The 56,368-nt window shown below is 63.8% G+C and carries 55 protein-coding genes and 1 tRNA gene (2 of these 56 only partly in view); 34 read left to right on the plus strand and 22 right to left on the minus strand.

The window, feature by feature from the left end:
- Positions 1-674, plus strand: partial view of a 16S rRNA (cytidine(1402)-2'-O)-methyltransferase gene (rsmI, locus tag NKJ90_RS11570; RefSeq protein WP_031261250.1) — the 3' portion only. It extends 256 nt beyond the left edge of the window; the window shows 674 of its 930 coding nt (coding positions 257-930); its start codon lies off the left edge, out of view; its stop codon occupies positions 672-674.
- Positions 646-1,044 carry a YraN family protein gene (locus NKJ90_RS11575; RefSeq protein WP_084025735.1) on the plus strand — a complete coding sequence of 133 codons (399 nt, stop codon included), beginning with the start codon at positions 646-648 and terminating at the stop codon, positions 1,042-1,044. The genes rsmI and NKJ90_RS11575 overlap by 29 nt, the downstream gene beginning before the upstream one ends.
- 35 nt (positions 1,045-1,079) lie before the next feature.
- On the opposite strand, the gene NKJ90_RS11580 is transcribed toward NKJ90_RS11575, so the two are convergent.
- Complete coding sequence (locus tag NKJ90_RS11580) at positions 1,080-1,886, minus strand: undecaprenyl-diphosphate phosphatase (protein ID WP_023762610.1); 807 nt, start codon at positions 1,884-1,886, stop codon at positions 1,080-1,082.
- A 161-nt stretch (positions 1,887-2,047) separates the two neighbouring features.
- On the opposite strand from NKJ90_RS11580, the gene NKJ90_RS11585 reads away from it, so the two are divergent.
- The 11 genes from NKJ90_RS11585 to NKJ90_RS11635 all read left to right on the plus strand — a co-directional run bounded on the left by NKJ90_RS11585 (position 2,048) and on the right by NKJ90_RS11635 (position 13,233).
- Positions 2,048-2,740: a glutathione S-transferase family protein gene (locus tag NKJ90_RS11585; RefSeq protein WP_023762611.1), complete on the plus strand. Its 693-nt coding sequence runs from the start codon at positions 2,048-2,050 to the stop codon at positions 2,738-2,740.
- Entirely contained in the window at positions 2,721-3,875 is a 1,155-nt protein-coding gene (gene queG / locus NKJ90_RS11590) for a tRNA epoxyqueuosine(34) reductase QueG (RefSeq protein WP_023762612.1), read from the plus strand. The genes NKJ90_RS11585 and queG overlap by 20 nt, the downstream gene beginning before the upstream one ends.
- On the plus strand, positions 3,872-4,771 hold the full coding sequence (locus NKJ90_RS11595) for an SDR family NAD(P)-dependent oxidoreductase (RefSeq protein ID WP_023762613.1): 900 nt from the start codon (positions 3,872-3,874) through the stop codon (positions 4,769-4,771). Before queG ends, NKJ90_RS11595 begins: the two co-directional genes overlap by 4 nt.
- A gap of 63 nt (positions 4,772-4,834) precedes the next feature.
- Positions 4,835-5,929, plus strand: coding sequence for a penicillin-insensitive murein endopeptidase (gene mepA, locus NKJ90_RS11600; RefSeq protein ID WP_352486110.1), 1,095 nt, complete (start codon positions 4,835-4,837; stop codon positions 5,927-5,929).
- 421 nt (positions 5,930-6,350) lie between these two features.
- The gene (locus NKJ90_RS11605) at positions 6,351-7,397 is read left to right on the plus strand and encodes a glucokinase (protein ID WP_023762616.1); all 1,047 of its coding nucleotides are present in this window, start codon (positions 6,351-6,353) and stop codon (positions 7,395-7,397) included.
- A gap of 78 nt (positions 7,398-7,475) precedes the next feature.
- Positions 7,476-9,350 (plus strand): ABC transporter ATP-binding protein, encoded by a 1,875-nt coding sequence (locus NKJ90_RS11610; protein WP_023762617.1) that lies wholly within the window; start codon positions 7,476-7,478, stop codon positions 9,348-9,350.
- On the plus strand, positions 9,347-10,183 hold the full coding sequence (dapB, locus tag NKJ90_RS11615) for a 4-hydroxy-tetrahydrodipicolinate reductase (RefSeq protein WP_023762618.1): 837 nt from the start codon (positions 9,347-9,349) through the stop codon (positions 10,181-10,183). Before NKJ90_RS11610 ends, dapB begins: the two co-directional genes overlap by 4 nt.
- Before the next feature lie 48 nt (positions 10,184-10,231).
- Positions 10,232-10,852 (plus strand): 2,3-bisphosphoglycerate-dependent phosphoglycerate mutase, encoded by a 621-nt coding sequence (locus NKJ90_RS11620; protein WP_023762619.1) that lies wholly within the window; start codon positions 10,232-10,234, stop codon positions 10,850-10,852.
- A 162-nt stretch (positions 10,853-11,014) separates the two neighbouring features.
- Positions 11,015-11,099 (plus strand) — tRNA-Leu (locus tag NKJ90_RS11625).
- A 149-nt stretch (positions 11,100-11,248) separates the two neighbouring features.
- Positions 11,249-12,928 (plus strand): FAD-dependent oxidoreductase, encoded by a 1,680-nt coding sequence (locus NKJ90_RS11630; protein ID WP_023762621.1) that lies wholly within the window; start codon positions 11,249-11,251, stop codon positions 12,926-12,928.
- Positions 12,925-13,233 carry a UBP-type zinc finger domain-containing protein gene (locus tag NKJ90_RS11635; protein ID WP_023762622.1) on the plus strand — a complete coding sequence of 103 codons (309 nt, stop codon included), beginning with the start codon at positions 12,925-12,927 and terminating at the stop codon, positions 13,231-13,233. The genes NKJ90_RS11630 and NKJ90_RS11635 overlap by 4 nt, the downstream gene beginning before the upstream one ends.
- A gap of 47 nt (positions 13,234-13,280) precedes the next feature.
- On the opposite strand, the gene NKJ90_RS11640 is transcribed toward NKJ90_RS11635, so the two are convergent.
- Positions 13,281-13,763: a DUF2127 domain-containing protein gene (locus NKJ90_RS11640; protein WP_031261255.1), complete on the minus strand. Its 483-nt coding sequence runs from the start codon at positions 13,761-13,763 to the stop codon at positions 13,281-13,283.
- A 38-nt stretch (positions 13,764-13,801) separates the two neighbouring features.
- Between NKJ90_RS11640 and NKJ90_RS11645 the strand changes: the two genes are divergently transcribed.
- On the plus strand, positions 13,802-14,344 hold the full coding sequence (locus tag NKJ90_RS11645; RefSeq protein WP_023762624.1) for a phosphatase PAP2 family protein: 543 nt from the start codon (positions 13,802-13,804) through the stop codon (positions 14,342-14,344).
- Between the two features lie 32 nt (positions 14,345-14,376).
- On the opposite strand, the gene NKJ90_RS11650 is transcribed toward NKJ90_RS11645, so the two are convergent.
- Both NKJ90_RS11650 and NKJ90_RS11655 read right to left on the minus strand, forming a co-directional pair.
- Positions 14,377-14,757 carry a YkvA family protein gene (locus NKJ90_RS11650; protein ID WP_023762625.1) on the minus strand — a complete coding sequence of 127 codons (381 nt, stop codon included), beginning with the start codon at positions 14,755-14,757 and terminating at the stop codon, positions 14,377-14,379.
- A 67-nt stretch (positions 14,758-14,824) separates the two neighbouring features.
- Positions 14,825-15,001, minus strand: coding sequence for a hypothetical protein (locus tag NKJ90_RS11655; RefSeq protein WP_023762626.1), 177 nt, complete (start codon positions 14,999-15,001; stop codon positions 14,825-14,827).
- A 202-nt stretch (positions 15,002-15,203) separates the two neighbouring features.
- Between NKJ90_RS11655 and NKJ90_RS11660 the strand changes: the two genes are divergently transcribed.
- From NKJ90_RS11660 to NKJ90_RS11680, 5 genes are all read left to right on the plus strand, one after another.
- Positions 15,204-15,560, plus strand: a complete 357-nt coding sequence (locus tag NKJ90_RS11660; protein ID WP_023762627.1) for a hypothetical protein — start codon at positions 15,204-15,206, stop codon at positions 15,558-15,560.
- A gap of 124 nt (positions 15,561-15,684) precedes the next feature.
- A complete protein-coding gene (locus NKJ90_RS11665; protein ID WP_352486111.1) occupies positions 15,685-16,056 on the plus strand; it encodes a hypothetical protein in 372 nt (123 codons plus the stop codon).
- A gap of 106 nt (positions 16,057-16,162) precedes the next feature.
- Positions 16,163-16,789, plus strand: coding sequence for a CDGSH iron-sulfur domain-containing protein (locus NKJ90_RS11670; RefSeq protein ID WP_023762629.1), 627 nt, complete (start codon positions 16,163-16,165; stop codon positions 16,787-16,789).
- A 57-nt stretch (positions 16,790-16,846) separates the two neighbouring features.
- On the plus strand, positions 16,847-17,149 hold the full coding sequence (locus NKJ90_RS11675; protein ID WP_023762630.1) for a cupredoxin domain-containing protein: 303 nt from the start codon (positions 16,847-16,849) through the stop codon (positions 17,147-17,149).
- Positions 17,150-17,374: 225 nt separating this feature from the next.
- A complete protein-coding gene (locus NKJ90_RS11680) occupies positions 17,375-19,417 on the plus strand; it encodes a hydantoinase/oxoprolinase N-terminal domain-containing protein (RefSeq protein WP_352486112.1) in 2,043 nt (680 codons plus the stop codon).
- Between the two features lie 37 nt (positions 19,418-19,454).
- Here NKJ90_RS11680 and NKJ90_RS11685 read toward each other — a convergent pair whose 3' ends face one another.
- Positions 19,455-19,874, minus strand: coding sequence for a hypothetical protein (locus NKJ90_RS11685; RefSeq protein WP_156938641.1), 420 nt, complete (start codon positions 19,872-19,874; stop codon positions 19,455-19,457).
- A 230-nt stretch (positions 19,875-20,104) separates the two neighbouring features.
- Here NKJ90_RS11685 and NKJ90_RS11690 point away from each other — a divergent pair, with 230 nt between their 5' ends.
- Positions 20,105-22,273 carry a malate synthase G gene (locus tag NKJ90_RS11690; RefSeq protein ID WP_023762634.1) on the plus strand — a complete coding sequence of 723 codons (2,169 nt, stop codon included), beginning with the start codon at positions 20,105-20,107 and terminating at the stop codon, positions 22,271-22,273.
- Positions 22,274-22,350: 77 nt separating this feature from the next.
- Here the strand turns inward: NKJ90_RS11690 and NKJ90_RS11695 are convergent, their stop codons facing one another.
- Positions 22,351-22,890 carry a J domain-containing protein gene (locus tag NKJ90_RS11695; protein ID WP_023762635.1) on the minus strand — a complete coding sequence of 180 codons (540 nt, stop codon included), beginning with the start codon at positions 22,888-22,890 and terminating at the stop codon, positions 22,351-22,353.
- Between the two features lie 359 nt (positions 22,891-23,249).
- Between NKJ90_RS11695 and NKJ90_RS11700 the strand changes: the two genes are divergently transcribed.
- Entirely contained in the window at positions 23,250-23,492 is a 243-nt protein-coding gene (locus NKJ90_RS11700) for an exopolysaccharide production repressor protein (RefSeq protein ID WP_023762636.1), read from the plus strand.
- A gap of 4 nt (positions 23,493-23,496) precedes the next feature.
- Here the strand turns inward: NKJ90_RS11700 and NKJ90_RS11705 are convergent, their stop codons facing one another.
- From NKJ90_RS11705 to gshB, 3 genes are all read right to left on the minus strand, one after another.
- Positions 23,497-23,781: a TfoX/Sxy family DNA transformation protein gene (locus tag NKJ90_RS11705; protein ID WP_084025739.1), complete on the minus strand. Its 285-nt coding sequence runs from the start codon at positions 23,779-23,781 to the stop codon at positions 23,497-23,499.
- Between the two features lie 87 nt (positions 23,782-23,868).
- Complete coding sequence (locus tag NKJ90_RS11710) at positions 23,869-25,401, minus strand: YifB family Mg chelatase-like AAA ATPase (RefSeq protein WP_023762638.1); 1,533 nt, start codon at positions 25,399-25,401, stop codon at positions 23,869-23,871.
- Positions 25,402-25,577: 176 nt separating this feature from the next.
- Positions 25,578-26,519 carry a glutathione synthase gene (gshB, locus tag NKJ90_RS11715; RefSeq protein WP_023762639.1) on the minus strand — a complete coding sequence of 314 codons (942 nt, stop codon included), beginning with the start codon at positions 26,517-26,519 and terminating at the stop codon, positions 25,578-25,580.
- Positions 26,520-26,854: 335 nt separating this feature from the next.
- On the opposite strand from gshB, the gene NKJ90_RS11720 reads away from it, so the two are divergent.
- The 6 genes from NKJ90_RS11720 (at position 26,855) to NKJ90_RS11745 (ending at position 32,783) form a co-directional block, all read left to right on the plus strand.
- A complete protein-coding gene (locus NKJ90_RS11720) occupies positions 26,855-28,204 on the plus strand; it encodes a putative bifunctional diguanylate cyclase/phosphodiesterase (protein WP_023762641.1) in 1,350 nt (449 codons plus the stop codon).
- A gap of 166 nt (positions 28,205-28,370) precedes the next feature.
- Positions 28,371-29,138, plus strand: coding sequence for an SDR family NAD(P)-dependent oxidoreductase (locus NKJ90_RS11725; protein WP_023762643.1), 768 nt, complete (start codon positions 28,371-28,373; stop codon positions 29,136-29,138).
- Entirely contained in the window at positions 29,135-30,088 is a 954-nt protein-coding gene (locus NKJ90_RS11730) for a 2-dehydro-3-deoxygalactonokinase (protein ID WP_023762644.1), read from the plus strand. The genes NKJ90_RS11725 and NKJ90_RS11730 overlap by 4 nt, the downstream gene beginning before the upstream one ends.
- Positions 30,085-30,726 (plus strand): 2-dehydro-3-deoxy-6-phosphogalactonate aldolase, encoded by a 642-nt coding sequence (locus NKJ90_RS11735; RefSeq protein ID WP_023762645.1) that lies wholly within the window; start codon positions 30,085-30,087, stop codon positions 30,724-30,726. Before NKJ90_RS11730 ends, NKJ90_RS11735 begins: the two co-directional genes overlap by 4 nt.
- Positions 30,726-31,601, plus strand: a complete 876-nt coding sequence (locus tag NKJ90_RS11740; RefSeq protein ID WP_023762646.1) for an SMP-30/gluconolactonase/LRE family protein — start codon at positions 30,726-30,728, stop codon at positions 31,599-31,601. The genes NKJ90_RS11735 and NKJ90_RS11740 overlap by 1 nt, the downstream gene beginning before the upstream one ends.
- Positions 31,602-31,724: 123 nt before the next feature.
- The gene (locus NKJ90_RS11745; RefSeq protein ID WP_023762647.1) at positions 31,725-32,783 is read left to right on the plus strand and encodes a D-alanine--D-alanine ligase family protein; all 1,059 of its coding nucleotides are present in this window, start codon (positions 31,725-31,727) and stop codon (positions 32,781-32,783) included.
- A 50-nt stretch (positions 32,784-32,833) separates the two neighbouring features.
- Here the strand turns inward: NKJ90_RS11745 and NKJ90_RS11750 are convergent, their stop codons facing one another.
- The 9 genes from NKJ90_RS11750 to dnaK all read right to left on the minus strand — a co-directional run bounded on the left by NKJ90_RS11750 (position 32,834) and on the right by dnaK (position 40,630).
- Entirely contained in the window at positions 32,834-33,244 is a 411-nt protein-coding gene (locus tag NKJ90_RS11750) for a GFA family protein (protein ID WP_023762648.1), read from the minus strand.
- Between the two features lie 44 nt (positions 33,245-33,288).
- A complete protein-coding gene (locus NKJ90_RS11755; protein WP_023762649.1) occupies positions 33,289-33,753 on the minus strand; it encodes an SRPBCC family protein in 465 nt (154 codons plus the stop codon).
- Entirely contained in the window at positions 33,750-34,070 is a 321-nt protein-coding gene (locus NKJ90_RS11760; RefSeq protein WP_023762650.1) for an ArsR/SmtB family transcription factor, read from the minus strand. The genes NKJ90_RS11755 and NKJ90_RS11760 overlap by 4 nt, the downstream gene beginning before the upstream one ends.
- Positions 34,071-34,757: 687 nt before the next feature.
- A complete protein-coding gene (locus NKJ90_RS11765) occupies positions 34,758-35,045 on the minus strand; it encodes a DUF1330 domain-containing protein (RefSeq protein ID WP_023762651.1) in 288 nt (95 codons plus the stop codon).
- 28 nt (positions 35,046-35,073) lie between these two features.
- Complete coding sequence (gene pyrF / locus NKJ90_RS11770) at positions 35,074-35,772, minus strand: orotidine-5'-phosphate decarboxylase (protein WP_352486113.1); 699 nt, start codon at positions 35,770-35,772, stop codon at positions 35,074-35,076.
- Positions 35,769-36,365, minus strand: coding sequence for an NADPH-dependent FMN reductase (locus NKJ90_RS11775; RefSeq protein WP_023762475.1), 597 nt, complete (start codon positions 36,363-36,365; stop codon positions 35,769-35,771). The genes pyrF and NKJ90_RS11775 overlap by 4 nt, the downstream gene beginning before the upstream one ends.
- 231 nt (positions 36,366-36,596) lie before the next feature.
- Positions 36,597-37,199 (minus strand): phospholipid N-methyltransferase PmtA, encoded by a 603-nt coding sequence (gene pmtA, locus NKJ90_RS11780; protein WP_023762474.1) that lies wholly within the window; start codon positions 37,197-37,199, stop codon positions 36,597-36,599.
- 170 nt (positions 37,200-37,369) lie between these two features.
- A complete protein-coding gene (gene dnaJ / locus NKJ90_RS11785; RefSeq protein ID WP_352486114.1) occupies positions 37,370-38,500 on the minus strand; it encodes a molecular chaperone DnaJ in 1,131 nt (376 codons plus the stop codon).
- A 213-nt stretch (positions 38,501-38,713) separates the two neighbouring features.
- On the minus strand, positions 38,714-40,630 hold the full coding sequence (gene dnaK, locus NKJ90_RS11790) for a molecular chaperone DnaK (protein WP_023762470.1): 1,917 nt from the start codon (positions 40,628-40,630) through the stop codon (positions 38,714-38,716).
- A gap of 487 nt (positions 40,631-41,117) precedes the next feature.
- Between dnaK and NKJ90_RS11795 the strand changes: the two genes are divergently transcribed.
- The 5 genes from NKJ90_RS11795 (at position 41,118) to NKJ90_RS11815 (ending at position 50,586) form a co-directional block, all read left to right on the plus strand.
- Complete coding sequence (locus NKJ90_RS11795) at positions 41,118-43,076, plus strand: NHL repeat-containing protein (protein ID WP_023762469.1); 1,959 nt, start codon at positions 41,118-41,120, stop codon at positions 43,074-43,076.
- A gap of 10 nt (positions 43,077-43,086) precedes the next feature.
- Positions 43,087-46,839 (plus strand): DUF7929 domain-containing protein, encoded by a 3,753-nt coding sequence (locus NKJ90_RS11800; RefSeq protein WP_352486115.1) that lies wholly within the window; start codon positions 43,087-43,089, stop codon positions 46,837-46,839.
- Positions 46,840-47,059: 220 nt separating this feature from the next.
- Positions 47,060-47,737 carry a ribulose-phosphate 3-epimerase gene (rpe, locus tag NKJ90_RS11805; RefSeq protein WP_023762467.1) on the plus strand — a complete coding sequence of 226 codons (678 nt, stop codon included), beginning with the start codon at positions 47,060-47,062 and terminating at the stop codon, positions 47,735-47,737.
- 403 nt (positions 47,738-48,140) lie between these two features.
- Positions 48,141-48,887, plus strand: a complete 747-nt coding sequence (locus NKJ90_RS11810) for a GntR family transcriptional regulator (protein ID WP_352486116.1) — start codon at positions 48,141-48,143, stop codon at positions 48,885-48,887.
- A 184-nt stretch (positions 48,888-49,071) separates the two neighbouring features.
- Positions 49,072-50,586 carry a malonate--CoA ligase gene (locus tag NKJ90_RS11815; protein ID WP_031261207.1) on the plus strand — a complete coding sequence of 505 codons (1,515 nt, stop codon included), beginning with the start codon at positions 49,072-49,074 and terminating at the stop codon, positions 50,584-50,586.
- 24 nt (positions 50,587-50,610) lie between these two features.
- On the opposite strand, the gene nagA is transcribed toward NKJ90_RS11815, so the two are convergent.
- From nagA to NKJ90_RS11835, 4 genes are read right to left on the minus strand one after another with little or no spacing between them, the layout of a single operon-like run.
- Positions 50,611-51,783 carry an N-acetylglucosamine-6-phosphate deacetylase gene (nagA, locus tag NKJ90_RS11820; RefSeq protein WP_023762464.1) on the minus strand — a complete coding sequence of 391 codons (1,173 nt, stop codon included), beginning with the start codon at positions 51,781-51,783 and terminating at the stop codon, positions 50,611-50,613.
- Positions 51,780-52,832 carry an SIS domain-containing protein gene (locus NKJ90_RS11825; protein WP_023762463.1) on the minus strand — a complete coding sequence of 351 codons (1,053 nt, stop codon included), beginning with the start codon at positions 52,830-52,832 and terminating at the stop codon, positions 51,780-51,782. The genes nagA and NKJ90_RS11825 overlap by 4 nt, the downstream gene beginning before the upstream one ends.
- Positions 52,829-53,611: a GntR family transcriptional regulator gene (locus NKJ90_RS11830; protein WP_023762462.1), complete on the minus strand. Its 783-nt coding sequence runs from the start codon at positions 53,609-53,611 to the stop codon at positions 52,829-52,831. Before NKJ90_RS11830 ends, NKJ90_RS11825 begins: the two co-directional genes overlap by 4 nt.
- On the minus strand, positions 53,608-54,489 hold the full coding sequence (locus NKJ90_RS11835; protein WP_023762461.1) for a glucosamine kinase nucleotide-binding domain-containing protein: 882 nt from the start codon (positions 54,487-54,489) through the stop codon (positions 53,608-53,610). Before NKJ90_RS11835 ends, NKJ90_RS11830 begins: the two co-directional genes overlap by 4 nt.
- A 198-nt stretch (positions 54,490-54,687) precedes the next feature.
- Here NKJ90_RS11835 and NKJ90_RS11840 point away from each other — a divergent pair, with 198 nt between their 5' ends.
- Positions 54,688-55,647, plus strand: a complete 960-nt coding sequence (locus tag NKJ90_RS11840; RefSeq protein ID WP_023762460.1) for an N-acetylmuramic acid 6-phosphate etherase — start codon at positions 54,688-54,690, stop codon at positions 55,645-55,647.
- A 2-nt stretch (positions 55,648-55,649) separates the two neighbouring features.
- A protein-coding gene (locus NKJ90_RS11845) for an ABC transporter substrate-binding protein (protein WP_023762459.1) crosses the window boundary here: on the plus strand, positions 55,650-56,368 show its 5' portion. It continues 541 nt past the right edge of the window; only the first 719 of its 1,260 coding nucleotides appear in the window; the start codon lies at positions 55,650-55,652; its stop codon lies off the right edge, out of view.

The raw sequence follows: 56,368 nt of genomic DNA on the forward strand, positions 1-56,368 counted from the left end.
ATGCGGGCGAGGCCGGGCCGAAGCTGATCGCGGCGCTCCAGGCCGGACAGAGCGTGGCGCTGATCTCCGACGCCGGCACGCCGCTGGTGTCCGATCCCGGCTACCGGCTGGTCGGCGAGGCGCGCGACCACGGCATTCGCGTCGTGCCGATTCCCGGCCCGTCGGCGCCGCTCGCGGCGTTGACCGCATCCGGCCTGCCGTCGGACGCCTTCCTGTTCGCCGGTTTTTTGCCGGTCAAATCAGGGCAGCGGCTGACGCGGCTTGGGGCACTGAAGGCTGTGCCGGCGACGCTGATCTTCTTCGAATCACCGCGCCGGCTGGCCGAATCCCTTGCCGCCATGGTCGAGGCGCTTGGCGGCGAGCGCAAGGCCGCGATCGGTCGCGAATTGACCAAGACCTTTGAAGAGATGCGCACCGGCACGCTGCAGGCGCTGGCCGATCATTATGCGGCGGCCGATACGCCGAAGGGCGAGATCGTCGTCTGCGTCGGTCCGGCCGAGGCCAAGGCCGACGAACCGGCCGACATCGACCGCCTGTTGCTGTCGCTCGCCGGCGAAATGCCGGCTTCCAAGGCAGCGGCGGAAGCCGCAAAAATGATCGGCGGCCAGAAACAGGCGTTGTATCGGCGGCTTCTCGAACTCAAGCATGCTTCTGGAGAAAGCGACGGTGGTTGAGCGCCCGAGTGCCAGCCGCCAAAAAGCCTATCGGCGCGGCCACCGCGGCGAATGGCTGGCGGCGGCAGCATTGGTGTTGAAGGGCTACCGGATTCTGGCGCGCCGCCACCGCACCCGCTTCGGCGAGATCGACCTGATCGCGCGCCGCGGCGACCTCGTGCTGTTCGTCGAGGTCAAGGCGCGGCGCACGCTGATGGAAGCCATGGAGGCGATCGGCCACGAATCGGAGCGCCGCATCGAGGGGGCGGCCGACATCTGGCTGTCGCGCCAGTCCGATTACGGCAAACTGTCGATGCGCTTCGACATGGTCGCGGTGCTGCCCTGGCGCTGGCCGGTGCATGTCGAGAATGCGTTCTATGGAAGGAATTGAGGTTGCTCACCATCCCCACAAGGGGGAGGGTAAGCTCACCCCCAGATCATCAACGCCGCCAACCCCACACCACCCACCACCAGCCGCCACCAGCCGAACAGCGAGTAGCCGTTGCGCGAGACGTAATCGAGCAGGAAGCGCACGACGATGAGCGCCGTGACGAAGGCGGCGACGAAGCCGACGGCGATGATCGGCAGGTCGGCGCTGCTCAGGACGTTGCGGTTCTTGAACAGGTCGAAGGCGAAGGCGCCGACCATGGTCGGGATGGCGAGGAAGAAGGAGAATTCGGCCGCCGCCCGTTTGTCGACGCCCAGCAGCAGCGCGCCGACGATCGTCGAACCGGAGCGTGACGTGCCGGGAACGAGCGACAGGCACTGGAAAAGGCCGATCTGCAGGTAAAGCCGGGTCGGGAACCGCTCGACGTCGCGGTAGAACGGCTTGAGGTTCATGCGGTCCACCGCCAGCAGCACGAAGCCGCCGATGATCAGCATGATGCAGATCATCCGCGGCGATTCGAACAGCACCGCCTTGATGAAATCATGCGCCAGCGCGCCGATGATCGCCGCCGGCAGGAAAGCGATGAGGACACCGATGGCGAAATGCCTTGTCAGCCGGTCATGCGGCAGGTCGATCAGCATTTGCCACAGCCGGCGGAAATAGACGCTCAGAATCGCCAGGATGGCGCCGAGCTGGATCAGGATCTCGAAGGCCTTGCCGGTCGAATGGAAGCCGAGGAAATGGCCGGCGAGCAGGATATGGCCGGTGGATGAGACGGGGATGAACTCGGTCAGCCCCTCCAGCAGGCCGAGCAGCAGAGCTTCGACGAATGGCTGGCTTTCCATGGCTACCTCGGGATTTGGCGTGACGGCTGACAAAACGGCTTGCTTGTCATGGCGTGCAAGTCCCCCTATAGGTCGCAACACCCTGACGGCCCGCTAACCGGGCGGCCAAGACTTACCGGTGCGCCCTTCGATTCGCCAGTGCGCTTTATCATCGCGGAACCATGCTGACGCTTTTCCACCATCCCATGTTCGCCACTTGTCGCTTCGTCCGCCTCGCTTTCGGCGAGTATGGCGAGGAGTTGGCCCTGATCGAGGAAAAGCCGTGGACCCGACGCAAGGAGTTCCTGGCGCTGAACCCGGCCGGCACACTGCCGATCCTGCTGGCCGAAGGCGACGTGCCGATCGTCGGTGCAACCGTCATATCGGAATATCTCGATGAAACGCGCGGTGTCTTGAAGCGCGACAAGCGGCTGTTTGCCGAAGATCCGATGCAGCGCGCCGAAATCCGCCGGCTGATCGACTGGTATCTCAGCAAGGCCGAAAGCGAAATCACCCGCCATCTGGTGCGCGAACGGGTGCTGAAGCCGGTGATGCCGGAAGTTGCGGGCGGCGGCTCGCCCGATTCAGGCGCGATCCGTGCGGCGCGCGCCAACATCCGCCAGCACATGAAATACACCAACTGGCTGGCCGGCACCCGCCATTGGCTGGCCGGCTCCAGGGTTACCTATGCCGATCTGGCCGCCGCCGCGACGCTGTCGGTGCTCGACTATCTCGGCGAGATTGATTGGCGCGAGCATCCTGCAGCGCGCGAATGGTACACGCGGGTCAAGTCACGGCCCTCCTTCCGGCCGCTTTTGACCGACCGCGTGCGCGGCCTGTCGCCGGTGTCGCATTATGCGGACCTCGACTTCTGACGCCGCAAAACTGCGCACGCTGATCGACGCGGAGGCGCGTCGCGTCGGCTTCGATGCCGTCGCCGTCACCTCTCCCGATGCGATCCCGCTTGCGCCGGCGCGGCTGGCCGAATTTGTCGCCGACGGCTTTCACGGCTCGATGGACTGGATCGCCGAGACGCTGCAACGCCGCGGCGACCCGACGGTGCTATGGCCGCAGGTGCGCTCGATCATCGTGCTGGCGATGAATTACGGTCCCGACCATGATCCGCGCGGCGTGCTGGCCAAGCGCGACCGCGGCGCGATCTCGGTCTATGCGCAGAACCGCGACTATCACGAGGTGATGAAGGGGCGTCTGAAGGAGATCGCTGGCAAGATCGTGGCCCGTGCCGGCGGCGACGTGAAGGTGTTCGTCGACACCGCACCGGTGATGGAAAAACCGCTGGCGGAAGCCGCGGGTCTCGGCTGGCAAGGCAAGCACACCAATCTGGTCAGCCGCGAGCATGGCTCCTGGCTGTTCCTCGGCACGATCTTCACCACCGCCGAACTGGTGCCCGACAAGGCGGAGATCGACCATTGCGGCTCCTGCCGTGCCTGCCTCGACGCCTGTCCGACGGATGCTTTTCCGGCGCCCTACCGGCTCGATGCGCGGCGCTGTATTTCGTACCTCACCATCGAGAACAAGGGGCCGATCCCGCATGAATTCCGTGAAAAGATCGGCAACCGCATCTATGGTTGCGACGATTGTTTGGCCGTTTGCCCGTGGAACAAGTTCGCCCGGGCTGCTTCGGAGGCCAAGCTCGCCGCGCGCGATGAATTGCGCGAGCCGCCGCTTGGCCGGCTGTTGCAACTGGACGAGGCGGCCTTCCGCGCTTTCTTCTCCGGTTCGCCGATAAAACGCATCGGCCGCGATCGTTTTGTCCGCAACACATTGATCGCCGCCGGCAATTCCGGCGACACCGCGCTTGCCGTCAGCGTGCGTGCCTTGCTGGACGATGCCTCGCCGCTGGTGCGGGGCGCGGCAATATGGGCGCTGGCGCGGCTGGTGCCTGATGCCGAATATTCAGAACGGGCAGCTATCGGCCTGAAAACCGAGACCGATACAGCCGTGCGCGACGAATGGCGTCTGGCGCGGCCAACCAGGACGCATGCATGAGCGAGAAACGGGTCTTCATCTTCGGCGCCGGCTATTCCGGCAAGGCCTTTGCCCGTGCCAACAAGGGGCCCGCCAACATATTCGGCACGACCCGCTCCCCGGACAAATTCGAGGCGCAGCGCCAGGCCGGCATCGCACCGCTGCTGTTCGATGGTGCGCTGACTGACGAAATCGGGGATGCGCTGGAAAAAACAACGCATCTGGTAATCTCGATCGCCCCGGAAGAGGCCGGCGATCCCGTCTTGAACGCTGCCCGGGAGGCAATCGCTCAAATGCCGGCGCTCGAATGGATCGGCTATCTCTCGACCGTCGGCGTCTACGGTAATTACGACGGCGCGTGGGTCGATGAAACGGCCGAATGCCGGCCGGTGTCGAAGCGCTCGGTGATGCGGGTGGGGGCCGAGCAGGATTGGCTGCAACTGGGCTCGGACATCGGCCGGCCTGTTGCAATCCTGCGCCTGTCCGGCATTTACGGGCCGGGCCGCAATGCGCTGGTCAATCTGGAAAACGGCACCGCAAGGCGGCTGGTCAAGCCGGACCAGGTGTTCAATCGCATTCATTGCGACGATATTGCCGGTGCGCTTTGGCGGCTCATCGACAGCAATACTGGTGGCATCTTCAATGTCACCGACGATCTGCCGGCACCGCCGCAGGATGTCGTCGCCTATGCCGCTTCGCTGATGGGTGTCACGCCGCCGCCCGAAATTCCCTTCGACGCCGCCCAACTTTCGCCCATGGCGCGGTCCTTCTATGGCGAGAACAAGCGTGTCGCCAACGCAGCGATCAAGGCGGCGGGCTATCGTTTTCGATTTCCGGACTACCGCACCGCCCTCGACCATATGTGGGCGAGCGGCGACTGGCGCGACGGCGAAGCGCGCAGTCCGATGAAGCGCTAACGGTCGAAGCCGTAAGTTGGGCATGCTACGATTCGGCGGTTCAAGCGATGAAGGAGTGGGGTCATGAAGGCATCGGGACCATCGTCGCCGGGCAGAAGGACAATCCTGGCCGCTGCGTTTGGCCTGGCTGCCATCGCAGGGCTTGCCGTACAACCAGCCGCGGCTGAGGAGCGGGCAAAGGACCTATTTGGCGCCAAGAAGCTGCCGGCAGCAGCCGCTGCGCAATCAATTGGCTTCTATTCCAAGGGCTGTTTTGCCGGCGGTGTCGCCATTCCGATGGATGGTCCGACCTGGGAGGTGATGCGGCCTTCGCGCAACCGCCGCTGGGGTCATCCGGCGATGATCGCGGTCATCGAGAAATTGTCGCGCGACGCAGCAGTCGAAGGCTGGCCCGGCTTGCTGATCGGCGACATTTCGCAGCCGCGCGGCGGCCCGATGATGACCGGCCACGCCTCGCACCAGATCGGGCTCGACGCAGACATATGGCTGACGCCGATGCCCAGCCATCCGATGTCGACGGCTCAGCGCGAATCGATGAGCGCCACCTTGATGGTCGACGAGAAGACCCATCTGGTAAAGGACGCGCTGTGGACGCCGGCGCACACAAGGCTCTTGAAGCGGGCGGCGAGCTACGCGCAAGTCGAACGCATCCTGGTCAATCCGGGCATCAAGAAAAAACTCTGCGACACCGTCAAGGGCGATCGTTCATGGCTGCGCAAGATCAGGCCGTTCTGGGGCCACGACTATCACTTCCACATGCGCATCGGCTGCCAGCCGGGCTCGCCCGGCTGCAAGGCGCAGGAAGCAACGCCGGACGATGACGGCTGCGGCAAGCCGCTGGCCTGGTGGTTCACGCAGGAGCCGTGGCGGCCCAACAAGAACCCTGACGCGCCGAAGGCCCGCGATCTGATGACGATGGCGAACCTGCCCCAGGAATGCCGTGCCGTGCTCGACGCGCCTGGGCCGGCTTCAGCCGAGGCCGCGACCTATCATGGCGGCGGCGTGCCCGTCGCGGTGGCCGCGCCCGAACCGGAAGCGCCGTCGCTGCCGGCCACGACGGCCAGCGGCACGGCTGGATTGCCGAGCGCGGTGAGCGCCTTCGCGGCGACACCCGAGATCGGCATCCCGCTGCCGCGGCCACGGCCGCCTGGAAACTGACCGTCGCGGCATCTATCGACGTCAAACCAGATTAAACCTGCGCAGGACCAGCTTTTAGCGCAATCAGAGCAGACAGAATTATGATTGCCGCAAGGATGAGCGCCCACGATACGGTGTTACGCGAAGGCAACCAGCGGCGCCCTCGCGCGGCCCGCTTACGCCACTGGCCAGACCGGTTGTCATAGCGCGATTTTTCCAAGCCTCTCCCCTCACGGGGAGAATGCGATTATCGCCGTTCGGAGTCCAGATGGGGGCCAGTTCAAAACTATGATGGCCCGTTTTGCGAAACAGTGGCCGTTTGGCCGCAGAACCGGCCGCAGCGCGCCCGTGGATTCGAAAACCGTTTCCCTTTTCAAACTCATGCGCTAGTCAACGGGAGAGCGGCTAGATGCCGTCAGGGGCGCCGGAGACGGACGAGAGCATGCCAGGCACAGGCGACGACGATACTTTGTTGCGGTTTCCGATCCTGATCGGCGACATTGGCGGCACCAATGCGCGCTTTTCGATCGTGCTCGATGCCAATTCCGAGGCCGGCGAGCCCGCCATCGTCCAGACCGCCAACTACAACACCATCGACGAAGCAATCCAGGCGGTCGTGATCGATCGCTCATCGGTGCGCCCCAACTCCGCGGTGCTGGCGGTGGCCGGCCCGGTCGACGGCGACGAGATCGAGCTCACCAACTGCCCGTGGATCGTCAAGCCGAGAAAAATGTTCGCCAGCCTCGGGCTGAGCGACATCGTCGTGCTCAACGATTTCGAAGCGCAGGCGCTCGCCGTCGTCGCGCTCGGCGAGGAGCATATGGAAAAGATCGGCGGCGGTACGCCGGAGCCCAATGCCGGTCGCGTCGTGCTGGGTCCGGGAACCGGTCTCGGCGTCGCCGGGCTGGTCCATGCGCTTCACCGTTGGATACCGGTGCCCGGCGAGGGCGGCCATATGGACATCGGCCCGCGCACGCCGCGCGATTTCGAAGTTTTCCCGCATATCGAGAAGCTCGAAGGCCGCATTTCGGGCGAGCAGATCCTGTGCGGACGCGGCCTGGTCAACGTCTACCGTGCGGTGGCCAAGGCGGACGGCAAACCGGCGCCGTTCACCACGCCGGCCGAAGTCACCGCCGCCGCCCTGGCAAAGACCGATCCGGTTGCGGAGGAAGCGCTGGAGACCTTCGTCACCTGCCTCGGGCGCACCGCCGGCGATCTCGCTCTGGTGTTCATGAGCCGTGGCGGCGTGTTCCTCACCGGCGGCATCGCGCAAAAGATCGTGCCGGCACTGAAAGCCGGCAATTTCCGTGCTGCCTTCGAGGACAAGGCGCCGCACAGCGCGCTGATGCGGACCATGCCGGTCTATGTCATCACCCACCCGCTGGCCGCACTCCTGGGCCTTGCCGCCTACGCCCGGAACCCCTCGCTGTTCGGCGTCCAGACGGCAGGCAGGCGCTGGCGCGACGAAGTTAGTCACCCCAAGGCATAGGCAAGCCGGCTGCTTGGCGTTAAGAGGGGTGCCGAATTGCCCGGCCGCGGGAAGCGGAAACCTACGAAGCGCTCCGATTTGACATTTCAGCCTCCCAATTTGTCGAAACCCCGTGCTGGCGAGATCGTGGCGGTCATCCGCCGCATTCTCCAGGAAAACGGCCGCGAATATCGCGGCGCGTATATTTTCACGATCCTTTGCCTGCTGACCGTGTCGGCGACGACGGCGCTTGCCGCCTGGATCATGAGCCCGGTCGTCAACCAGATCTTCTATGAACGGCGCGGCGACCTGATCCCATGGATCTGCGCGGCACTGCTCGGCGCTTTCATCCTGCGCGGCCTTGCCGGCTACGGCCAGGCGGTGACGATGGCCAAGATCGGCAACAATCTGGTGGCGCGCTACCAGCAGCGCATCTTCAACCATCTGATGAAGCTCGGCGTCTCGTTCTTCAACGACACAAGGTCCGGGCGGCTGGCCGCGCAGGTCAACGAAAACGTCAACGGCATTCGCGACCTTTTGTCGATGACGGTGACCTCGACGGCGCGAGACGCCGTCTCGCTGATCGGCCTGGTCGGCGTCATGATCTATCAGGATCCTATACTTTCGCTGAGCTCGCTGCTGATCGGGCCGCCGCTGATCTGGACAGTCACCTACCTGATGCGCCGGGTGCGCCGCATCACGCGCGAATCAGTGCAGATCAACTCGCGACTGATCGGCGCCATGCAGGAGGCCACGCAAGGCATTGCCATCGTCAAGGCCTTCACCATGGAGGACGAGCTGTCGCGCCGCATCAGCAAGCTCGCCGAGGACGCGGAACAGCGCTCGAACAAGATCGCCCGCGTCTCCGAGCGGCTGACGCCGGTTTCCGAACTGCTGGCCGGCATCGCCTTCGCCAGCGTCATCGCCTATTCCGGCTACCGGGCCACCGTTCTCGGCCAGCCGCCGGGTGCGGTGTTTTCCTTCATCACGGCGCTGACGCTCGCCTATGATCCGGCCCGCCGGCTGGCGCGCATGCAGGTCGGCATGGAACGCGCGCTGGTCAATGCGCGCATGATCTATGAGCTTCTCGACATCGAGCCGCAGCAAAGTGACGCGCAAGGTGCCGCCGAGGCGAAATTCACCTCCGGCGAAGTTCGCTTCGACAACGTCTCCTTCCGCTATGTCGAGGAGGCGCCGGTCCTGCACGATTTGAGCTTTGTCGCCGCCGCCGGCAAGGTCACGGCAATCGTCGGCGCTTCAGGCGCCGGCAAAACGACATTGGTGGCGCTGCTGCAGCGCTTCTACGACGTCGATGCGGGCACGATCGAGATCGACGGCCAGGACATCTCCAAGGTCACCAAACAGTCGCTGCGCGGCTCCATCGCCTATGTCTCGCAGCAGCCTTATCTGTTCGAAGGCACCATTCGCGACAACATCCGCTATGGCCGGCTGGGCGCCACCGACGCCGAGATCGAACAGGCCGCAAGGCAGGCCGCGGCCGACGACTTCATCCGCCAGCAGCCGCAGGGCTATGACACGCCGGTTGGAGAGAATGGCGTGACGCTGTCGGGCGGCCAGCGCCAGCGCGTGTCGATTGCGCGGGCCATCGTGCGGCAGGCGCCGATCCTTTTGCTCGACGAGGCGACATCGGCGCTCGACAACGAGGCCGAAGCCCGCGTTCAGCAGGCGCTCACCCAGGTCATGGAAGGGCGCACCACCATCGTCATCGCGCACCGGCTGTCGACGGTGGTCAACGCCGACCACATCATCGTCATGGAACAGGGCCGGCTGGTCGAAGAGGGCACCCATGCCTCGCTGATGGCCGATCCGCACAGCGTCTATGCGCGTTTCCACCGCATCCAGGGCGTCAAGGGCCTGGGGCTTGTCGACGACAGCGCACCGATCCAGACTTCGGCCCAAGGCCCAATTCGCAACATCGAGACGCAGAAGAGCATCGCCGGGAGCACGACATGAGCGAGACGCCCGCAACCGACAGGATCGATATGGGCCTGGTGGTGGTCGGCGCGGCCGGCCGCATGGGCCAGACCCTGATCCGTGCCATCCACACCATCCCCGGCGCGCGGGTCATCGGCGCCATCGAGCGCGCGGGCTCACCCCATCTGGGCAAGGATGCGGGTGAACTCGCCGGCGTCGGCCGCATCGATGTGGCGATCGGTGATGATCCGCTACCCGTCTTCGCCAGGGCCGATGGCGTGCTGGATTTCACCACGCCGGCCTCATCAGTCGAGTTCGCCGGCTACGCGGCGCAGGCGCGCATCGTCCATGTCATCGGCACCACCGGTTGCTCGGCCGACGACAACGCCAGGATCGCCGCGGCGGCGCGTCATGCGACGATCGTCAAGTCGGGCAATATGAGCCTCGGCGTCAATCTTCTGGCGGTGCTGGTCGAACAGGCGGCGCGCGCGCTCGACGCCGACGATTTCGACATCGAGATTCTCGAAATGCACCACAGGCACAAGGTCGATGCACCGTCGGGCACCGCACTGCTGCTCGGCGAAGCCGCTGCCGCCGGGCGTGGCATCGCGTTGGCCGGCAATAATGTGCGCGTCCGCGACGGCCATACCGGCGTGCGCAAGACGGGCTCGATCGGCTTTGCTACGCTGCGCGGCGGCTCGGTGGTCGGCGATCACAGCGTGATGCTGGCCGGCACCGGCGAGCGCATCACCTTGGCACACCATGCCGAGGACCGCGCCATCTTCGCCCGCGGCGCCGTCAAGGCGGCCCTGTGGGCACGCGGCAAGAAGCCGGGATTGTATTCGATGCGGGACGTGCTCGGCCTCGGCTGAGCGGCCAATCCGCCAACTTGCCAATCTGCCAACCCGAAGGGAGCAAACATGTCGAGAACCCTCGTGCTCGTGCGCCACGGCCAGAGCGAATGGAACCTGAAAAACCTGTTCACCGGCTGGCGCGATGTCGATCTGACCGAGCAGGGCCACGCCGAGGCCAAGGCCGCCGGCCAGAAACTCAAGGCGCGCGGGCTGAAATTCGACATCGCTTTCACCTCGGCGCTGATCAGGGCACAGAAGACCTGCCAGCACGTTCTCGACGCGGTCGGCCAGAGCGATCTGAAAACCATCCGCGACCAGGCACTGAACGAGCGCGACTACGGCGATCTCTCCGGCCTCAACAAGGACGACGCCCGCAAGAAATGGGGCGAGGAGCAGGTGCATGTCTGGCGCCGTTCCTATGACGTGGCGCCGCCCGCCGGCGAAAGCCTGAAGGACACCGGCGCCCGGGTCTGGCCCTATTACCTGCACGATCTGCAGCCGCATGTGCTGCGCGGCGGCACGGTGCTGGTCGCCGCGCACGGCAACTCGCTGCGCGCGCTGATCATGGCGCTGGACGGCAAGTCGGGCGAGGAGATCGTCAAGCTGGAGCTTGGCACCGGCGTGCCGGTCATCTACCAGCTCAACGCCGATTCGACCGTGGCTTCGAAGGAAGTGCTGGAGGGCTGACAGTCCTTCAGCCGGCAAGCGGCCGGCCGTTCTTGATCGAGCATGATCTCTGGACAAACGGAAACTGTTTGTCCGAGAAAACCAGTTCCCACTTTTCGGGATCATGCTTTGAAAAAAGCGCGTTGACACACATCGCTCGCCCGCTTACATCAGCCCGCACCAGCCCAGATGGCGGAATTGGTAGACGCGCACGGTTCAGGTCCGTGTTCCGCAAGGAGTGGAGGTTCGAGTCCTCTTCTGGGCACCAAATTCCCGTTTCGAACCATTCGACGGTTCAGAAACTTAGAGAAAAAGCCCGGTTTGTCCGGGCTTTTTCTTTGCCGCCAACCTCCCCTTCCGGCCAGGCGCCGAACAAACCACTTCAAACCGCGCGACCCCTTCGCTACGCTCAAAGCCATGTCTCAATCCACTAACCCGATCTTCGGCGCCCGTCGCGACCAAGCCTTCCCGACGCTGGCCGAGGCGGACATCGATCGCATGCGCCGGTTCGGCGAGGCCAGCTTCTATGCCGCCGGCGAGAACATCATCACCGCAGGCGATGTGGCGCCCGGCTTGATCGTCGTGCTGTCGGGCAAAGTGGACATCATCCAGGGTGGCGGGCTCGGCCGGCGCGAGACGATCGTCACCCATGGACCGGGCAGTTTCGTCGGCGAACTGGCGCAGCTTTCGGCGCGTCCCTCGCTGGTGAATGCGCAGGCCGCCGATCCTGTGGAGGCGTTCGTCATCCCCTCGCAGCGGCTGCGCGACCTGATGGTGCAGGAGGCCAATCTTGGCGAGCGCATCATGCGGGCACTGATCCTGCGCCGCGTCGGGCTTTTGGAAAGTTCCACCAGCGGGCCGATCATCATCGGACCCCAGGACAACAGCGACGTGTTGCGGCTGCAAGGTTTCCTTGCTCGCAGCGGCCAGCCGCACCGCGTGCTTGATTCCGAGAGCGATCCTTGCGCCAAAACACTAGTCGAACGCTTCGATGTCGACCCTCACCATCTGCCGATCGTGCTGTGTCCGAACGGCAGGCTGCTGCTCAATCCCGGTGAGAAGGATCTCGCCCGCTGCATCGGCCTGCTGCGGCCGATCGATGCCGACAAATTATACGACGTCGCCATCGTCGGCGCCGGACCGGCGGGGCTGGCGGCTGCGGTCTATGCGGCTTCAGAAGGGCTATCGACCATCGTGCTCGATTGCCGTGCCTTCGGTGGACAGGCCGGTGCCTCCTCGCGCATCGAGAACTATCTCGGTTTCCCCACGGGCATTTCGGGCATGGCGCTGATGGCGCGCGCCTACAACCAGGCGCAGAAATTCGGCGTCGAAATGGTGATTCCGGACGAGGTGAAGCTATTGAGTGCCGCCACCGGCAATGCCCGCTACACGCTCGATGTCGGCGACGGCGAGACTGTGCGCACCCGCAGCGTGGTGATCGCCAGCGGCGCGCGCTATCGCCGCCTCGATGTCCCGAACCTGGCGCAGTTCGAGGGAACGTGCGTGCATTATTGGGCGTCGCCCATCGAAGGCCGGCTTTGCGCCGGGCAGGAAGTAGCACTTGTCGGCGCCGGCAACTCTGCCGGACAGGCGGCGGTCTACCTGGCCAGCCACGCGCGCAAGGTGGCGTTGCTGGCACGCGGCGGCAGCCTCGAAGCCAGCATGTCGCGCTATCTCGTCGAGCGCATCCGGGCGCAGCCGAACATCGAGGTGCTGACCGGAACCGAGGTCGAAGCCCTGGAAGGCGACGGGGGCAATCTTGCTGCCGTGCGCTGGCGCAATCGCGTAAGCGGCGAGGAAACGACGCGCCCGATCCGCCATCTCTTCCTGTTCATCGGAGCCGACCCGAACACCGACTGGCTGGCGGACTGCGACGTGGCGCTGGACGCCAAGGGTTTCGTGCGCACCGGATCGGACCTGGGATCGGCGCAGATGGAGACGAGCCGCAGCGGCGTATTCGCCATCGGCGACGTCCGCTCAGGCTCGGTCAAACGGGTCGCTGCGGCTGTCGGCGAAGGTGCCCAGGTGGTCGCGGCCTTGCATGCATATCTCGCGCTCGGCAACGCCAACGCACCTCTAACGCCCGGGAGACCATGATGGATGAATGCAGGCATACGCGCGACATCAGGAAGGTGACGCCGAGCGCGCTCGGCTGCGAGGAATGCCTGAAGAGCGGTTCGGAATGGGTGCATCTGCGGCTCTGCCGCACCTGTGGCCATGTCGGCTGCTGCGACGACTCACCCAACCGCCACGCCACCAAGCATTTTCACGCCACCAGGCATCCGATCATCGAGGGCTACGATCCGCCGGAAGGCTGGGCATGGTGCTATGTCGACGAGGTGTTTATCGACCTCGGCGAGGACGTGACCCCGCAGAACGGCCCGATCCCGCGCTTTTATTGAGGCCGTGCGGCGTTCAGGGAACAGGGACGAGGCCGGTAGTTCAACTGTCATGCTGGCCTGTGCTGTCGCACGATCTTCCACTCGTGCCATATCAGCATCATGACGACCGCATCGAAGACGGTCAGGACCAGCAGGCCGAACGAAAGGGTGTATGAGTAGCGGTAGATCTGATAGGCCATGAACAAACCCAATGCCGCGAGCGACGCCGGATACGCCCAGAGCTTGCCCCTCAAGAGCCCGACAACCAGGGCCAGCTTTATCAGGCCGTGGCTGAGCAGGTAGAAGGCGTAAAACTCCTTGCTGGCCAACGAAAAATGGCTGGCCATCTGCGACAGATAGCCAGCTATGAAATCGTTCGGATCTTCGATCAATTCCTCTGCGGTGACTGCATTGACCCAGGCGGCAATGGCATTGGTGGTGACGACATAGAGCAGGATCCCGCCGATGCATTCGATCAGGGCATGCGCGCCCTTGAGCCAGACGCCGACTTCGAAAATCTGATGGATGCGGTGTTCATCGACGGGCTTCAAAAATCCACCTCCCGAACAACTGCGGAAACCGATGCCAAATGGATGCAGCATTAACGCACTGGATAGACACCGAGGCCGGTATCAGCCCTTTTCTTGATAAGACAATGACCGGCGTCTCACAAATCGGCGTTCCCCTCATGGTGCTGGCCGTGGTCCTGCAATGGTGGGCGAAGGCCGACCGCTACCACGTTCGTCACGGCGCCGTGTCGGCCGGTCTGGCGTTCTTGCTCGGCCTGGCGATCAATCAGTTCATTCTTCTGTTCGTGCATCGGATACGGCCCTACGACGCCGGCGTGACACATCTGTTGATTGCGCCCAGTGCCGACTGGTCATTCCCATCCGATCACGCGACAGCCAGCATTGCAATTGTTGCGGCCTTTGCGATGCAAGGCCTCCCGCGCCGGACGATCGCGCTTTTCATCATGGCATTCCTGATCTGCTGGTCGAGAATCTACATCGGGACGCACTACCTGACCGATGTTGTCGGTGGGGCCCTCACCGGCGTCCTGGGTGCCATCGTGGTGCGACACGCCTACCGCGAGAATTCCCGTCTGGACAATCTGGTGACCAAAATTCTTTAGCTGCGCTCCGCGAGCTGGGCGCGACTTCAAGATCAGCCAGCGAAGTATCGATATCCCAGCCATGCCGCCAGCGCGACCGAAGTGACCCAGATACAAGCGATGATAACCGCCGCGATGCGGCTCACCGGCCTGTCAGCGGCAAGGGCGGCGGCCTCCCGGTGTTCCGCCATGACCTCGGGTGGTATCATCTTGACAACCGCAAGGATACCCAAGGGGACCAGGATCACATCGTCGAGGTAGCCAAGCACAGGGATGAAATCGGGGATCAGGTCGATTGGGGACAAGGCGTAGCCTGCGACGCACACGGCAAGTGCCTTGGCATACCACGGCGTTCGGGGATCACGCGCGGCAAGGTAGAGCGCATGCACGTCGCGCTTGATCGTTCGCGCCCACTGGTTCAATGCCGCAGCCATTGGATGACCTTAGCGCCAAACGACAATGCGCTGATAGCTCCCGATCACCGCCTGCTATCAGGCCGTTTTATCGCACGGAGCCGGTGACGGTCCGGTCAATATCGGGAACGGATTTGCGTTCGTTGCCGGCGAGTGCCGCGATGATCAGCAGGCTTGCAACGACCGGGACAAACAGGATTGCAACGCGGGCTTGCACATAAAAAATGGCGCGCCATTCATTGCGCTTGTCGGGGCTGTTGCTCATCATACTCACTTTATCAGGCCCCCCGGCCGTGACATAGCCGCGAACGGTTAAGCAACTCCTTACGACTTTGTTAATGGGCGGAATTGAGGCGAAGGCTGCCGACGAGATCCTCGCAGGCTTGGACAGGAGATGGTCGGCGTCGCGGCTTCCTAGTTCCCTGCTTGCATGCGATTCTGCCGTGATGATTCGGGAGATCGAGACCGTGACGCTGTTTCGCATGGCTGTGCTTGCAGTCCTGGTCTTCACCGCCCCGGTGCGGGCCGCCGACATGGCCTTTTTCATCAAGAACCTGCGCAAGGAAGCGGTTGCTGTCGAGCTGTTCAGCCGCGACCGCGAAACGGTCTGGCCGGGCAACGACAAGGTGTTCCTGATCGACCCCAGCTCGCAGAAATCCGTGCCGCTCTCGTGCAATCAGGGCGAACACATCTGCTACGGCGCCTGGGTCGATGGCAACGACGGCATTTCCGCCGGCGTCGGACCGGACAATGACCAGCCCTGCGACACCTGCTGCTTCATCTGCGTGGAGCACTCGACCGAGACGATCGATCTGGTGCCATAGGGGAGACGCACGCCGATATCCCCAAAATCAGTTCGGGAATTGTTGCAATCATCCCTTTAGCGATTCACCGCAGCATGCGATGGTCGCCGCGCGGCCGGATGGGCCGCTACTTCAGGGGGTTACCATGCTTTACACCTACGCGCGCCGCACGTTGGTCGCGCTTTCTCTCGTAATGGCGTTCGCGCCGGCGGCACATGCCGACGACGTCACCTTTTCCATCAAGAACGGCCATCCCAATGCCATGCGCGTCGAACTGTACAGCCAGGACCGTGACTATGTCTGGCCGGGTAACGACAAGGATTTCTACCTCGATGACGGCGAGACCAAGCAACTGCCGATATCCTGCAACGCGGGCGAATCGATCTGCTATGGCGCCTGGGTCGATGGCGACGAAGGGACCTATTGGGGTGTCGGCCCCGGCAACAAGGAAAAATGCGAGGATTGCTGCTATACCTGCAACGGCGGCGAAACCGAGGAGATCGACCTGGTCCCCTGACCGGGTTGCCAGCTTGACGGTTATCCTGCCGAACCCCTAGCCTGCGCGAATACCCAGAGCGCCGAGTTGGTTGACGCGACGCGCGCCAGGCAGAAGGAGCACGGCAATGGCCGGTATGGTCGAAGGCGACAAGATCGACGTCGGGTTTTCCGGCAGGCGCTGCATCCATTCGCGAAACTGCGTGCTTGGCGATCCACATGTCTTCGTGCCCAACGCTCCGGGCCAGTGGATTCATCCCGAGGCGGCAAGCGTCGAGAAGATCGTCGCCATCGCCGAAAGCTGCCCCTCGGGCGCCATCACTTACATCAGGAAGGATGGCGGGCCGCAGGAGCAGCCGCCGGTGGTCAACACCGTACGGCTGCGGGAAAACGGTCCGCTGGCGGTGCATGCCGAGATCGTGCTCGACGGCGAAACATTTTACCGCGCCACGCTGTGCCGCTGCGGCGCTTCCGAAAACAAGCCGTTCTGCGACGGCAGCCACAACAAATCAGGTTTTGCCGCCACCGGCGAGCCGCCGCTGAAGGACACGCCGGCGCTGGAGGCGAGGAACGGCCCGCTGACGGTGACGCCGACCACCAACGGCCCGCTCAAGCTCGAAGGCAATGTCGAGATCGTCACCGGCACCGGTCACACCGTCGATCGTACGCAACGAACCTTCCTCTGCCGCTGTGGCCATTCCGCCAACAAGCCGTTTTGCGACGGTACGCATAAAAAGATCGGCTTCGTGGCATGAAAGACAGTTCGGCAGCGTTAGTGTAGGATGAGGGTCCGCGCTCAGGAGGAATCCATCATGCGCACTATGCTCGTACTCGCCCTGCTTGCCTTTGCCATGCCCGCTTACGCAGCCAATCATGCGGTCCAGATCAAGGGCATGAAATTCAACCCGTCGAAGATCTCGGTCGCCGTCGGCGATACCATCACTTTCACCAATGCCGATCCGATGACGCACACCGCCACCGCACTTGACGGCTCCTTCGACACCGGCCATCTCGCCACCGGCAAGAGCGCCAAGGTCAAGATATCAGCTGCAGGGGCACACCCATTCCATTGTGCGATCCATAGCTCGATGAAGGGCACTGTCGCGGCGAAATAGCGGCATCTCGCTCGACTTTCTTCCGGCATGGCGCGAAGATTTTCGGCGCCGGCGGGAGATGGTTGCTAGCGTTGCGGCCAAAGCTGGCGATCTCCTCCGGAGGAGGGAGATCAAATCCTCATCACGGCCATCGCGTGTTGGCCCAGCGGTCGCGGCTTTATCGCCCGGCCTGTATCGGCTAAGGGCAGGGGCAGATAAATTCGCCAGCCGGACCGCCGCCAAACGATGACCGCCAAGACCAAGCCAAAGCCGCTGTTCCTAGGGATCGACACCGGCGGAACCTATACCGATGCCGTGCTATGGTCCGAGACGGAAGGCAAGCAAGAGGAGCCCAACAAGGGCAAGGTGCTGGCCAAGGCCAAGGCGCTGACCACCAGGCATGATCTCGCCGTCGGCATTTCCGGCGCCGTCGATGCGGTGTTGCAGAAGGCCGGCACCGATCCCGCCGCCATCAAACTGGTCTCGATGTCGACGACGCTTGCCACCAACGCGCTGGTCGAGGGCCAGGGCGGCCGCGTCGCGCTGGTGATGATCGGCTTTTCCGAGGGAGACCTCGCCCGCGACGGACTGAAAGCCGCGCTCGGCACCGACCCGGTGGTGTTTTGTCCGGGCGGCCACGACGTGCATGGCAATGCCGCCAAGCTCGATCTGTCCGGACTGGAGGCGGCTCTGCCGGAACTCGGCGCCTCGGTCTCCGGCTTCGCCGTCTGCGCCTATTTCGCCACCCGCAATCCGGCGCATGAGATCGCCGCCCGCGAGCTGATCCGCGAAACGACCGGCCTGCCGGTCACGTCGAGTCACGAACTGTCTGCCAAGCTCGGCGGCCCGCGCCGGGCGCTGACGACGCTGCTCAATGCCAGGCTGATCTCGATGATCGACCGGCTGGTGGCGGCGACCGAAGGCTTCCTCGAGCAGCGCAACATCGCGGCACCTTTGATGGTGGTGCGCGGCGACGGCGCGCTGGTTTCGGCGGCGTTCGCCCGCCAGCGGCCGATCGAGACCATCCTGTCCGGCCCGGCCGCCAGCCTGGTGGGCGCCCGCCACATGACCGGGCTCGACAATGCGATGGTGTCCGATATCGGCGGCACCACCACCGACGTCGCCGTGCTCGATGGCGGCCGGCCGCGGCTCGATCCGGAAGGCGCCACCGTCGGCGGCTTCCGCACCATGGTCGAGGCTGTCGCCATGCGCACCTTCGGCCTCGGTGGCGATTCCGAAGTGACGCTGGAAGATGGCGCCCTCAACCCAAGGATCCTGCTCGGGCCGCGCCGCCTGGTACCACTGGCGCTGGCCGGCATGGCGCATGGCAGCGCGATCACATCGGAGCTGGAGCGCCAGCTGCGAGCGCCCAATCCCGGCCGCATGGACGGCCGCTTCGCGGTGCGCACCGGCGTGCCGGACCGGCTCGCCGCCGGTCTCACCGGCGCCGAAGCCAAGCTTTACGAGATGATCGGTGCCACGCCGCTCGCCATCGACAGGCTTTTGACGTCGAACGCGCAGAATGCAACGCTCAACCGGCTGGTGTCGCGCGGACTGGTGCATATCGCCGGCTTCACCCCTTCGGATGCCGCCCATGTGCTGGGCAAGCAGGCAAACTGGGATCCGGTTGCCGCGCGTCTCGGTGCCGAACTGTTCGCGCGCAAGCGCGACGGCCGTGGCCAGTTCATCGCCGCTTCGCCCGAAGTGATCTCGGAGCGGGTGCTGGTGACGCTGACCCGCTGGTCGGCCGAATATATCCTCGAAACCGCCTTTGCCGAGGACGGGCTCGATGGTGCCTCGACGGTGGCGCACGCGCTGGTGCAGCGCGCGGTTGACGCGCATCCCGGCATTGCCCGGCTGAGCGTGGCGCTCGACCGCCCGGTCATCGGCCTCGGCGCCTCGGCGCCGCTGCACTATGCCGGGCTGCCGCCCTTGATCGGCAATGACTGCGTGGTGCCTGAGGATACCGATGTCGCCAACGCGCTCGGCGCCGTCGTCGGCCAGGTCAGGGTATCGGCCGAGGCGCGGGTCAGCCAGCCCAGGGAAGGGCTGTTTCGTCTTGCCTCGGGTGAAACCGTGCGCGATTTCCTCGACGAGGCGGCAGCGATCGCGGCGGCCGAAGCCGATGTCCGCGCCATCGTCGCGGGGCGCGCGAAGGAAGCCGGCACCGACAGCGCCGAGATTGATGTCACGACCGAATTCCGCGTTTCCACAGTCGAAGCCCAGCGCATGTTCATCGAGGCCCATGTGGTGGCGGTTGCCGCGGGCCGGCCAAGGATTGCGGTGTGAGCGCGTTGGCGCATTGAACAAATGCGCATGGCACCCGTCAGATGGAAGATTTCGGCACAGTAAGTCGCTCGAACACTGCGTGCACCCGTATTCGACTGCCGTTCGGGTCGATGATCTGCATGATCAGAAGCAGCTTATCTTGACGAATCTTGAAGGCTGCCGACAAGGTTCTGGCCTTGGCGCCCGCCGATGCCGACCCGGGCCAACTGCCGCTTCCGATCAAGGCCTGTTCCCCACTGATCATTTTCGCTTTCAGATCGGCGGTCCACCCATTGCTCGCATCGACCTGAAGGTCTGGATCGCTGCGGATAACCACCGTGCAATCGGCACATTTGCCTCCCGTTGAGTAGACCTGCCGCCATGTGCCAACGAACTCGACATCTGCAGCAGCGACGGGAGCGACGCTCGCGAATGCAACAAAGAGTGAAACGACAGTAACCCAGCTAAATCTCAACATCGGCATACTCCAAAAATGCCTGCCTTATTTGACAGACAATGTATAAGACCGGATTTACTGGAATGAGAAAATTGACGATATATGCGATTGGCATGGCCACCTGTGCCATGACATATCGTTTCGCTTGGTATGACGAAGGCTCCAAAAACGCCACCTTCACCCTAAGCTGAATTGACCCGGCAAACCTGGCATGCCAAAGGCCCGCAAAGCCTTTCATCTGGAGTAGCCTGATGACCGATCGCATCGAGATCGCCGGATTGCGGATCGCCCGCGAGCTGCATGAGTTCGTAGCCAGGGAAGCACTGCCCGGCACCGGCATCGAAGCGGAGGCGTTCTGGAACGGGCTTTCAGCCATCGTCCACGATCTGGCGCCGAAGAACCGGGCGCTGCTCGAAAACCGTGACGCCATGCAGGAAAAGCTCGACGGCTGGTATCGCGACAACGGCGCGCCCGTCGACCTGGAGGCCTACAAAACCTTCCTCAGGGAAATCGGCTATCTCCTCCCCGAAGGTCCGGCCTTCAGCGTGTCGACCGACAATATCGACCCGGAAATCGCGGTCGTTGCCGGCCCGCAGCTGGTCGTGCCGGTGATGAATGCGCGTTATGCGCTGAACGCCGCCAATGCGCGCTGGGGATCGCTCTACGACGCGCTCTATGGCACCGACGCGATCCCAGAGACGAGCGGCGCCGAGAAGGGCGGCAAATTCAACCCGGCGCGCGGCGCCACGGTCGTCGCCTGGACAAAGAGCTTTCTCGACGAGGCTGCCCCGCTCACCTCGGGCAAGTGGGCAGGCGTGAATGGCCTGTCGGTGGCCAATGGCGCTCTGAAGCTCGGCGCCGGTGCCGGCTCGACGACGCTTGCCGATCCCAAACAATTCGTCGGCTATCGCGGCGATGCCGCCAATCCCGGTGCCGTGCTGCTGGTCAGAAACGGCCTGCACATCGAGATCGTGATCGACCGCAACAATCAGATCGGCCGCACCGATCCGGCGGGGATCGCCGATGTCATTCTGGAATCGGCGTTGACCACCATCCAGGATTGCGAGGATTCGGTCGCGGCAGTGGATGCGCAGGACAAGGTCGTCGTCTACCGCAACTGGCTCGGACTGATGAAGGGCGATCTGGCGGAAGAGATCACCAAGGGCGGCAAGAGTTTTGTCCGCAGGCTCAATCCCGACCGCTCCTACACCGCGCCCACCGGCGGCACGCTGACCGTGCCCGGCCGCTCGCTGATGCTGGTCAGGAATGTCGGCCACCTGATGACCAATCGGGCGATAACGGACCGCGACGGCAACGAGGTGCCGGAAGGCATCATGGATGCAGCGCTGACGGCGCTGATCGCGCTGCATGACGTCGGACCCAATGGCCGCCGCGCCAATTCCCGCGCCGGCTCGATGTATGTGGTGAAGCCCAAGATGCACGGGCCGGAGGAAGTCGCCTTCGCCGTCGAGATATTCGACCGTGTCGAAGCCCTGCTCGGCATGGCCAAAAACACCATCAAGATGGGCATCATGGACGAGGAGCGGCGCACGACCGTCAACCTCAAGGAAGCGATCCGCGCGGCGAAGGAGCGCGTGGTGTTCATCAACACCGGCTTCCTCGACCGCACCGGCGACGAGATCCACACCTCGATGGAAGCTGGCCCGATGATCCGCAAGGGCGACATGAAGCAGGCCGCCTGGATTTCCGCCTATGAGGCCTGGAATGTCGACACCGGGCTCGAATGCGGCCTGGCGGGTCATGCCCAGATCGGCAAGGGCATGTGGGCGATGCCTGATTTGATGGCAGCTATGCTGGTCGAGAAGATCGCCCACCCGAAGGCCGGCGCCAACACCGCCTGGGTGCCGTCGCCGACGGCGGCGACACTGCATGCCACACACTACCACAAGGTCGATGTCCATGCCGTGCAAGCAGCACTCAAGACCCGGCCCAAGGCCAAGCTCGATGATATCCTGTCGGTGCCGGTCGCGGTGCGGCCGAACTGGTCGTCCGAAGACATCCAGAAGGAACTCGACAACAACGCGCAAGGCATTCTCGGCTACGTCGTGCGCTGGATCGACCAGGGCGTCGGCTGTTCGAAAGTGCCTGACATCAACGATGTCGGCCTGATGGAAGACCGTGCCACGCTACGCATTTCTTCGCAGCACATCGCCAACTGGCTGCATCACGGCGTGTGCACGCAGGACCAGGTGATGGCGACGATGAAGCGCATGGCTGCGATCGTCGACCGCCAGAACGAAGGCGACCCGCTCTATCGACCGATGGCGCCGGACTTCGACAACTCCATCGCCTTCCAGGCCGCCTGCGACTTGGTCTTCAAAGGCCGTGTCCAGCCCAATGGCTACACCGAACCGGTGCTGCACGCGCGCCGGCTGGAGCTGAAGGCGAAGCAGGGCTGAACAGCCACAAGCGGCCTGCCGCTGCCGTGAATGGGGCGGCGGATATTCGACCTGGGTTTCCAGCCAGCGATAAGGCCTCAGGAGGCTCTGTGGTCCAGGAGCCGAACGACGGGATCGCGACGGTGTTCGGAGTTGGCGCGATCGACGCCTTCTACCGTAATCGCGATCGTTCCATTTTCCACTCTTGCTATCCAGCCTTTTGCTTTCAGGTACCAGAGATGAAATTCCAGGTGTTCTCGCGGGCAGCCTGACAGGCGTTCGAGTTCTACATCTCCGATCCCAGGATTGGTGACGTCGTGCCGGCGCTTCGCGTAAAGCAGCGAGAGGAGTTTGGCCTGGATCACGACATCCCGCTCAATGCCTTTGGTGCTGCTTGCTTCCTCGGTCAATTCACGGCGAAGGCTGGCATTATCCCTGTACGCGATGTCGTATTGAGCGCGCTTTACCGGATCCTTGAGCGTATTGTGCGCTTCTACGATTTCGCTGAAGCGGGTTTCATCGCCGGTCTGTTGATTGTCTGGATGATAGCGCATCGCAAAATAGCGAAATATTCGCTCCAGCGTTTCCGAATTGGCGTTCGGGCTAACTTCCAGGATTTCGTAGTAGTCGATGAACATTGCCGACACCCCCAAACCCCAATCATATTCGTATTGTCTAAGCTAAGGAACATCCAATGCAACAGCCAAGACCTTAGTCGGGCGCCGATAACGGCCATCCTTCCGGTGAAGGGGTGAGAAAAATGGCCGACGCCCGTCCGGTGGGGGGCCGTTGGGTGATGCGGACGCCGGCCAAGCGGACAATCAGGTCCGCCGCACTGCAGACATGGCCGATTCGTGAGAGACCGGTTATGGCGTGATCGCGGAAGCCAACGTCGCGTCGCCATCGTGACGAGGTGCGCGCCTTGATCGTGTAGGCTTGCAAATTTGCTAAATTAGTGAAAACTTAACTAGCGGCTGGTCAAGCGGGTGGCAAAGCGATGTATTTTCCGCAGTTCCTGGTGGGCATGTCCGCCACCACGATCTTAGTGGCGATCTGGGCCTATATTGAAGCCGGATCGATCTGGGTGGCGTTCGTATGGGCCATTCTTGCAATGGTCATACTTCAGGTAGGATACGTCGGCCTCGTGGTTCATTTGATAATCAGGCGAGCACCGGAAGTGTCCGACGCCCGTGCGACGCCGGCAGACCCAACGTCACCGTTGATGTTGTGGCCTTTATGAATGCTCATTCAGCAGGGTCGGCTTGCCGCGCGATCACATAGCGAGCCTGCCGCCGCAGATGCTCCTTGGTTCCGCTGTCGAGCGCCCGCCAGTCACAACCGCGGATCGCCGCCTCCATCGCATAGAGTGCGTTGATCGTTATGTGCTGTCCGAACCGGAACTTCAGACGGTGATAAGCCTCAACCGCGCCTAGACCCCGCAAATCCTCCTCACAGAGAACATCGATTTCCGCCAGCATCCGCGCCGTAGCTGGTCCGAGGTTTCTCATGTCTTCGATGCGAGTGCTCATGGCTGGGCCCCGGCGCGCTCACAGTGCGCAAGATAGTCCCTATGGGATTTGCCACCTTCTCCGGGAAAGCGGTGCCTCACCTGCCCGTCAAGCCGCCTGCGCCATGCGCTCCGAACTCATGCGGTAGGAAATTGCCTCCGCCAGGTGGATGCGGCCGACGGTTTCGCTGGCGTCGAGATCGGCCAACGTGCGCGCCACCTTCAGCACCCGGTGATAGGCGCGGGCGGAAAAGGCGAGCTTCTCGCTGGCGTCCTTGAGCAGCGACAGGCCGGCGGCGTCAGGCATGGCGATCTCCTCGATGACCGAGGGCGCACAATGCGCGTTGGTGGTGGCGCGGGTGGCGCCGAGCCGTTCGAAGCGCTCGCGCTGGATGGTGCGGGCGCGCGCCACGCGCAGCGCCACTTCGGCGCTCTTCTCCGCCCGGTCGGGCCGGATCAGATCGCTTGCCGACACCGCCGGCACTTCGATCCTGAGATCGATGCGGTCGAGCAGCGGGCCCGAGATGCGCGCCTGATAGTCGGTGCGGCAACGCTCGCCGCGCAGGCAGCGATAGCCCGGCTCGCCAGCCATGCCGCAGCGGCATGGGTTCATCGCCGCGACCAGTTGGATGCGCGCCGGATAGGTGACACGATGATTGGCGCGCGCGATCATGCAGTCGCCGGTCTCGAGCGGCTGACGCAAGGCATCGAGCGTCTGCGGCGTGAATTCGGGAAACTCGTCGAGAAACAGCACACCATGATGGGCAAGCGACACTTCGCCCGGCCGTGCACGTACGCCACCGCCGACCATCGCCGCCATCGAAGCCGAATGGTGCGGGGCGCGGAATGGCCGCCGGTCGGTCAACTTGCCTTCACCGAGTTCGCCCGCCACCGAGGCGATCATCGAGACCTCAAGCAATTCCTTCGGCGCCAGCGGCGGCAGGATCGACGGCAGCCGCTGCGCCAGCATCGATTTTCCCGACCCGGGCGGGCCGATCATCAGAAGGTTATGTCCACCGGCAGCTGCCACTTCCAGGGCCCGCTTGGCGGTCTCCTGGCCCTTGATGTCAGCAAGGTCGGGCAGGTCGCGCGCCGCGGCGTGGATGCCGGCTTCCGGCCGCGACAGCACCTGCGTGCCGCGAAAATGATTGGCGATGGCGATCAGGCTGCGCGGCGCCAGAATGTCGATTTCCTTGCCCGCCCAGGCCGCTTCCGGCCCGCAGGCAAACGGGCAGATGAGGCCCTTGCCCTCTGCATTGGCGGCGATGGCCGCCGGCAAGGCACCGGCGACCGCGGCAATCGTGCCATCAAGCGACAATTCGCCAAGCACGACATAGCCGGCCAGCATGTCGCCCGGAATGGCGCCCAATGCCGCCATCAGGCCAAGCGCGATCGGCAGATCGTAATGGCTGCCTTCCTTCGGCAGGTCGGCGGGCGCCAGATTGACCGTGACTTTCTTCGACGGCATCGACAGGCCCGAGGCATGAAGCGCCGCCTGCACCCTCTCGCGACTTTCGGCCACCGCCTTGTCGCCAAGGCCCACGATATGCATGTTGACCTTGCCGGGCGCGATCATCACCTGCACGTCGACCGGCACGGCCTCGATGCCCTGGAAAGCGACCGTGCGAACCCGCGCCACCATTTTCCCACCCCGAATGTGGGCTTGCCCGAGCCCGCGCCATTAGGGCGTTGGAGCCCTTTGGCGAGACAATCACAATTCCCCGGCCAAATCAAGAACATTACAGGAACGCATGAGCGCGTAGGTTGCAGTCGGATAGAGCTCGGTTGCAATGCCAAGTTAAGACGAAATGAAGACGGTTACTTCCGTTTGTCCTCGATCGCGTCCCAGAACAGGCTGGCGATGTCGGCGCCGCCGAAGCGCTGCACTTCGCGCACGCCGGTCGGCGAGGTCACGTTGATCTCGGTCATGTAGTCGCCGATGACATCGATGCCGACGAGGATAAAGCCGCGCTCTTTCAGCGATGGCCCGATGCGGGCGCAGATCTCGCGCTCGCGTTCCGTCAACTCGGTCTTTTCGGCGCGACCGCCGACATGCATGTTGGAGCGGGAATCGTGTTCGGCCGGCACCCGGTTGATGGCGCCGACCGGTTCGCCGTCGATCAGGATGATGCGCTTGTCGCCCTTGCGCACGTCCTTCAGGTAGCGTTGCACGATATAGGGCTCGCGGAACATCTGGCCGAACATTTCGAGCAGCGAGGCAAGGTTGCGGTCGGCCTCGTGCAGATGGAAGATGCCGGCGCCGCCATTGCCGTAGAGCGGCTTGATGATGATGTCGCCGAACTCCTTGCGGAAGGCGGCCACCTCCAGCGGGTCCTTGGTGATCAGCGTGTCCGGCATCAGATCGGGAAACTCGGTGACGAAGATCTTTTCGGGGCTGTTGCGCACCCAGGCCGGGTCGTTGACCACCAACGTCTTCGGATGGATTCGCTCGAGGATATGCGTGGTGGTGATATAGTTCATGTCGAAGGGCGGATCCTGCCTGAGCAGGACCACGTCCATCTCCGACAGGTCGGTGCGCACCTTCTCGCCCAGCGAATAGTGGCTGCCCTTCTCGTCGCGCACCTGCATTTCCTCGATGCGGGCAAACACCTTGCCGTCGCGCAGCGACAGCCGGTCGGGCGTGTAGTGGAACAGCTGGTGGCCGCGCCGCTGCGCTTCCAGCGACAGCGCGAACGAGGTGTCGCCAGCGATCGACACGGTGGAGATGTGGTCCATCTGGACTGCGATTTTCAGCTTCATGGCGGTCTCCGGCGGACTCGGATGGGACGACTGTCTTGCCTGTACAGGCTCACTGTCCGTCTGCCAATCGCGACATTCCAGGATTGGCATAAGCAAGTCGCAAAACCAGGCCGGCATTGATCTTGCCGGCCATGTGCAGACAGGCGAGGCGCCGGGTCATCCAGTGGCGGGAAACGACGGGAGTTGTGCGTGAAAACAACGGCTTGACACGCCCCACGTCGACCTTCCCGAAGGTGATGCGCTTTACCCGTGAAAAATCCATTTGGCGATACGTTTCCTAAAGGGTTTGCTGCCAGTCTCGCAATAAATTCCGACGTCACAAAACAGGGACACCGATGCAAACTTCGTTTGGCACCGGTCAGGCAAACAGGGAGAGCACGGATCTGGCATTCACAGATCCGTTGACCGGGCTTGGCAACCATCGCCGGTTCTTCGACAAGGTCGATCGCCTGATCAGTGACCGTGCCGACGACCCCGCACCTTTTACCGTCGGGATTCTCGACCTCGACGGCTTCAAGCCGATCAACGACCTGTTCGGACACAAGGCCGGTGACGATATCCTGATCCAGGTCGCGATGCGGCTACGCGCCTCGATGGACGGCTACTCCACGGTCTGCCGCATCGGCGCCGACGAATTCGCCTTTCTCTATCCGATGGTGTTCAGCGAGGAGGCGGCGGCTGAAAAATCCCGCATGCTGATCGAGATCCTGTCGGCGCCCTACGATGTCGGCGAACGCACCGCCAGGCTCTCGGCCTCGGTCGGCTGCTCGCTGTTCTCTTCGGGCGACGAGACCACCGAGATCCTCATCAACAAGGCGGAGACGGCGCTCTATCACGCCAAGCGATCCGGACGTGGCCGCGTCGTCGTCTACACCCGCGAGATGGAAGAAGCGGCCAAGCGCGTCACCCGTATCGAACAGGCGCTGCGCCGCGCTGTCTCGGCCGGCGAGGTGGAACCGCATTTCCAGCCCATCGTCGATCTCAACACGCGCCGCACCATCGGCTTCGAGACGCTGGCGCGCTGGACCGATCGCGACCTGGGCTCCGTGACGCCAACCATCTTCATTCCCATCGCCGAGGAGCGCGGCATCATCGGCCCGCTGTCGCAGCTGGTGCTGCGCAAGGCGACCGAGGCGGCCCGGAGCTGGCCGAAGGATCTGTTCCTGTCGTTCAACCTGTCGCCCTCGCAGCTCGTCGACCAGAACACCGGCCTGCATATATTGGCGATCCTCGAGCGAACCGGCTTCGATCCGCGCCGGCTGGAAATCGAGATCACCGAGACCGGCCTGATGAACGATCCTGCCTCGGCCGCGCAGATCGTCGAGGACCTGCGCCGCGTCGGTATCCGCGTCTCGCTCGACGATTTCGGCACCGGCCAGTCCTCGCTCGGCCGCTTGCGCGAATTCCATTTCGACAAGCTCAAGATCGACCGTGCCTTCGTCTCGTCCATTCTCGACGATCGCCCCTCCGAGCACATCATCCGCGCTATTCTTGCCATGTGTGAGGGGCTCGGCATGGACGTCGTCGCCGAAGGCATCGAGCAGGAAGCGCAGGCCGATCGCCTGGTCCAGTTCGGCTGCGCCGGCGGCCAGGGCTATCTGTTCGGCAAGCCGGTCGATGCCGACGCCACGCTCGGCTATCTCCGCGATTCCTTCCGCGGCGCCCTGCGCGCCAAGGCGATCTGACCGGCGATCTCGAAGCCGCCGCCGATCCCGAAGCCGCCGCTGTCCGCAATCCAGTGCGGCGCATTGTCGTTTTGTCTGACATTAGCCCAAAAATCCGACCATTCGCCCTTGCCCGCGCAACTTGCGTGGCTAGGATGCGCGCCGGTCACGCTCGGAGAGAAAAGATATGATGCCATCGGCGAATTTTGCCGACCTGGAAGGCGCTTCGGTGCTGATCACCGGCGGCGGCTCGGGAATTGGCGCGGCACTGACCGAGGGGTTTGTGCGCCAGGGCGCCAATGTCGCCTTCATCGACATCGCCGACGGTCCAAGCACGATACTTGCCGACCGCATCGAGAAAGAGTCCGGCCGGCGGCCGCTGTATCTCAAGACCGATTTGCGCGATGTCGAGGCCTTGCGGGCTTCGGCAGCCAGGGCGGCAGAGGCGCATGGCGATGTCACAGTGCTGGTCAACAATGCCGCATGGGACGAACGCCACGCCGTCGAGGACGTGACGGTTGAGTACTGGGACAACAATCAGGCGATCAATCTGCGGCCGCATTTCTTCACCGCGCAAGCGGTGGCGCCGGGCATGAAGCGCGCCGGCGGCGGCTCGATCATCAACTTCACCTCGACATCCTATCTGATCAACCACCCCGACATGCCGTCCTACACGGCCGCGAAGGCCGGCATCCTCGGCCTCACCAAGGGGCTGGCGGGCAAGCTCGGCGTCGACGGCATCCGCGTCAACGCCATTGCGCCCGGCTGGGTGATCACAGAGCGGCAGAAGGAACTCTGGGTGACCGAACAGGCGCTTGCCGCCCATGTCGCCAAGCAGTGCATCAAGCAGGTGATGCAGCCGGACGACATCGTCGGCACGGTGCTGTTCCTGGCCTCTGACGCCTCGCGCATGCTGACCGCGCAGATGCTGATCGTCGATGGAGGCTTCCTGTGAGCCCAGCCAGCAACGCACCGGCGGTCGCCGCCGTCGACTGGGGCACGACCCGCATGCGGGTCTGGCTGGTCGACGGACAAGGCAAGGCGCTAGCCGAACGCCGTGGCGATGATGGCCTGATCACCGCCCAGCAAAAGGGCTTTTCGACCATTCTCGAAGGGCATCTGGCAGCGATGGGAGCACCGGAAGCACTGCCCGTCATCATCTGCGGCATGGCCGGCTCCCGCCAGGGCTGGCTGGAAGCGCCGTATGTGGCGGTGCCGGCGCCGCTCAGTGCCATTCTCGGCGGTGCTGCCAAAGTGCCCGGCCAGAGCCGCGACATCCGCATCGTTCCGGGGCTTGCCCAGCGTCTGGCCGACGCGCCCGATGTCATGCGCGGCGAGGAAACCCAGCTTGCCGGCGCCGGCCTGCCGGCCAAGGGGCGCCAGTTGGTCTGCATGCCAGGCACCCATTCGAAATGGGTGCTGGTCGAGGACGGCACTGTTGCCGGTTTCGGCACCTGGCCGACCGGCGAACTGTTTTCCGTGCTTGCCGCGCACTCGATCCTGCGCCATTCGCTAGGCGAACATCCGAAGCCTGTCACGGCAGACAATCCGTTCTTCCGCCGCTGGTGCGAAACCGCATTGGCCGAAGGCGGCGATGTCACCTCGCGGCTGTTCTCCATTCGCGCCGCCGGCCTGCTTCAGGACCTGAAAGCCGACGATGCCGCCGCCTGCCTGTCCGGGTTGTTGATCGGTGGCGAAATCGCCTCGGCCAGCCGTCGTCACGGCGCCGGCGCGGAGCCCGTCGTGCTGGTGGCATCCGGCGCGCTGGCCGCGCTTTACAGTGAGGCGCTTGGCCTCGCCGGGCTTGCAGTCCGGGTAGTCGATGCCGACGAGGCGGTGCGTGCCGGGCTCATTGAAGCCGCGCGCGAGAACGGCATGATCGCCAGAATTGGAGCAGCCTCATGAGCCAGACCGCACCTTTTCCCAAGCTCAAGCGCGGCTTGGTCGCCATCCTGCGCGGACTGAAACCGGCCGAGGCGATTGCCATCGGCCAGGCATTGTTCGACGCCGGCATCGAGGCGATCGAAGTGCCGCTCAATTCGCCGGAGCCGTTTTCGTCGATCGCCGGGATCGTCGAAGCGCTACCGAAAACGGCTCTGGTCGGCGCCGGCACGGTGCTGACGCCGGCCGATGTCGATGGCCTGCACAAGGCCGGCGGGCGGCTGCTGGTCAGCCCCAACATCGATGCCGAGGTGATGGCGCGCGCCATGCACTATGGCATGGTCACCATGCCCGGTGTGTTCACGCCGACCGAGGCCTTCCTGGCGATCAAGCTAGGCGCTTCGGCGCTGAAGTTCTTCCCGGCGAGCGTGCTGGGTGCTGCCGGTATTTCCGCGATGCGCGCGGTGTTGCCGGCGCAAACACTGGTCGGTGCTGTCGGCGGCGTCTCCGAAAAAGATTTTGCCGGCTACAAGGCGGCGGGCGTGACGGCCTTTGGACTTGGTTCCAGCCTGTTCAAGCCGGGCATGAGCGTCGACGAGGTGGCCGGGCGGGCCCAGGCGGCGGTGACGGCCTGGGATGCAGCATTCGGCGGAGACGTGTGATGGGCGAGGTTTCGGTTTTCTCCGATCATATCTGCCAGCTCGGCGAAGGGCCGAGCTACGATCCCGCCACCGATGCGCTGTTCTGGTTCGACATCGTCAACGGCCTTTTGCTGGAGCAAGGCGTCGCCTCCGGCGCGCTCAAGATCCACGAGCTTGGCCAGATGGCGAGCGCAATCGCCGTCATTGATGACAAGCGCCAGCTGATCGCCACCGAGACCGGCCTTTTTGTTCGCGACGTGGGGACAGGCGCGCTGACGCTGCACACAGCTGTCGAGGCCGACAATCCACTCACGCGTTCCAACGATTCGCGCGTCCATCCCTGCGGCGCCTTCTGGGTCGGCACGATGGCCAAGGACGAGAGCAAGGGCGCTGGCTCGATCTACTGGTTTTTCAAGGGTGAGCTGCGCAAGCTGTTTTCCGACATCACCGTCTCCAATTCGATCTGCTTTTCCGAAGATGGCGCGCTCGCCTACTACACCGACACTTCGACCGGGTTGCTGATGCGCGTCGCTTGCGATCCGACCACCGGCCTGCCCATCGGCGAACCGAAAATCTTCGTCGATCACCGCTCGTCCAAGGGTTTTGTCGACGGCTCGGTGGTCGACCGCGACGGCGTGCTTTGGAACGCCGTCTGGGGCGGCAAGGTGGTCAAGGCCTATTCGCCTGAAGGCGCGCTGCTGCGCGAAATCCCGATGCCGGTGACGCAGCCATCCTGCCCGGCCTTTGTCGGCAAGAACGCCGGCCGGCTGGCGGTCACCTCGGCCTGGAAGGGCAAGGACGAGAAGCAGCGCCAGCTCGATCCGCAGGCTGGTATGACCTTCCTGCTCGATATCCCCGTCAACGGCCGCTTCGAGCCGCGCGTGCTGATCGCCTGAACTGCATTCTGCGGTCGGCCGGTGTGCTGTCACGCAGGCGCCCGCGCCGTGTCGGTTTCGCGAGAGCCTGACGCCTTCACCGTGCGATGGTAGGCGATCGTACCGCTGGGAAGCGTTCATCTCATGCCGAGCCGCAAGCCAAGATTGATCCTCGTCCATGAGCCGGAAAAGGCCTGTTTCGACCGTCTGGTCGCCGACGGTCATGCGCCGGAGCGCGCTGCCGAGATCGCCTCCTATCTGGCGCAGTCGACCGATCTCGCCCCTGAATTCGAGGCGCTTGGCCGCGCCTGCCTGGAGCGTGGGCTGTCGTTCACGCCGGTGCCGCTGGACGACGCCCCAGGCGTGCTCGCCGGCGAGGATCCCGGCACGACGCTGGTCTGGACGCTGACCGATGGCATCGCCTATTTCCGGGGCGGCGCCGCACCCGCTCTGGCGAGACTTGGCGGGTTCAAGACGATTGGCGCCGACGATGCGCTGTTCGCACTTTGCCAAGACAAGTTCCGCTCTGGCGCCGTGCTTGGCGCGCTCGGCCTGCCGGTGCCGCTGGCCGGGCTTGCACGCGACGGCAAATGGCTGGTCGAGCCGCCGGTGTCTCCCACCGGCTGGTTCGTCAAGCCCAACCGGCTCGGCGCCAAGATCGGCATCTGGCCGGATTCACGCTGCCACGATCTCGGCCACGCACTGGAGCTCAGCCGGCGTGTGTTCGCCGCTTACCGCGATGATGTCGTGGTCCAGCCCTATGTCGCCGGCCGCAATGTGCGCGCCAGTTTCCTCGGCATGATGCCGGGCGCCGGGGTCGAAGCCCTTGGCGTCGCCTTTGTCGATTCAGGCGCCGATTTCCAGACCATGGCCGACAGTCTGGCGCTCTACGGCGACACCGGCGAGGCGGCGAAGGTGGCGGGACATTATGCCGAACCGGAACTCGTTGGTGTTGCCGACACGCAGCCGGTCGCCGACGCCAGGATTCGCGCGATCGCCGAGCGGCTGATGAGCGGGGTCGGCCTGCGCGACGTGTTTTCCATCGATCTCAGGGTCGAGGCCGACGACACCGTCCATCTGATCGAGTTCGAGGTCTGCCCCGGCCTGCCCTGCTTCGATTTCCGTGCCTATTGCAGCCAGCAATGGGGCCTCGAACTCGTCGACGCCATGGCCGAAACCGCGGCAAGCCGGCTGATCACCTAGATCGGGTCGAATCTTGGAATTCGGTCGTTCGGACACTTGGCCTGAACTTCCTACGGCATTCGCTCGAACGCCTGCAAAGACGGATCCATCCTGTCCCAGTCATGGCCGCGGATCGTGTAGGTGACCACCTGCGGTTCGAAAACACTGGGGTCGTCGAGGCTGGTCGCATTGATCGCTATGAACTCCGGCATGGCGACGAATGTCAGGTAGACTGGCGTTCCGCATGTTGGGCAGAATGAGTGGATCTTTTCATTGCCGCTGGCGCCCGCCACTCGCCATGTGCTCGCCTCGCCGGTGATCGCCATATCGGCGCGCCGGCCGAAGGTCATGTAGGATCCGTGGCCCGTGCCGCTGCGCTTTTGACAATCGATGCATTGGCAGTGGTTCTGGAAGATCGGCTCGCCGCTGGTCTCATAGCGGATCGCGCCGCATGCACAGCCGCCGGTATAGCGCTTGGTCATTGTCATTCTCCACTGGCTTTGGTTCTGCGTGATATCGAACGGCATCAGGCCGATTTCGGCTTGGCGGAAATGTCGATGCCGCTGCCGGTTTCGAGGAAGGATTTCAGGCTGGACAGCACAGCCGGCCACCCTTGGCTGATGCCTTTCGCCATGCCGCTGCCGGCTTCGAGTTCGTCATGAGTGACGGTCAGCCGCACCATGGTGTCGTATTCCTCGATGCCGAACGTTACCCGGCTGTACTTCGACGGATCGTCGGCCTGCGAAGCGTTCGCCCAGGTGATGACGAGACGGGTCGGCGGCGAGATTTCGACGACCTTGCCGACGAGTTCGAGGGTCCGTTCGTCATTGGCGCGGATATGTTCCCATTTCGAACCCGTCTTCCAGTCGGAGACGTTCTCGTGGCCCCAGTAGCGCCTTGCGATCTCGGGCTTGATTATGGCCTCGAACACCTTCTGCGGTGTCGAACGGATATAGGTCACATAGACAAAGCTGGTCGTCTCTCTGGTCATCGGTCGTCTCCTTCGAGTTCTTGTTTCAGGTCGTGCAGCAGGCTGAGCCGCTGCCGTTCGAATTTCCGCACCCAGCGCTCGTAGACTTCGTGCAGCGGCACTGGGTTGATGAAATGCAGCTTCTCTCGGCCGCGCTTGACCGTGCTCACCAGATTGGCCGCCTCCAGCAGGTCGAGGTGCTGGGTGGCGGATTGCCGTGCCATGTCCAGGTGATCGCAAAGCTGACCGAGCGTCTGCCCATTCTGCTCGCACAGAAGGTCAAGCAGCCTCCTGCGGGTCGGGTCGCCCAGCGCTTTGAAAACCTTGTCGGCGTCCATCGACCTCACTCTGTGGTGAGACAGCAACATGCAGGTAAATACCTGCATGTCAACTGGCAATTATCCGGGCTCGCAAGATTGGATGCGGCTATTCGGACTCGGACGTTGATTGCGCGATGGGCCGCGCCGGCCATGTACCTGATGTCGGAACCCTGCTTAGCGGCGCCGAACTGCGGACGTGAACCTGCAGGATTTCGTCTGAAGTCCTGCTATTAGCGCTGCAGCAGGGATTTGACAGGATGCCTATCGACGGCCGAGATTTCATCGTTCGTTGGTGGACCATCATAAGCATTCGAGATTGGCCGAAGCCTCCCAACTTCGTCATCCTAATGCATGTCGCTCAAAAGTGGCCCCGGTTTTCAGACAACGACATGCATGGAAACAAAGACCTAAAGCGCGGTGCATGAATCCATTTCGACGCGACGCGCTTTAGAGGGCGAAGCAGGAGCGAAGCTCCGTCGCGGAGACCCTGGGATCCATGCCGCGATCTTAGCCGAAGAATGCAGCGGAGCAGAATTCTACACCGCTGCAACGCTTTGAAGTCGCGGCATGGATCCTCGGGTCTGCGCTGCGTCGCTACGCTCCTTGCTTCGCCCGTGGATGACGAAGGCGCTGGGCGTTTGCGCCATTCGCCATGGTATGCAGTCCGTCACGCCCGCGATTCGTCAAAACTGCTCCAGGCGGATTTTAGGCGCCCTCGACCAGCACGATTTCGCCGTCGGCGACCTTTTGGCGGATGGCGACGGCGCGCTGGTATTCCGGCGAGTGGTAGCAATCATGTGCGGCGGCGAGCGATTCGAACTCGATGATGACATTGCGTGCGCGGCCCGGCCCTTCGGCCTTTTCATGCTCGCCGCCGCGCGCCAGGAATTTCGCGCCGAAGCGCTCGAAGGCAGGCTTGGCGGCGGCGACATAGTCCTTGTAGCCTTCGGCGTCGCGCACATCGACGCGGGCGATCCAATATCCCTTGGGCATTTGTTGTCTCCGAAGTCGTTCTTTTGAATTATGCCGAGCGCATTTCGTCAAGGATGGCTTCGGCCGCTGCGCGCCGGTCGCTTGCCGCGACGATAGGCCGGCCGACGACCAGGTGGCTGGCGCCGTTGCGGATTGCCTGTCCCGGTGTCACCACGCGCTTCTGGTCGCCATGGTCGCTGCCCGCCGGCCGGATGCCGGGCGTCACCACCGCCATGTCGGGCCCGACGATGCGGCGCACCGCTTCGGCCTCCGCCGCCGAGCAGACGATGCCGCCCATGCCCGCATGCAGCGCCTGTTCCGAGCGCCTCAGCACCAGCGTATGCGGGTCGTATTCATAGCCCGCGTCGATCATGTCCTGCTCGTCCATCGAGGTCAGCACGCTGACGGCAAGCAGGCAAAGGTCGCTGCCGCGCGCTGCTTCCACCGCCGCCGCCATCGCCTTGGGATAGGCATGGATGGTCAGCATGGTCATGCCCATCTTGACGATGTTCTCGACGCCCTTGGCCACCGTGTGGTCGATGTCGAGCAGCTTCATGTCGAGGAAGACCCTGGTTCCGCCGCTGGCCAGTTCCCTGGCGAAGTCGAGCCCGCCGGCGAAGGCGAGCTGGTAGCCGATCTTGTAGAACGAGACGACACCGTCGAGTTCGCGTACCGCCTGCTCGGCTTCCTTCACGGTCGGGACATCGAGACCGACGATCAGCCGGTCCTGCATCGTCGTGGCGATCATGCCTCGATCCGGGTGGACAGCATGCGCGAGGTTTCGATCAGCGTGCGGCATAGATGCTCCATCGATTTATGCAGTCTTTCGTCACGGAAATGGCCATCCTCGTCGAAAGCGTTGGCGCCCTCGGGCACCGAGCATTCCGGCGTCACCACCTCCATCTGGCAACGCACCAGCACGGCGCGCAGATGGTTGATGCAGCGGACGCCGGCAAAGTGTCCTTTGGAGGACGAGCAGAGGCCGGCAACCTTGCCGGCCAGCGGCCTCACCGGCCGGCCACCGTCCCTGCGCACCCTGCTCACCCAGTCGACCGTGTTCTTGAGCAGCGGCGGGATTGAGCCGTTGTATTCCGGCGTGGCGATCAGCAGACCGTCATGGGAAAGGATGAGACCGCCGAGTTTGCCAGCATTTTCGGGAACGCCCTTTTCCTTTTCCAGATCCTCGTCGAGGATCGGCAGGGGATAGTCTGCGAGCGAGATGCGGGTCACCTCGGCGCCTTGCATGGCAAGTTCCTTTTGCGCCACGTCGGCTGTCCTGCCGCTATAGGCGCCGCTGCGCACCGAGCCGGCGAAGACGAGGATTTTCGGGATTACTGCCATTGGCCACCCTTGTTCCCGGACAGGTACAGCCAAGGACGGCTCAAATCAACGCATCGGAGCCACAAAACGGTCGGGGTTAGCAGAAGCCGCCGAACTTCGCCATCCTCGGGTCTGCGCCGCGTCGCTGCGCTCCTTGCTCCGCCCGTGGATGACGAAGTGAGAGATGTTACCGCCAATCGCCAAGGTATGCAGCCAGCGCTCGGAACCGCGAACGATTGTGCGTCGAAGAGCCTAATGCGCTCCGCGCCGGTAGATCCACAGCTGCGTCGGCGGGATGTTGCGGATGACGAAATGGAAATGTTCGACGCTGTAGTCGCCGCGGCCGGGCGGGATCGGCGACATCGGGCCATAGGTCAGCTGCACGATCGGCCGTCCGGCCGGGATGCGGTCGAGCAGGCTCTCGATATAGGCGATGCGCTGGGCGACCGGAAAGTTGAGCAGCGGCACGCCGGAAACGACGGAATCAAAGATCATTCCGCTTTTCTCGCCAAGCGTCGCGTTGAGGTTGAAGGCATCGCCCTCGATGACGTTAACGCCGGGATAGAGCCGCCGCAAATGGCGCACGAAATCGGTGGAATATTCGACCGCGTAGAGATTTTCGGGCGGCACGCCCTGGGCCAGGATAGCCCGGGTGATGACGCCGGTGCCGGGACCGACTTCCAGCACCGGCAGGCCGGATTTCGGATTGACGATCGATGCCATCTTGCGGGCGGTGATCGAACTGGTCGGCACGATTGAGCCGACCGTCTTCGGCTTATCGATCCAGCCTTTGAAGAATTTGAGCTCGTCGTCGAACTTTTCGGCAAGCGCCTTGCGCAGTCCGGGACGTGTCATGCAAGCTCTCCTCAGCGCTCCCCTTCAAGGTACTTAACACTTGAGCGGCGCAAGGCAAGGCGCGGTCAGGCGCATGTCGTGGATAAGATAATTTTCGTCGCGTCTCAAAACAACGCGCGGGTCACGGATTTTCGCGGCCCAAACCGGCTTCCGCCGCTGGGCGATTTGCATCAATGCTCGCCAAAGGATTCGAAGAAATCCTTCATACGGGCGAAAAAGCCGCTCGATTGGGGCGAATTGTCCTGCGAGGAGAGCTGCTCGAACTCCTCCAGCAGCTCGCGCTGGCGGCGGGTCAGGTTCTGCGGCGTCTCGACCGCGGTCTGGATGTAGAGGTCGCCGACATTGGGCTGGCGCAGCACCGGCATGCCCTTGCCCTTGAGGCGGAACTGGCGTCCGTTCTGGGTGCCTTCCGGCACTTTCACCTTGGTCTGCGTGCCATCCAGCGTCGTCACCTCGAAGGAGCCGCCAAGGGCGGCCGTCGTCATCGAGATCGGCACCTTGCAATAAAGATCGGCGCCGTCGCGCTGGAAGAACTCGTGCGGCTTGACCGCCAGGAAGATATAGAGGTCGCCCGACGGCCCGCCGCGCAGGCCTGCCTCGCCTTCATTGGCAAGCCGGATGCGGGTGCCGTCCTCGATGCCGGCCGGGATGTTGACCGACAGCGAACGCTCCTCGGTGACGCGGCCCTGGCCGGCGCATTTCGGGCATGGGTCCTTGATCGTCTGCCCCCGCCCCTGGCATTGCGGGCAGGTGCGCTCGATCGAGAAGAAGCCTTGCGTGGCGCGCACCTTGCCGTGGCCGTTGCACATCGAGCAGGTGACGGGCTGGGTGCCGGGCTTGGCGCCGCTGCCAGAGCATTCCGAGCAGGAGATCGAAGCCGGCACGCGGATCTGGGCGGTCTTGCCGGCGAAAGCCTCTTCCAGCGAGATTTCCATATTGTAGCGCAGGTCGGCGCCGCGCTCGCGCCCGCCCGACGAGCGACGCTGGCGCCCGCCCATCATGTCGCCGAAAATATCCTCGAAAATGTCGGCGAAGCCGCCGGCGCCGAAGCCTTGCGCGCCGCCATTCATGCCGCCCTGCTCGAAGGCCGCATGGCCGAAGCGGTCATAGGCCGCCCGCTTCTGCGGGTCCTTCAGCGTCTCGTAGGCTTCGTTGATTTCCTTGAACTTATGCTCGCAGGAATGATCGCCGGGGTTGCGGTCGGGATGGAACTGCATGGCGAGCTTGCGGAAAGCGCTCTTGAGCTCCTTCTCGTCGGCGCCTTTCTGGACGCCCAGCGTTTCGTAGAAATCAGCTTTCATTTTTTCCCGCTGTCCGGATGCTCAACGTCTTCAAGCATTGTTGCGTCTCTTGCCGGCACTGACGCTTCGATTTAGGTGCGATGGAACCGCGATGCCAGTGTCGACGCGGGTTTGGCCGCTTTTTTTCGGCGAGACCCGCTGTTTTTGTGCAAAGGGTTGCAAAAAAGCCCGGCTTTGCGCCGGGCTTTTCGCTCTATTTTGCCGTCAAACGGCTCAGGCGGACTTCTTCTTGTCGTCGTCTTCGTCGATTTCCTCGAAATCGGCATCGACCACGTCACTGTCCTTGGCGGCGTCCGCCTTGGCGTCGGCTTCCGCCGCTTCCTTCTGCGAAGCCTCGTACATGGCCTGGCCAAGCTTCATCGAAGCCTCGGCAAGCGCCTGCGACTTGGCCTCGATGTCGACTGCGTCGTCGCCCTCCGTGGCGGTCTTCAGCGCCGCGATGGCGTCGGAGATCGCCGTGCGGTCGGCTTCCGAGACCTTGTCGCCATATTCCTTCAGCGACTTCTCGGACGAATGCAGCAGCGCTTCGGCCTGGTTGCGGGCTTCGACCAGAGCACGCCGCTTCTTGTCGGTCTCGGCATTGGCCTCGGCGTCCTTGACCATCTTCTCGATGTCTGCGTCCGAAAGACCACCCGATGCCTGGATGCGGATCTGGTGCTCCTTGCCGGTGCCCTTGTCCTTGGCCGAGACGTTGACGATACCGTTGGCATCGATGTCGAAGGTGACCTCGATCTGCGGCACGCCGCGCGGCGCCGGCGGGATGCCGACCAGGTCGAACTGGCCGAGCGCCTTGTTGTCGGCGGCCATTTCGCGCTCACCCTGGAAGACGCGGATGGTCACGGCCGATTGACTGTCCTCGGCCGTCGAGAACACCTGGCTCTTCTTGGTCGGGATCGTCGTGTTGCGCTCGATCAGACGGGTGAACACGCCACCCAGCGTCTCGATGCCGAGCGACAGCGGCGTCACGTCAAGCAAAAGCACGTCCTTGACGTCGCCCTGCAGCACGCCTGCCTGGATGGCGGCGCCCAGAGCGACGACCTCATCCGGGTTGACGCCCTTGTGCGGCTCCTTGCCGAAGAACTGCTTCACGATCTCCTGGATCTTGGGCATGCGGGTCATGCCGCCGACCAGAACGACCTCGTCGATCTCGCCGGCCTTCAGACCGGCATCCTTGAGCGCTGCCTTGCACGGGGCAATCGTGCGCTGGACCAGGTCATCGACCAGCTGCTCGAACTTGGCGCGCGTCAGCTTCAGCGTCAGGTGCTTCGGCCCGGTCGCGTCGGCGGTGATGAAGGGCAGGTTGATTTCGGTCTGCGTTGTCGACGACAGCTCGATCTTGGCCTTTTCAGCCGCCTCCTTGAGGCGCTGCAGGGCGAGCTTGTCGTTCTTCAGGTCTATGCCCTGTTCCTTCTTGAACTCAGTCGCCAGGTACTCGACCAGGCGCATGTCGAAATCCTCGCCGCCCAGGAAGGTGTCGCCGTTGGTCGACTTGACCTCGAACACGCCGTCGCCGATTTCGAGCACCGAAATGTCGAACGTGCCGCCGCCAAGGTCATAGACGGCAATGGTCTTGCCTTCCTTCTTGTCGAGGCCATAGGCAAGTGCCGCAGCCGTCGGCTCATTGATGATGCGCAGCACTTCGAGGCCGGCGATCTTGCCAGCGTCCTTGGTTGCCTGGCGCTGGGCGTCGTTGAAATAGGCCGGAACGGTGATGACCGCCTTCTCGACCTTCTCGCCAAGATAGGCTTCCGCCGTTTCCTTCATCTTCTGCAGGATCATGGCCGAAATCTGCGAGGGCGACTGCTTCTTGCCGCCGGCCTCGACCCAGGCATCGCCATTGTCGCCCTTGATGATCTTGTAGGGGACAAGCTTCTTGTCCTTTTCCGTCACCGGATCGTCATAGCGGCGACCGATCAGGCGCTTGACCGCGAAGATGGTGTTTTCAGGATTGGTGACCGCCTGGCGCTTGGCCGGCTGGCCGACGAGACGTTCGTCGTCGCCGCTGATGGCGACGATGGAGGGCGTCGTGCGCGCCCCTTCCGCATTCTCGATTACCTTAGGCTCTTTGCCATCCATGATGGCGATACAGGAATTGGTGGTGCCAAGATCGATACCGATTACTTTTGCCATTTTTCTAGTCTCTCCGCTAAGCAGGCTCTCAGGACCCGTACAGGCATTCCGACGAAAGCCCCTGTTCACAAGAATTCCGTTCCGGCAACCGGCATTCCGGCACCGAACGGCTTGGCGCGTATATAAGAACAGGCTGCAGCGCGCGCAAGCATTCTGCGCAACGCTTCCATGAACCTTTCCACTTCCGCCTGCGACTGATCTCCAGGTGCCGCATGGTGCGGCCCGGAAAGGAAGCCCCGTGACCAATAATCCAGAGGCACCACGGTCTCCGGGAACAACAGGAGCTCGGCGCGACCACCGCCTTCGGGATGGGGTCGATGCGCTGGGTTTTCCGCTGGTTCCGTTGACCCTGCGTAAGAGCAGGCGTATCGTGACAACGAGGAAAGCAGACAATTCGATCAGGGAAAAACGAGCCGGACCGCCGCGCCTTGCCCTGATTTGCGCGGCCCAACCGGACATTTCTCCCGTCGACTACGGGGGGAATGTCATGTCTCGCATCCGCGGCTCGCTCGTGTCGTCTCTCGATGGACATTTGCGCAGTATCGCGCACGCAAGCAGCGGATTGCTGACGCTGGCGCTCAGCGCCGGTCTGTGGCTGGGCACTGCCCAGGCGCAGGAAACCCAGATCATCTACCCCGGTTCCATGGCAGTGACCGGATTTTCCGGCACCATCATTCCCAATCTCGACGAGGGCCTGCCGCCCGGCGTCGATCCGGTCGACGAAACCTTCATCGACGCCACGCGCGCCACCTTGCGCGTGTTCGACGTCTCGCATCTGGGCGGGCCAGCCGCCGGCCAGCTCGTCAACACGCCGCCGCCTTTCGAGGTGACGGCAGGGCAGATCGGCCAGGTGTTCGGCGTCACCTATGACGACGGCGTGCGCGACGGCGTTCCATCAGGCATTCCAAACCTCTATGCCGCCGCCACCTCGCTGCACGGCATCCGCATCGTCACGCCCGATACCGACGATGATGGCAGGCCTGAGCGGCAGCGCCGCGGCGCGGCCGGCGCCACCTTCATGGATGGCCAGTTCGGCACCGAAAACGGCGGCGGACCGGGCACTGTCTGGAAGATCGACGGCATCACCGGCCAGGTCTCCAAGTTTGCCGACATCGACACCAACAGCGGTCCCGGCATCGGCAATCTTACCTTCGATCCCAGCCATCGCCAGTTCTTCGCTTCCGATCTCGATACCGGATTGATCCACCGCATCGATGCCGCCGGCACGCTGATCGACAGCTTTGACCATGGCGTTGCCGGGCGCCCGGCGCATGGGCTGGCTCCGGTCGCCGACGATGGCTCGGTGATGGACATACAGGGCGCGGCCTTTGACAGCGAAGACCCCGACAGCTGGGGCTACACGCAGGACGAGCGCCGCATCTGGGCCGTTTCCTATCATGGCGGCCGGCTCTACTATTCGGTCGGCGAAAAGTCGGAAATCTGGTCGGTGGGCATTGCCCGCGACGGCACTTTTGCCGGCGATCCGCGCTGGGAACTGACGGTCAAGGCCGACAAGGACTACGCCGTCACCGACATCGCCTTCGACAACAGCGGCTTCATGTACCTGGCCCAGCGCGGCCCGGTCGAGAACCGCTACGACTACAGCCAGTTCGCCGATTCCGGCAAGGGTGAGGTCATCCGCTACTTCAGAGAGAACCCGGATGATCCGGAAACGGAATCGGTCTGGGTCGAAACGCCGCAGGAATACGCGGTCGGTTTCCCGCAGGGTTTCAGGCAGTCGGCCGGCGGTCTCGACCTGCAATATGGCTATGACGCCGACGGCAATCTCGACACTTCGGTCTGCACGCAGACGCTGGTCAACACCGGCGACAAATTGCGCGACAATCCGACTCTCGCCGAGCAGCTCGCCGCCGGCGGGCCGTTCGCCGTGCATGGCGTGCAGATCACGCCCAAGGAGCTGGTCAAGCCGGCCAACGTGCCGCCCTTCGGCTCCTGGTTCGTCGACTTCGACAGCTATTTCGATGACCCGGAGGTCGAGGGCCATGTCGGCGACGTCGCCGTTTGGCATCCCTGCGAAGGCCGTGCCGGCTATTATGAGGAAATCCCGGGCGGTTATCTGCCGCCCTTCTATCCGCCGGACTTCCCACCGCCCGGCAATCTGCCTCCATGTCTCGATGTCGACGACGTCCAGTACTACTGCACGCCCTCCGGTCTCGAGGCCGATCTCTATCTCCATGATCATGCCGGCTTCGGCGGCGATTCGATCAAGGCCCAGTCCAGGACGCCAGGGGTCGGGGTAACCACCCGGCAGTCGCATGCGCCCGGCAAGCCCTACACGATCGACATCACCGGCCACTATCCGGGCGACACAGTCGATGTCGGGCTCTGCTTCTACAGGAAGTCCGACAAGGACAAGGGTGGCTACTACCCTTGCTGCAAGATGACTTTGCCGCTCAGAACCCCAGCCGTCAGCTGCGAACGTTAAGGAGGGGAAGATGAAAAATCTCGCACTCTCCCCGTTCGCCCAGAGCAGCCAATTAACCGGCACTCAAACAACCGTCATGGAGACGATCATGAAACCCCTGTCATACGCCAGGCGCGGCGCGCACTGGCTGATGGCGGCCGGTATCGCGGTCGCCATGCTGGCCCCGGTGCAAGGCTTTGCGGAAGACGCCGCCCCGATCACCCCGGAGCTGAAGCTCGATCTCGACAGTTCGCGCGTCATCAATCCGAGGCCCGACCGGGTCGTACCCTTCTTCACCAAGAAAGGCACTCAACGAGGCTGCGACTATGTCGTCTATTCGCTGAGCTTCGGCCTGCGCGGCGATCCGCAGGGCCTTGCCGACCCGAGCCTGGAAGCCAGGCTGAAGAAGGTCCGGGTCGATTTCAAGGACCAGCTTCCGCACGGCCTTGAGATCGTCAACGTCGATGTGTCCGGCGACGGCACGGATTCGTCCGGCGGACCGCTGCCGGGGGCGACGATCAGCACGTCGGCAAATCCGAACGATACGGCTGTTGTTTCCGATTTCCGCATCTCTACTTCCGATCTCGACGGCATCGGGGCTCCCAATGAGCGCATCATCAACTTCAAGATCACGGCCAAGATCAATCATGCGGCATTTCCCGCGCCGACGATCGTCGACAACCAGGGCATGATCAAGTTGACCGCCGGACCAGGCACCGGGACCATCATCCCGTCGCAGGATCCGGGCAAGCCCGACGACGGCGACTTCAAGACCGGCGAAAAGACCTCGATCAAGATCGATGTCAGCAAGTGCAATCCGCCACCACCGCCTCCCGGCAAGGAATGCTTCAAGGTGGAGCGCGGCACGGTCGACTGCGTGCCCGGCGGCGGCGCCTTCATCTACCACATGGCGGTCGGCCCGGAGATGGGCGGCAAATGGGTGCAGGTGTCGACGACAACGCCCGGCATCACCATCATCCCCGACACGCAGCTGGTGCCGGCGGGCGGCGGTGTGCTCAACTGGAAGATCGTCGGCGCATCGCCTGGCGACGCCATCCACCTCGTCGTCACCGGCATCGAAACCTATGCCGGTCCGAAGGAAGGGTGGGGCCTGTGCTGCACGCAGACGATCGACATCGTCATCCCGCGTGACCAGAGATGCCCGCCCAAGGACAAGGAACCGGATCTCAAGGTCGAGAAACGCGCCGACGTGTCGCGTTGCACGATGGGCGGCGGCTGCGACTTCACCATCAGGGTCACCAATGTCGGCACCGGTGCCTACCACGGCAAGATCGTGCTCGACGAGGTGACGCTGCCGGCCGGCTCGACGCTCGATTCAGGCCCCAATCCGCCCTGGGTCTGCGTGCCCGGCGCCACCCCGATAACGTGCACCTATCCGGTGACCACGCTCAATCCGGGAGCCTCGGTCGACCTCAAGCTCGGCTTCAAGCCGGCCGGGGGCTGGCAAGGCGGTGCCTTGCGCAACTGCGCCACCTATAATTATGGGGCCAGCGGCAAGCCGCTTTTCGGCAGCCAGTCGAACGATCGCGGCTGTGCCTCGATCCCGATCTGCCGGCGTGGCGATCGTGACCGCGACTGCCGGCCGCCGGTCGAAAAGAAGGTCGACCTGATCCTGAAGAAGCGCGCTCGCATCCCGGTCTGCACGGCCGACGGCATCTGCTACTTCGTGATCGACATCATCAACAACGGCACATCGACCTATAACGGGCCGCTGACGGTGATCGACAGCTATCCGGCCGGTGCACCGTCCTCCTCGACCTTCGGCCCGAGCCCACCCTGGACATGCGGACCAAATGGCCCCGGCCAGTTCCGCTGCGACAATGCCGGCATCTCGCTGCCTCCGGGCGCCTCGACACCGATCGTCGTCAAGGCGGTCATGCCGGCCGGCTACCGGTCGGACACTGTCGAGAACTGCGCGTTGGTGAAGGCCATCCCCGGTGAGGTCGACCTCACCAACAACAAGGCTTGCGCCAAGGAGCGCTTCCGTCATCCCAATGGCGGCAAGCCGGCCCTGCGCATCACCAAGGTGTGCAACGCCTCGCTCGCCGGTGCCGCGGTCGTCTCTTGCCGCATCACTGTCATCAGCCTTGGCACCGCTGCCCCCACCGGCCCGGTGCGGGTCAACGATGCCGCCACGCTGGTGGCTGGCGGCGCGCCCGTCCAGATCCAGTCCGTCACTCCTGACGGCGCGGAATGGGCGTGCGGACCGGTTCCGGCCAATGCGCTGTCGTGCCAGATCCCCGGTGCCGTGATGACACCTGGAACCAGCCGCCACTTCGACGTGACGGTTTCGGCGAACGGCGCGTTCGAGAACTGCGCGCGCGGCTCGTATGGTCCGGCGCCGGGCGACGACATCGTCTATCCGATCGGCCAGGCCTGCGCCAAGGGCGGCGGCTCTTCGACCATCCGCGTCGAAAAGACCGGCGACCGCGAATGCAAGCTCGGCCAACCCTGCTCGTTCGAGATCACCATCACGAACGACGGCACAAGCCCCTTCTCCGGGCCGGTCCGCATCGGTGATGCGATCGGCGTGGAGGGTCTCGGCAGGCTGGAAGGGGTTGAGATCACTTCGATCGATCCGCCTTTCGGCTGCTCGCCGGAACCGACAAGCTTGCCGCTGTCTTGCATTGCCAACCTGACGCTCGGCGCAGGCGAAAGCCAAATGCACCATGTCACCGTGGTCATTCCCGACGACGGCCGCCTGGCCAATCTGCAGGGCAACGTCAGCGGCCAGAACTGCGTTGGCGTCCTGTCTCCCGACACACGGGTGCAGGGCGGTGGCGACGTGCTTTCCGGCGATCAGCCCAACATCCAGGGCGATCGCGGCAAAGCCTATGCCTGCCATTCCTTCTCCATCAGTCACGAGACGAAGAAGGAATGCTCGGCAGGCTTCGTCCTGAACGGCGCCGGCCGGTGCGTCTGCCCGCCCGGTACGACGTTCCGCAACGGCCAGTGTTCGCCGGGTGGCGGTATCGTGCCGAAGCCGGAGCCGAAGCGCTGCGTGCTGCTCGAAGGCCAGATCCGCACCGAGGACGGACGCTGCGTCTGTCCACGCGGAACCGGGCTTGAGAACGGCAAATGCGTCAGGACCGACAAGCCCGAGCAGTGCATGATCCGTGGCCAGGTCCACAATGCCGATGGCGATTGCGTCTGCCCCAAGGGTACGGAAGTCAGGGACAGCACCTGCCGTCCGATCCGGCCAAAGCCTGAGCAGTGCACGATCCGTGGCCAGGTCCACAATGCCGATGGCGATTGCGTCTGCCCCAAGGGTACGGAAGTCAGGGACAACGCCTGCCGTCCGATCCGGCCCAAGCCCGAGCAGTGCACGATCCGTGGCCAGGTCCACGACGCCAACGGCGATTGCGTCTGCCCGAGGGGTACCAAAGTGCAGGGCAATGCCTGCCGGCGCAAGCAGCCTGATCTGCAGCAGTGCGATATACGCGGCCAGGTCCACAACAAGCGCGGCGAGTGTGTCTGTCCGCGTGGAACCGAAGTGATCAACGGTGCGTGCCGCAAGCCTAACCAGGAGGTGGAATGCGCACCGGGCTCGCAGATGATCGATGGCCAGTGCCAGCCGATCATCAGGCGGCACTGCCCGGACGGCACGATCGGGCGGTATCCGAACTGCCGCCCGGTCCGCGGGCAACCGTCGCTGGAGCTCAACCCGGGCCTGCTGCTGCAGCTACTGCCAAGGCGCATGCCACAGGCCGAACAGCAGCAGGATCCGGCTCCAAACAGAATGCTGAAACTCCAGCCGCAATAACCGGCTGCTCGACGCCAGACCAGAACCCGCCGGAGCAATCCGGCGGGTTTTTCGTCAATGCTCGGGGCAAGCGTAAATTGGCTGCAACACGATCGGAGACGTCGCAACGCCACGCCAGCCCGTGCAGCGACCGCGCCTGCGCACTCGACAAGTCACCCGTGGCGCATTAGGCAGTCGATAGAGTGGCCGGACGAAAAGGGCGCTCGGAAAGGCGGCACCTGTGAGCAAAAAGACCCTGATCGCACCTTCGGTGCTGGCGTCGGATTTTTCCAAACTCGGTGATGAGGTCGAAGCGGTGGTGGCGGCCGGCGCCGACTGGATTCATCTCGATGTGATGGACGGGCATTTCGTCCCCAACATCACCTTTGGCCCGCCGGTGATCAAGGCGATCCGCGACCGCACCAAGGCCTTCTTCGACTGCCATCTGATGATTGCCCCGGCTGACCCCTACCTGGCTGCTTTTGCCGAGGCAGGCTGCGACGGCTTGACGGTGCATGCCGAGGCCGGACCACATCTCGACCGCTCGCTGCAGACCATCAGGAACCTTGGCAAGAAGGCTGGTGTGTCGCTCAATCCGGCGACGCCGGAAAGCGCCGTCGAATACGTGCTCGACCGGCTCGACCTGATCCTCGTCATGACCGTCAATCCGGGCTTCGGCGGCCAGGCCTTCATTCCGGCAATCGTCGACAAGGTGAAGCGGATCAAGGCGCTGATCGGCAGCCGCCCGATCCGCATCGAGATCGACGGCGGCGTTTCGGCCGAAACCGCGCCGCTGGTCACCGCCGCCGGCGCCGACGTTCTGGTGGCGGGCGCCGCCATCTTCAAGGGCGGCAGTGTCGAAGCCTACCGTCAGAACATCCAGGCGATCAGGACGGCAGCCGACAACGCAGCCGGCTAATTCGCGACGTATCCGTCTCCGATCAATCCGATATGCCGGCCAAGGGCCCGGTGCCGGGCGCCGGCTTGTGAGCGATGGTGCCGCGGCATCGGATCTGGAAGCGGAGGCGGTCTGATTCGGTGTTCGCCGCCAAACAGAACAGTTGGTCCCACGCACATACAAAAGAACAGGACGAACAGATTCTCCTGCGTGCATAGAAAACATGTCAAGTTTCCGCAGGTTGTAGGGATGCGCGAAATTACAGCATCGAGCTCTGGAAAGCCGTATATTCCTTTGTGCTTAAGTACAATAGCGTGGCCTTCTGCTTGAGCGCACAACAGCAGGTACTGTATGGTACATGTACGAAAGGGGAATGCTTTCGGACTCGAATTGCCCAAAACAAAATTGGGAACAAGGAGTCGCTTTGACATACGGAGCTGCCAATCTGAACGACGACGCTGCAGGACCCAAGAGCACCCTTGCCAGCGCGGTCTACCAGCAATTGCGCGACGACCTTCTCGGGGGTGTTCTTGAAGCCGAGAGCAAGCTGCGGGTCGAGTGGGTGGTCTCCAAATATGGGGCTGGCGCCTCTCCTGTCCGCGAAGCCCTCAATCGCCTTGCTTCGGAAGGGCTTCTCGGCCGCCACGACCAGCGCGGCTTCTTCATCATGCCGATTAGCGCGTCGGAGCTCGAGGAGCTGACGCGCACCCGCTGCTGGCTCGAGGAGCGGGCGCTTCGCGAATCCATCGCCCACAGAACCGCCGAATGGGAAGAACAGCTCGTCCTGGCGCTGCATCGCCTGGGCCGCGCGTCACGTTTTTCGCCGCAGAATCCCGTCTCGCTCGATCCGGATTGGGAGCGGCTGCACCGCATCTTCCATAGGGTGCTGATCTCGGCCTGCCGATCGCAATGGCTGGTGGGGTTCTGCGATCAACTTTCCGATCATGCCTATCGCTATCGGCAAATGGTTCATGACGGCGAAGGTGTCCAGCGCGACCTTTTCGGCGAGCATCGCCTGATCGCCGAATGCGCGCTGGATGGCAATGCCGACGGCGCCGTCGAGGCACTGATCAACCACTACCAACTGACCGCCGCCATGTGCATGAAACGCTTCGAGCAGGACGAAGCTGCAAAGGCGATCGCCGGCAAGCCCGCACACGCCCGGCTATAGCGGTCGTTTTTCCCGCGGGTCCTTACGCCCATTGTTGCCATCCAGCGGCATTGGCACGGCCGGCGCGAACCCCTGTCCGCGGCCTTGACGGCGGAGCCAAGAACCGCGAACTCTTCGCCGCCAAGGCATGCCGTTCCAAGCGCGTGTGCAAGGCCCGCCGTTCCGCCGCCCCAGGGAAGCCTTCATGAGCAATCATCTGTTCGATGCGTTCCGGTCCCGGATGCCGGCGCCTGGGCGCCTGCTGATGGAAATCGATGACGGCCGCTCGCTCAGCTATGGCTATATGCTGGAGCGCTCGGCCCAGCTCGCGCATGCGCTCTTGCAGTTGGATGTCGAACCGGGCGACCGGGTCGCCGTTCAGGTCGAGAAGAGCCCCGAAGCGGTTCTGCTCTATCTCGCCTGCCTGCGTGCCGGCGCCGTCTTCCTGCCACTCAATACCGCCTACACGTTGACTGAGCTGGAGTATTTCTTCAGCGATGCCGAGCCACGGCTGGTCGTCTGCGATCCGGCGAGGGCATCCGACATCGCAGCCTTGGCGGAAAAAACAGGCGCTGCCACCCTCACGCTCGGCCGCGATGGCCAGGGAACGCTCACCGATCAGGCCTCGCGGCTGCCGATGGATTTTCATGACGTGGCTCGCGGGCCGGACGATCTCGCGGCGATCCTCTACACGTCGGGAACGACCGGCCGCTCGAAAGGCGCCATGCTCAGCCACGAGAACCTCGCCTCAAACGCGCGCGTGCTGGTCGAGCACTGGCGCTTCACCGGAGAAGACGTGCTGATTCACGCGTTGCCAATCTTCCACACGCATGGCCTGTTCGTCGCCACCAATGTCATCCTGATGTCCGGCGCTTCGATGCTGTTCGAGCAGAAGTTCGATCCGGCCCGCATCATCTCGCTGCTGCCGCGCGCCACGGTCCTGATGGGCGTGCCGACCTTCTATGTGCGCCTGCTGCAGCAGGATGGGCTGGACCGCGAGGCGGCGAAAAACATCCGTGTTTTCATCTCCGGGTCGGCGCCGCTGCTGGCGGAGACGCACAGGGCCTGGCGCGAGCGCACCGGCCACGCGATCCTCGAGCGCTACGGCATGACCGAGACCAACATGAACACATCGAACCCTTATCAGGGCGAACGGCGCGCCGGCACGGTCGGTTTCCCCTTGCCCGGCGTTACGCTTCGCATCGCCGATCCCGACAGCGGCGCAGCACTTGCGCAAGGCGAGGTGGGCATGATCGAGGTGAAGGGCCCGAATGTCTTCGGCGGCTATTGGCGCATGCCGGAGAAGACCAAAGCGGAATTCCGCGCCGACGGCTTCTTCATCACTGGCGATCTCGGCCTCATCGATGCCGACGGCTACGTCCATATCGTCGGCCGCGGCAAGGACCTGGTTATTTCCGGCGGCTACAACATTTATCCGAAGGAACTCGAAAGCGAGATCGACGCGCTTGACGGGGTCAGCGAAAGCGCCGTCATCGGCGTTGCCCATCCGGATTTCGGCGAGGGCGTCACCGCTGTCGTCGTGCGGGCGCCGGCATCGCGGATCACCGGAGCTGAAATTCTCGGCGCCATCGGCGAACGCGTGGCGAAATACAAGCTCCCCAAGCGGGTCATCTTCGTCGACGAACTGCCGCGCAACACCATGGGCAAGGTGCAGAAGAATCTTTTGCGCGAGACATATAAGGATCTCTACACAGCCTGAAATTGGAGCTGCGCGGCCGGTAGGTCAGCCTGGGGCGCCAACCCCAAAAACCTTGTCGCCACCAATCCAGACCCCCTTCATGTCGAGATCGTCCGACAGCGAAACGATATCCGCCGCCGTGCCGTTGGCGAAGCGGCCGAGCCGGTGCGACTGGCCGATCGCCTGCGCCGGATAAAGCGAGGCCATGCGCAAGGCTTCCGACAGGTCCAGCCCGACAACCCGGTGGACGTAGCGAACGGCCGAGATCATGTCGAGATCGGCACCCGCCAGCGTTCCGTCGGCAAGCCGCAGGCTGCCATCCCTGCGGTAGATGGTACGGCCGTTGAGTGTGAACGAGGTCATGTCGGTGCCAATCGTCGCCATGGCGTCGCTGACCAGCACGATCCTGCCGGGACCTTGCTTTGCACGCAGCGCGATCTTGATGGTGGCGGGATCGACATGGATGCCGTCGGCGATGAGACCGGCCGACAATGTGCCGATGTCTATGGCCGCGCCCGCCAGCCCGGGCTCGCGGTTGCCGATCTGGCTCATAGCGTTGAACAGATGGGTGACCATCGAGGCGCCGGCCTTGGCAAAGGTGCTGGCCACCGCGTAGCCGGTGTCGGAATGGCCAAGGCTGACGATGATTCCAGCCTTGGCGAGCGCCGAGACGCGCGCCGGTTCGACGGATTCGGGTGCTATGGTGGTGAGCAGCACCGGCAGCTTTTGCCGCGCCGCGATCAGCCTTGCCTGGTCGGCATCCGTCATCGGCCGGATCAGCGCCGGATCATGCGCACCTTTGCGGGCGATCGACAGATGCGGCCCTTCGAGATGCAGGCCGAGAAAACCCCGAACCTTCTGCAGCGCCGTTGCCTCGCCGGCGGCAATCGCGGCGGCAGTGATATCGGGTGTATCGGTGATCAACGTCGGCAGCAGCGCCGTCGTGCCGAACGGCGCATGTGCCTTGCAGATGGTTTCGAGCGACGCGACATCGGGATGGTCGTTGAGCATGACGCCGCCGCCGCCATTGACCTGCACATCGACGAAACCCGGCGCCAGCACGCCACCGCCGGTCGCGACGACGCGGACATCCGCGGCAATGGCGCCCGTGGGCAGGATGGCCTCGACCAACCCGTCGCGCACGAGCAGCGCGTGGCCGTCATGCCAATCGTCGCCGTCGAAAATCCGGGCACCGGTCAGGGCAAAGCGATCGCTCATACTGTCTCCGTCACCTTGCGAAGATTGCGCGGCGTGTCCGGGTCGAGGCCGCGATGGCGGGCAAGGGCCTCGACGAACATGTAGAAGGAAACGATCAGCGTCAGCGGGTCGGTCAGGGGATTGCCGGTGGCGACATGCGGCAGGCGCACGGCACGCTGGGCAAGCGCAGAGGTGACGAATACCGGGGCACCCTTGGCCGCCAGGCCGTCGGCAGCCTCGGCGACGGACGGTTCGGACGCATCGCGCGCGGCCAGCGCCAGCACCGGAAAATCGGGGCCGATCAGCGCCAGCGGGCCATGCATGACTTCGGCGGCGCTATAGGCCTCGGCATGCATGCCGCAGGTCTCCTTGAATTTCAGTGCCGCCTCGTTGGCCATCGCCGCCGATGGTCCGCGGCCGAGGATGAACAGCGATTTCTGCTTCTCGATGGTTTCGGCGAGCACGCTCATCCAGTCGCAGGTGATGGCTTTGCGGAAATGCTCCGGCAAGCGGGCAAGCGCTGCCAGCAGCGCATCGTCGCCGGTGGCATGCGCCATCAAAGCGAGACCGGCCACAGCGGAATTGATGAAGGTCTTGGTGGCCGCCACGCTTCGCTCGGGGCCGGCCAGGATATCGATGGCGTAATCCGAAGCACGCGCCAGCGGCGAATCGGCGGTGTTGGTGATGGCGATGGTCAGCGCGCCGCCGGCCCGCGCGGTTTCGGCCATGGCCACGATGTCGGGGCTCTTGCCCGACTGCGAGATCGCCAGGCAGGCCGAGCCGGCAAGCCTGAGCTTGCGCCCATAGATCGAGGCGACGGATGGTCCGACCGATGCGACGGCGAGGCCCGCGGTCAACTCGACGGCATATTTCATGAAGGTGGCGGCATGGTCGGACGAGCCGCGCGCCACCGTGACGACAAACTGCGGGTCGCGTTCGCGGATGCCGCGCCCGGCCTCGGTCAGTACCGCGCCGGAGCCATCGAGCAGGCGGGCGACGGCTTGCGGGATCTCCTCGATCTCGCGCCGCATATAGGTCGGCTTCGTCGACTTGGTTGGCTTTGTACTCATGATCGGCCCTCTTCACTCGGCCCCGTCAGCCGCAGCTCGGCGACGAAATCATAGGCGTCGCCCCTATAGATAGAGCGGGTGAATTCGATCACCTTGCCGCTCGCCAGATAGGAAATGCGCTCGATGTGCAGGCCGGCGATGCCTGGCGGCACTTCGAGCAGGCGTGCGTCGCTGTCGCCGAGATTGGCGGCGGAGATGCGCTGCACCGCCCGCACCGGCCGGTTGCCGGTCAACTCCAGCGCCGCATAGAGCGAGGAGCCAATATCGGCCGGATCGGGCAGCACGCTGGCCGACAGCGAGGCGCGTTCGATCGCCAGCGGCGTGTCATTGGCAATGCGCAGGCGCGCCACCCGCGCCACCAGTTCGTTCGACGACAGGCCGAGCACCATCATCTCGTCGGGCGAGGGCGCGTAAAGACCGCGGTCGAGCCAGGCCGAACGCACCGCCATGCCGCGCCGCGCCATGTCCTCTGTAAACGAGGTCAGGCGCGACAGCGACTGCTCGACGCGCTCCATGCGCGGCGCGACGAACGTGCCGGAACCATGGCGCTGGACCAGGATGCCGCCCTTGACCAGGTCCTGCACCGCCTTGCGCACGGTGACGCGCGAAATGTCGGCCTTGGTGGCGATGTCGCGCTCGGACGGCAGCGCGTCGCCCGGCCCGATCAGGCCGCGATTGACCGCATCCTCGATGCTCTTGCGAAGCTGCAGGTAGAGCGGCGCGCCGCTCTGCGCCTGATGTTTCAGCATGGCGAATATCTGGTCGGCGGCCTCGCTCATCGGGCCGCCTCCGCTGGCCTGGCGAACAGACGACCTGCCATCTGCACCGCGCCGCCCAGCGCGTCGTCGAGCGGCGGCTTCAGCAGCGCGCGGTAGCGGGCCGACAGGCGCGGCGCGTAGAGCGGAGCCAGCCCGCCAAGCAGGCACAGCGGCGCGTCGTCCGAAAGATCGAGCGCGCCGAGCGAGGCCTCGACATCGGCGACCGCCCTGTCGAGGATCCAGTTGGCGATGCTGTCGCCCTTCGCGGCATGCTCGAACACCTTGGGTGCGAAGCCGCCGAAATCGCCGGGCTTGGCATTGGTGGTGAATTCGACGACGTCCTCCGGATTGTTGCGGAAAACGGCCAGCATGCTCTGCGTCAACGGCGAACCCTCGCGAACGCCATCATAAGCAAGCAGCGTCTGCTCGAGCAGATCGCGGCCGATGCGGGCGCCGCTGCCCTGGTCGCCGACCTGGAAACCCCAGCCGCCGATGGCGCGCGACTTGCCGTTCTTGCGCGCCATATAGGCGGTGCCGGTGCCGAGGATCGCCATGGCGCCGTCACCGGAGCCGACAGCGCCTTCGAGCGCGATCTCGGCGTCGGTCTCGACGCGGCTGATGCTGAACGGCAGGATCGATTCGAGCTGCTGCCGGTAGGTGCCGACATTGGCGCCGGCCAGGCCAAGAATTGCCGGTGTCTGCGGGATCAGGTCCGGGTCCTGCCCGGCGTCGATGAACGCCTGCCGCGCCGCTTCGACGATGTTCGACCGGGCGCCGGTCAGATCGGTGCGGATGTTGGCAGCGCCGCTTTTGGCGCGGCCAATGACGGCACCGTCCGCTGTCGCCAGGGCTGCCCGGCAGCTGGTGCCGCCGCCATCGATTCCGAGCACGAAATTCACACGATTTCTCCTCCCGGCGGATAATACCAATAAAATACCAATAGCCAAGTGTTAATTTCCGAATCAAAAAGATTAAGCCGTATTTTATTGAAAAACCACGGTATTCCGTCTCTTCACCGATTTCCGACCCACGAGTTCGTTAATGCGTGTGGACAAGTGGTATTTTTTTGGTATTGTTCTGGTATTGGAGGAACTGGGATGGCCGAAACGCGCACCGAAGCGCTTCACAAAAATGCCGAGGGGCTGGATATCCAGGCTCCGGACGCCATCCTTTCCTATTTGGCCGATGCGCAGATTGAAGCCGCGAAAGTGGTGCGCCATGCCATTCCTTCCATTGCCAGGGCAGCCGAAATCGTTGCCGGCAGGCTGAACGGCGGCGGCAAGCTTGCCTATGCGGCGGCCGGCAGTTCGGGCCTGATGGCGCTGGCCGACGCGTTGGAGCTGCCAGGCACCTTCGGCATTCACCGCGACCGCATCGCCATCCTGATCGCCGGCGGCGACGAGGCCTTCCGGACGCTGGCCGGCGGACCGGAAGACGACACCGAGGAGGCTGCGGCAGCGGTCGCCAAGGCCGGCATCGGCGAGGGCGACTGCCTGATCGCCATCTCCGCCAGCGGCACCACACCTTATGCAGTGCGGGCCATCGAGGACGCCCGGCTGCGGGGCGCGGCCACAATCGCTATAGCCAACAACCGGGACTCGGCTCTGCTGCGACAAGCCGAAATCGCCATCCTGCTCGAAACCCCGCCGGAGCTGATCGCCGGCTCGACGCGCATGGGCGCCGGCACCGCCCAGAAGATCGCGCTCAACATGCTGTCGACGCTGACAGCGGTTCATCTCGGCCATGTCCATGATGGTTACATGGTCAATTTGATGGCCGACAACATCAAGCTGCGCGACCGCGCGGCACGCATCGTCGCCGCCGTCAGCGGACGCGGCACGGACGAAGCGGCCCGTCTGCTCGAGAAGAGCGGCGGCGCGGTCAAGACCGCCATTCTGCTTGCCGCCGGCGCCGACAGCGCCGACGCGGCGCAGAAGATACTGGAAGAGGCTGGCCAGAAGCTGCGGCCGGCCCTTTCTGCTATAGAGGGGAGCAAGGGGTCAAAAGCCTCTGTTCTCATCAAAACCGAACCTGAAAAAGGTCAACAGGGAGACTGAGCATGACAAGGAAACTACTGACGGCACTGCTTCTGGGCACCAGCATTCTCGGCTCGGCCGGGGTCGCTTATGCCGGCGACGTAACGCTCAACATCGAAAGCTGGCGCGGCGACGACCTTGCCATCTGGAAGGACAAGCTGATCCCGGCTTTCGAAGCCAAGAACCCGGGCATCAAAGTGGTGTTCGCACCGTCGGCGCCGACCGAATATGACGCCGCACTCGGCGCCAAGCTCGCCGCCGGCTCGGCGGGCGACCTGATCACCTGCCGCCCGTTCGACAAGTCGCTTGAACTGTTCAAGAAGGGCAACCTTGCCGATCTCTCGGCGCTGCCGGGCATGGAAAACTTCTCTCCTGTGGCCAAATCCGCCTGGCAGACAGACGACGGCAAGGTGAGCTTCTGCGTGCCGATGGCCTCGGTCATCCACGGCTTCATCTACAACAAGGATGCTTTCGACAAGCTCGGCATCAAGGTGCCGGAGACCCGCGCCGAGTTCTTCGCCGCGCTCGACAAGATCAAGGCCGACGGCACCTACATCCCGATGGCGATGGGCACCAAGGATCTCTGGGAAGCCGCGACCATGGGCTACCAGAACATCGGCCCCAACTACTGGAAGGGCGAGGACGGCCGCGCAGCGCTGATCAAGGGCGATCAGAAGTTGACCGACAAGGACTGGGTCGCGCCGTTTGAGGAATTGGCCAAGTGGAAGCCTTATCTCGGCGA

Source organism: Mesorhizobium sp. M0051, from assembly GCF_040323235.1.
Classification (GTDB): Bacteria; Pseudomonadota; Alphaproteobacteria; order Rhizobiales; family Rhizobiaceae; genus Mesorhizobium.

Bases quoted from the DNA above. Each gene is read 5' to 3' on its own strand.
- NKJ90_RS11575 (WP_084025735.1), top strand. From the start codon at position 646: ATGCTTCTGGAGAAAGCGACGGTGGTTGAGCGCCCGAGTGCCAGCCGC.
- NKJ90_RS11580 (WP_023762610.1), bottom strand. From the start codon at position 1,886: ATGGAAAGCCAGCCATTCGTCGAAGCTCTGCTGCTCGGCCTGCTGGAG.
- NKJ90_RS11585 (WP_023762611.1), top strand. From the start codon at position 2,048: ATGCTGACGCTTTTCCACCATCCCATGTTCGCCACTTGTCGCTTCGTC.
- queG (WP_023762612.1), top strand. From the start codon at position 2,721: ATGCGGACCTCGACTTCTGACGCCGCAAAACTGCGCACGCTGATCGAC.
- NKJ90_RS11595 (WP_023762613.1), top strand. From the start codon at position 3,872: ATGAGCGAGAAACGGGTCTTCATCTTCGGCGCCGGCTATTCCGGCAAG.
- mepA (WP_352486110.1), top strand. From the start codon at position 4,835: ATGAAGGCATCGGGACCATCGTCGCCGGGCAGAAGGACAATCCTGGCC.
- NKJ90_RS11605 (WP_023762616.1), top strand. From the start codon at position 6,351: ATGCCAGGCACAGGCGACGACGATACTTTGTTGCGGTTTCCGATCCTG.
- dapB (WP_023762618.1), top strand. From the start codon at position 9,347: ATGAGCGAGACGCCCGCAACCGACAGGATCGATATGGGCCTGGTGGTG.
- NKJ90_RS11620 (WP_023762619.1), top strand. From the start codon at position 10,232: ATGTCGAGAACCCTCGTGCTCGTGCGCCACGGCCAGAGCGAATGGAAC.
- NKJ90_RS11630 (WP_023762621.1), top strand. From the start codon at position 11,249: ATGTCTCAATCCACTAACCCGATCTTCGGCGCCCGTCGCGACCAAGCC.
- NKJ90_RS11635 (WP_023762622.1), top strand. From the start codon at position 12,925: ATGATGGATGAATGCAGGCATACGCGCGACATCAGGAAGGTGACGCCG.
- NKJ90_RS11645 (WP_023762624.1), top strand. From the start codon at position 13,802: ATGGATGCAGCATTAACGCACTGGATAGACACCGAGGCCGGTATCAGC.
- NKJ90_RS11650 (WP_023762625.1), bottom strand. From the start codon at position 14,757: ATGGCTGCGGCATTGAACCAGTGGGCGCGAACGATCAAGCGCGACGTG.
- NKJ90_RS11655 (WP_023762626.1), bottom strand. From the start codon at position 15,001: ATGAGCAACAGCCCCGACAAGCGCAATGAATGGCGCGCCATTTTTTAT.
- NKJ90_RS11665 (WP_352486111.1), top strand. From the start codon at position 15,685: ATGCTTTACACCTACGCGCGCCGCACGTTGGTCGCGCTTTCTCTCGTA.
- NKJ90_RS11670 (WP_023762629.1), top strand. From the start codon at position 16,163: ATGGCCGGTATGGTCGAAGGCGACAAGATCGACGTCGGGTTTTCCGGC.
- NKJ90_RS11675 (WP_023762630.1), top strand. From the start codon at position 16,847: ATGCGCACTATGCTCGTACTCGCCCTGCTTGCCTTTGCCATGCCCGCT.
- NKJ90_RS11680 (WP_352486112.1), top strand. From the start codon at position 17,375: ATGACCGCCAAGACCAAGCCAAAGCCGCTGTTCCTAGGGATCGACACC.
- NKJ90_RS11685 (WP_156938641.1), bottom strand. From the start codon at position 19,874: ATGTTGAGATTTAGCTGGGTTACTGTCGTTTCACTCTTTGTTGCATTC.
- NKJ90_RS11690 (WP_023762634.1), top strand. From the start codon at position 20,105: ATGACCGATCGCATCGAGATCGCCGGATTGCGGATCGCCCGCGAGCTG.
- NKJ90_RS11695 (WP_023762635.1), bottom strand. From the start codon at position 22,890: ATGTTCATCGACTACTACGAAATCCTGGAAGTTAGCCCGAACGCCAAT.
- NKJ90_RS11700 (WP_023762636.1), top strand. From the start codon at position 23,250: ATGTATTTTCCGCAGTTCCTGGTGGGCATGTCCGCCACCACGATCTTA.
- NKJ90_RS11705 (WP_084025739.1), bottom strand. From the start codon at position 23,781: ATGAGCACTCGCATCGAAGACATGAGAAACCTCGGACCAGCTACGGCG.
- NKJ90_RS11710 (WP_023762638.1), bottom strand. From the start codon at position 25,401: ATGGTGGCGCGGGTTCGCACGGTCGCTTTCCAGGGCATCGAGGCCGTG.
- gshB (WP_023762639.1), bottom strand. From the start codon at position 26,519: ATGAAGCTGAAAATCGCAGTCCAGATGGACCACATCTCCACCGTGTCG.
- NKJ90_RS11720 (WP_023762641.1), top strand. From the start codon at position 26,855: ATGCAAACTTCGTTTGGCACCGGTCAGGCAAACAGGGAGAGCACGGAT.
- NKJ90_RS11725 (WP_023762643.1), top strand. From the start codon at position 28,371: ATGATGCCATCGGCGAATTTTGCCGACCTGGAAGGCGCTTCGGTGCTG.
- NKJ90_RS11735 (WP_023762645.1), top strand. From the start codon at position 30,085: ATGAGCCAGACCGCACCTTTTCCCAAGCTCAAGCGCGGCTTGGTCGCC.
- NKJ90_RS11740 (WP_023762646.1), top strand. From the start codon at position 30,726: ATGGGCGAGGTTTCGGTTTTCTCCGATCATATCTGCCAGCTCGGCGAA.
- NKJ90_RS11745 (WP_023762647.1), top strand. From the start codon at position 31,725: ATGCCGAGCCGCAAGCCAAGATTGATCCTCGTCCATGAGCCGGAAAAG.
- NKJ90_RS11750 (WP_023762648.1), bottom strand. From the start codon at position 33,244: ATGACCAAGCGCTATACCGGCGGCTGTGCATGCGGCGCGATCCGCTAT.
- NKJ90_RS11755 (WP_023762649.1), bottom strand. From the start codon at position 33,753: ATGACCAGAGAGACGACCAGCTTTGTCTATGTGACCTATATCCGTTCG.
- NKJ90_RS11760 (WP_023762650.1), bottom strand. From the start codon at position 34,070: ATGGACGCCGACAAGGTTTTCAAAGCGCTGGGCGACCCGACCCGCAGG.
- NKJ90_RS11765 (WP_023762651.1), bottom strand. From the start codon at position 35,045: ATGCCCAAGGGATATTGGATCGCCCGCGTCGATGTGCGCGACGCCGAA.
- pyrF (WP_352486113.1), bottom strand. From the start codon at position 35,772: ATGATCGCCACGACGATGCAGGACCGGCTGATCGTCGGTCTCGATGTC.
- NKJ90_RS11775 (WP_023762475.1), bottom strand. From the start codon at position 36,365: ATGGCAGTAATCCCGAAAATCCTCGTCTTCGCCGGCTCGGTGCGCAGC.
- pmtA (WP_023762474.1), bottom strand. From the start codon at position 37,199: ATGACACGTCCCGGACTGCGCAAGGCGCTTGCCGAAAAGTTCGACGAC.
- dnaJ (WP_352486114.1), bottom strand. From the start codon at position 38,500: ATGAAAGCTGATTTCTACGAAACGCTGGGCGTCCAGAAAGGCGCCGAC.
- dnaK (WP_023762470.1), bottom strand. From the start codon at position 40,630: ATGGCAAAAGTAATCGGTATCGATCTTGGCACCACCAATTCCTGTATC.
- NKJ90_RS11795 (WP_023762469.1), top strand. From the start codon at position 41,118: ATGTCTCGCATCCGCGGCTCGCTCGTGTCGTCTCTCGATGGACATTTG.
- NKJ90_RS11800 (WP_352486115.1), top strand. From the start codon at position 43,087: ATGAAAAATCTCGCACTCTCCCCGTTCGCCCAGAGCAGCCAATTAACC.
- NKJ90_RS11815 (WP_031261207.1), top strand. From the start codon at position 49,072: ATGAGCAATCATCTGTTCGATGCGTTCCGGTCCCGGATGCCGGCGCCT.
- nagA (WP_023762464.1), bottom strand. From the start codon at position 51,783: ATGAGCGATCGCTTTGCCCTGACCGGTGCCCGGATTTTCGACGGCGAC.
- NKJ90_RS11825 (WP_023762463.1), bottom strand. From the start codon at position 52,832: ATGAGTACAAAGCCAACCAAGTCGACGAAGCCGACCTATATGCGGCGC.
- NKJ90_RS11830 (WP_023762462.1), bottom strand. From the start codon at position 53,611: ATGAGCGAGGCCGCCGACCAGATATTCGCCATGCTGAAACATCAGGCG.
- NKJ90_RS11840 (WP_023762460.1), top strand. From the start codon at position 54,688: ATGGCCGAAACGCGCACCGAAGCGCTTCACAAAAATGCCGAGGGGCTG.